The sequence below is a fragment of the Dehalococcoidia bacterium genome, assembly GCA_028711995.1.
GTDB lineage: Bacteria > Chloroflexota > Dehalococcoidia > SZUA-161 > SpSt-899 > JAQTRE01.
Map to the genome: position 1 here is coordinate 1 of JAQTRE010000014.1, position 42234 is coordinate 42234.

Sequence of the window (42234 nt, forward strand, 5' to 3'; positions counted from 1 at the left end):
GGCTGTTCTCATGGAGGATTCTCCCCCTCAATCTGAATCTGAGTTGATTCTACCAGATACGTGGGGGTGAAGGCATTACAAAATCAGTCAAAGTCGAGGCTGAAATCAAAACTAAACAGCCTCAAGATAACAATGGGGGTGAAGAGCAGAACGACTGCATCGTTGACCAGGAAAGCGCTGGATACGGCTGTGGCCACAACTACCAAGACAAGCAAGCGTCGGGGGGTTCGTGCCAGGGACAACGACTTTGTTACCAGCAAATTGAAAAAGCCCGCCAGCTTGAGAGCCGAAACGAAGATCATCATACCGAGGAGAAGCCCAATCGTGTTGAAATCGATGGCATCCACTGCCTCCTCGAAGGTGAGCACCCCGAAGAGGATCATCAGCACTGCGCCGGTGAAGGCGGCAGAAGGGCGATCCACATTGACCTTGGGCAGCCTGGTGAAGGCGATGCCAATGTAGGTGACAACTAAAATAAAGACGGCAATCAAAGCATCATCTCGTGCCCGGATAGCGCCAGGAAGAATTCCAAATCAGTTCTATTTGATCTATTATATCAATTCCTTTGCTCTTCTGATCACAAAGGGGCATTGAGGAACCTTGTTGTTGCCCTGTGCCGATGGTATCATCTTCACAGTCACCAGCAGTTCAACTGACCCAATGCAGCAATAAGGAGCAGCAATCCCATGAATATCAACCAGGCCCAACCGTCCCCCTTTCCCCGAATGACCGTCGGCGTCATGGGATCAGCAGGCGGGAAGCTGGAAAACAAGGCTTGCCAGATCGTTCATCGCTTGGGTGTGACCATTGCCAAAAGGGGTTATGTTCTTATTACTGGAGCCTGTCCGGGTCTGCCGCAACAAGCCGTCAACGGCGCCCGGGAGGCGGGTGGGATTGTAGTGGGAGTGTCCCCTGCCCTCAACCTGGAAGAGCATGTGAGAAAGTATCAATCACCCACTCGTGGCTACAATGCCATCATCTACACCGGCAGCGGACTCATGGGACGCGAGATAGAGAACATCAGAAGCTGCGACGTGGTTATCTTTGCCGGAGGCCGATCCGGAACGCTGGGGGAATTCGCCATCGCCTACGATGAGGCGAAGGTAATTGGGGTTCTGGAAGGCACAGGAGGCATTACCGAGCATTTGAAGGAAATCATCGGCTTTATGCAGAAGGAGACAGGAGCAATCGTGTGCTATGATGCCGATCCGGAGCGTCTGCTGGATCGGCTGGAGCGCATCTACAAAGAACGAATCCTTCCTCACCACTTAAAGGCCATCGAGGACTGTGACCCGGGTGGAACGTCACCGGACTAGCCATCAGAGACAAAACAAAGCGCGCATCTGATCACATCTCGATCAATTCTATTCCGGAGAAGAAGCCTTTGATCCAAGCCATCTCCTCCCCGGGCAACATGCGCCCCGGCATTCCCGCTGTGGGTTTGCCGATCCTCTCGCCCTTGGATAGTCCTAGCGGGTTATAGGGCAAAAGCCAGCAGCGCCTTACTCCTATCTCTTTGAACATCGCCGCAATCTGCTCCAGGTTTTTTGCCTGAGCGGTGATGCCGGGGATCAAAGGAACCCTGGGAATGACGCCGGAAGGCCTCTCCCGTACCAGTCGGGCCAGATTGCTGAAGATGACCTCATTCTCCTTGCCGGTATATTTTCGGTGCAGCTCCGGGTCGGCTAGTTTGATGTCAAATAGAATCAGATCAAGCCAGCCCAGTATTTTTTTATTGAACTCATCAAAATCGAAAAAGCCGCAAGTCTCGATTGCGGTCTGGATTCCGTTTTGCTTTAACTGTTGCAGGAGGAGTGAAGTATAGTCGATAAAGAGAGTCGGTTCGCCCCCTGATAAAGTCACTCCCCCGCCTGAGGTCTCATAATAGGCTTCGTCGCGGAGGACGATCTCCACAAGCTCATCAATCTCGTAGAAACGGCCGATCTGCCTCAGGCCCCGGCCCGGACAAGCTTCAACACACGTGCCACAGCGTTTGCATGCCGCCCGGTCGATGCGTCCCGGCAAGTCCAGGTGCGCTGCGCCGTTGGGACAGGCGGCAGCGCAATCGCCGCATCGGATGCACGCGGAGGGGTAGAATCCAATTTCCGGTCCCGGATCAATGGACTCCGGGTTGTGGCACCAGGAGCATCGCAGAGGACATCCCTTAAAGAAGATGACGGTTCTGATTCCGGGGCCATCGTCTAGAGAGTGTCTCTTGATATCGAAAACAAGCGGCTGTCGATTCATCGATGAGTAAGGAGTCGTCTCTGTCTTGATGGGAAGGTTGAAATATCTGACTCAACCCCCTAACCCCCACTCGTTGGGGGCACTTTTGAATTTGGGGACACCCCCAAGCCCCCGGAAGGAGGAATCCTTCCCCTCTTTTTCAGCAGCCCGCTAAATTACGGTTGCTTTCCGGTCACGGCCAGTTGGAGATGATTGGCCATATATCCGAACTTCAACATGTAGTTCAAGTTGCCCTTGATCATCACCTCGTTGTTCAGGACCAGCTTGAGGATATCTCTGTCCATGGATAACAGATAGGTCATCAGAGACCGGGCATCCTTGAAAATCACCGAGACGTCAGGGTTCGGGATCAGCTTCTCTTTCACCTTGAGGCCATTTTCGCTGAAGGTAGCGGCGACAGTAATCGACTTGTCACGGCTCCTGAACTGGTAGCTGCCATTGAAGCCCATGATATTGCGCCGGAAATCCTTATCGACCTTGTAGGCCAGGCTCATTAGCTTCAGAAGTAATTTCAGAAACTCCTCCGCCGCCTCGCTTTCCATGCATCGCAGGAACTGTTTCTCAACCCGTGTCTTCCACCACCGCCTGAATATGTTGAGGAACCAATCCATCTTCTTCTCCTGCTGTAAAAATTGAAGCTGTGATTAAAGTCTTGATCAACCCCCTGCCCCCAATCTTGGGGGAAGAAGGGAAATCTGGGGGACACCCCCAAACCCCCGGAAGGGAAGTGTCCCTTCATCCTCTCGAAAACTGAGAACGGATAACTGATAACTGAAGTTGGGAACCTCTAGCCCCCGGCAGGACAAATCCTGCATCCCCGCCCCTTAGTCTCTATGGAAAGATAACCTCTCTGCCTTTTTCCAGATTATACTCCGCTCTGGTGATAATTTCACCCTGCATGGTCGGATTCAGGTCCACGAAATACGCCGTATATCCGGATACCCTGACCAGCAAGTCTGGATAGTTGGCCGGATTGTTTCTGGCGTCTTCCAGAGTCTCCCGGCTGATGATATTGAACTGAACCTGCAGGCCGCCTGTCCGCATATAGGCTTCCACGCTTTGGGCAAATTTGGTGATGGTGAGCTCTCGGTTTTCAGATGGCGTGTATTTTAGATTCAAGGCGTGACCGTTGGTGATTTTGGTGTGATCCAGACCGGCTACGAAATTCAGGCAGGGCGTCAGCTCCGGCGCCGACCCCGAAACCGGCGTGATACCGCTGGGCAGAGGCTCTCCCTTCACCCGGCCGCTTGGAAGCGCGCCGGTGAGCAGCGCAAATCCGGCGTGGTAGGTCATCGTCCAGTAGCCAACGGTGTATTTGCCGCCCCGATAGTTCTGTTTGCTCTGAAACTCCCGGTATAGAAAGTCCAGTATATAATCAGCATTCTCTTTGGCCAACCGGCTGTCGGTGCCGAATTTCTCCGTTGAGGTCTTCACCATCTTGTGAAGTTTCTGATGCGAACCTTCCCAGTTCTCGTTGATTGCCTTGACCATCTCCGAAAGCGTTACGGACTTCTTATTGAACACGAACTCCTGAATGGCAGTGAGAGAATCCACCACTTCCGAAAGCCCGATGATGGCTACCCCGGAAGAATTATAGGTAGCCCCTCCTTCGACCACATCTTTGTCATTTTGAAGACATCCTTCCGTCATGGCGGAGAGGAGGGGAGTGGGATGAATCATCTGATGCACTTTGCCAAAATCGTTGTTCAGCGTCACCGCCTGCTCGATGAGCCAGCCCATCTGAATCTCGAAAGCCTGCTTGAATTCCTCAAAAGACGTTATCACATCGAGCGCCGGGGTGACCGGGCCGATCTGCTCATCTTCCGTCAACCGGTGTTTCCCCTGGAAGAGCGCCATCTCCAGAGGCGAGGTGAGATTCATCAAAATGGCGCCGGAGTGGCCGAAAGTGCGCCCGTTGCTGGCGGGCTCCACGCAGCCGACCGAAGCATAGTCCCGCGCATGCTCCAGGGTTACCCCCTGCCCCATCAGAGATTCGATCACCGAGACATCGTTGTGAAAGCATGGCGTTGCCCCGGTATTGACATTGACTTCGCACAGGCGTCGCAAATACTCCGGCGGATTGACCCCCGGATAGTATCGGCAGTTGACGTTCGGATCGCGCAGCCCGAGAATCTCGGTGGCTCTCAGCATCACATAGGTGAGATCATTTACAGCATCGTTACCCTGCATATCCACACCACCCAGGGTAATGGCCTGATTGGATCCTGTCCCCCCGAAAAGCGCTTCGCCCGTCTCTGGAACCACCGGAACGTGATCGGCGATCTTCAACCAGAAACAGCCTATCAGTTCAACAGCCCCGGCAGGGGTCAGGTTTCCGCTATCGATATCGTTCCGATACAGCTCATAGAGAGTCTGGTCCAACCTGCCCAGGCTCAACCCCACGTTGGCATTCTCCTGATGAAGGGCGATCCAGCAGACCCAAACGGCATTCAGGGCCTCCCGGAAAGTTTGCGGTTTCTCTCCCGGGACTCTGGCGCAAATATCGCGCAGGGCTTCCAACTCCCGTTTCCGGCTGGCATCGATCTCCGCTTCGGCCATCCGACCGGCTTCCCGGCTCAAATTCTGAGCATAGGAGAGAACGCCATCGATGGCCATCCGGACCGCCTGATAGAAGTCGGTCTTCTGCCGATTCTCCACCGCACTCCCCAGAGCCTTCTCTTTCGCCTCGGCCTCGTTTCTCACCGCCTTCAACCCCCGCTCAACAACCGCGGAGAAATCGGGGATGGTATGAGAGATACAGACGGCCTTGCTCGCCACAAAGAAGACGATCCGCTCCATCACTTGGTGGCAAACCGGATTGTGGTGAATCTTCCGGGAAACCTCGGCCACCGTCCGGTCCATCCAGTAGGGAAATATCTCGAAATTCAGCTCCTTGATTTCCTCTCTGGTGATTCGGTAAGGGTTCTTTTTTCTCCTGTGAATGGTCTCCAGTTCCGGCCAGATGGAGAGGGCATTGAGAAAATCGGGGTAAAGCACCACGCCAACGGGTCTGGTAGTAGTGGTGCCGGCAAGCAAATTTTCATCTGGGATCAGCGGACGCTTGTTTTCCAGCATGTACTTGAGGCGCTTGCCAGCCCGCAATTCCGGCGAATCCTCCGGATTATCCACAGATTTCATGTAGCGCGTCATCCACCGGGGGAGTTCGGTGCAGATTTCTGGATTGCTGGCGAAGTGTCGCTGGCGCAGCTCCTTCAGCCGCGGGAGATTATCCAGCAGAATTCCCCTCAGGCTCAGATCATTCAGCGTGGAATGGCTCATATTGATTCCTCTTTGACTCCATTCTATCACTCGGCGGGCGGCTCCGCTCCTCCGGCAGGCGTTGCTGAACTTGGGAGCCATTGCAATTCAGCATCCTTTGTAATCTCCACGTAGCTGCCGTCTACCTGGATATCGCCATCGTCCATCATGTAAGCTTGGGATGGCAGGCTTCTGCTGACACCCCGCCGGTGAATCCCGGAGGTGTGCGTATGGCCGATGATCACACAGCAGTTATTCTCCAGGGCATGCTTATCGGCGCCACCCCAGATGATTCTGATGAATTTGTTGATCTTGTCCTGTTCCTTGCCGCTGACGGGCGAGGCCTTCTTCAAGTCGCTGGCCATCCATCCCCTCCATCGGCATATCCGGTACCACAGATCGCGCAGCAGCGGAGTATTGACCAGAAACTCCACCACCGGAGGAGCAATGTGTTTCAAGCCCAGAAAACCCCAGTCGATGGACCAACGATGGCCGTGGGTTATGTAATACTTGCGCCCGCCTTCCTCCACCTCCAACTGGTTCTTGTACACCTTGATGTTGGGATAGGGCTTCATCAGCTCGACCATCACACCGTAGGGATCATGGTTCCCCGCCACATAGTCAAAAGGGTAGTCGCCCAGCAGTTCACCCAGTTGCTTGCATGCCGCAGCTTGTTGCCACTTCTTCTTGCCCAGAGGAAGGATGTTGAACATGTCCCCATCGCCGATGAGACGATGCTTCCCCTGCTTTCCCAAGGTGATCCACTCGACCACGCCGGGGCGCAAACCCTCCGGATCGCAATGCCAATCGCTGGAAATCCATATCGCCATCTTATCCTCCTTCGGGGACGAGTCAAGGATCGTCCCTACATACCGTTGTCGGTCATTCTCGCGTAAGGCGGGAATCCATCCATGACGGGCGACCACAAGAGTCGCCCCTATAAACACTGACAACTACGTGTTATCCAGGTCGAATCCTATTGCCAGCCTTCTCCGATGCCACTCCTCATCCATCAACAAAAAGTAACCGAAGTTGCGATATTGATATTCGGAAGGGTCCTTATCCGGATCATACTTTTTGAGCAGTTCGGTGGCATACATGAGCTCCCCTAAATAAAGGCCATCGGCAATCTGGACCAGCTCGTCCAGGCAGTAGTTATCGGGCGGAAAGGTTCGGAGATTGGGCCACCGATAGTTGAACTGGAACACCTGCTTTCCGCGGTTCTCAGCATTGACGGAGGCGGCCTGCCTTCCGATGAAGAAGAAGCTCTTCAGATCGATGCCGAACGCCTTTTTCTCTTCCGGGGCGGGATCCTCAGTCCAGAGACCGGCCACTTTCATCGCCTTTCCCACAAGCCTCTTTGGAGTGGTGCGGAGAGAATAGGTATTTGCTCCCCAGAATGTCGGCGATTCGCCGGTCTCGTGGTCTTCGGTGATCTCCCGTAACTGCTGGGGATCAATCCCCTCGAACGTCTTGCCTGTCCATGGAGTAAACAGCCGGGCAAGCCCCCAGGCCATATTGAGGGTGTTCAACTTGAAAATACCCAGAAGCCCCTCGCTGTGAAAAGACACAAGCGCTCCCCTGAAGAATCCCTTCAGCTCTTTGGGGCAGACGCCCCGGTTGAATATCTCGCTCAATTTGTCAAAGTAGGGCGAGTCCGTATGCGGGTGCTCTCTGAGCTCATCGGAATAGGCCTTCAGGAGACCAAGGATGGTTCTCTTATCCTTCATTTCTTCTTGTATCTCAGCGAGCAGGCGGTCATTGCAGTTACCGTCAATCGGATCGGCAAAAGTGAACGTGGTGAATTTTTGCGGCAAGGGGTCGACCTTCGGTCTTTGAGCATACGGGATTCCTATGTAAGGGAAGACGATCTGTGCCTCTGTCTTCCACCTTTCGTCCATCAACAGGAAATAGCCGAAGTGTTCGTAGTCGTACTCCGAAACCGGCAGCCTGGGATCGTATCCGCCAAACAGCCGATTGGTGGCAAAGAGCAACTGTCCCAGGTAGAGGCCTTCAGCGATCTCCACGATCTCATCGATAAGGTAACTCAAGGGCGGCAGGTTGTGCAATTTCGGCCAGCGATAGTTGAGCTGAAAGACTTCCCGCTGGCTTTGGCGATAGACCGAAGGAGCCCGCCGGGCGATGAAATGTCCCCCCTCTTTCTCATAGCCATACCGCGTCCGCTCCCCTTCCTTCGCCTCTTCCAGCCGCATCCAGAATGCCAGGAACGTCAGGCTCACTGCATTTAAAGGCGACTGGTCGATCTCGTTGAAATGATTGATCCCGATGAAGGTGGGAACGTCGCCTTTCTCATACTCCCCGCTCATCCCGGCCAGTTCATCGGTGCCAGCCTCCCGGAAACTCTTTCCCACCCAGGGGGGAACCTTTCCCAGTGAAGTGCTCCAGATGAACCCCAGCACATTGCCGAAATCTGCCCATATGCCTTTTTTATCGCCCGTTCTCAGGCCAATGGTAATCCCATAGTGATGCCCTTCAACCCGGTCCGGGGTTTTGCCGCACTGGAAGAGTTTGGCCAGCTTGGCAAAAGGCGGGGCGTTGTTATCGATCTCCCCTTCCAGTTCCTTGAGGTAGGATTGCATCAGCTCAAGGACGGAGGATTTGCCCTCCACGTCACTCTTGATTGCTGCTGCCAGAGGATCGTCCGGAGGCTGTGTCTCCAGGCAGGTAAGCCTCTTGAGTTCATCGGGGACGGTTCTCGGCGCCCCTGTCCCTGCATCCAATCCCGCTCTGAGGAGAGTCTTGCGGTCAATCTCGACCACAAAATGCTCGTCTTTCCCGGATTGCCAGCGCACGGCGTCTTGGGTCGTCAAAAGAAGCTTCCCCGCCCGGGTCTCGATCTTCAAGTAGATGTCCGGTCGACTGTCAAAGAACTGGTTGAAGGCCTTTCCTTCATAGGCAAGCTGAAAATTGCCGTCTCCATCCGTGGTGGCTTTTCCCAGAAGATCATCGAAAAGAAGGTCTTTATCGAAAGCGATTACAGCGAGCCCGGCTATTCCCCGTTTGCTCTCCAGTTCCCTCACCTTTCCCCATATTTTGAAGCTCATATTGTTAACCTCCAGTCTCCTTGCAAGGGCTTGATCAGTCGTGCCCCTACCTCCCTCTTCAATAGGAGTCTGCACGGGGCATCTCCAATGCCTGCTCTCTTTTCAATGGTGGCTTCTGATTATGGCATGAGATGCATAACGCTGGCCATGAGATACAAAGCAGTATGCGCCGTCGCCCCCCCCCGATGCACTTGTTGGACGGCGTGGCGGTTGCTCATCTTTCAGTGCCGTGCCAACACGATCCCTTCAGCCAGCCGATCAGACCCCTCCTCTTTTCTATTGGATTCCGGAAACTCCCATTGTTCAAAACCATGAAGCTCAGGAAAATGCTCCTAACCACCTTGCGATAGGACAGCGGGGATGACCGTTTTTTTCATCTTATCTCAGTTTTCTCTTGGGTGGTAGGCGTGGACGTAGGCGTTATTCATGGGAACTCTCGAAAGTAGGCCGCCTCAATAGATGCAGGCATCGAGAATGGAAAGAACCTCTTCCAGCACGCCATCCGAAGCCTTTCCGATACGCTTGGCCTGACGCGCCTGAAAATCGATCGATTTGACCTGCTCCACCATGATGAATCCGCTGACTTTCGGCTCATCCGCAACGGCGATGTGGAAAGGGAATCCCCGATCCGTATTCGTCAGGGGACAAACGATGGCCAGACCTGTATGCTGGTTGAAAAGGGTATTGCTCACCACCAGGGCCGGTCGGCGGCCTTTCTGTTCATGGCCCGATTGAGGGTCAAAGGTTACGGTGATGAAGTCGCCTTTCTCTGGAATGTAGGGCTTCATTCACCACGCCTCTTTGCCGACCGGTTTGCCCCAATCGACTTCACCGGCTGCGTAGTCTGGAGGAATGCGGGATACCAGTTCCTCAAGGTTATACCTGCTGCGTTTGGGCTTTGCGGGGGAGATAATGATGGCTCCATCCCGCACAGCCACATCAACGTCATCCCCAACGGAAATGTGCGCATCCTCCAACACCTGTCTGGAAAGGCGGAGCCCCTGGCTGTTGCCCCATTTCTGAACCTTGGTGACCATGTTGCACCCCCTGCGGATATCCAAAGTATAGCCATGGCGGAAATACTCTGTCAAGGGAAGGACTTCCTACCAAAAGCAAGGCCACCCTAGAAAAATGACGCTCTGGCGGTCGGGTTTCTGAGATCAGTTGTTGGTCAATGCGTTATGCGCCAGTGACCGGCGCTTCCAGGTCCATAAAAGTGAAATGGATGTAGGGCGGCTCTAAATTGTAGCCCGTTGCCAGGAAAAACCGCTGCCTCGTCACGTGCGGTTCACGGAAGATGTCGAGGCAGGTAATTTCAAGATAGCCCTGAACCTCTCTAACCTGCTTGGTGTAGTCGACAATGATGAATGCAGGGTTTCTGAAGAAATTGGCTGTCTGGTTCGGGAGGATGTGTCCGGGGGATGCTGGAATGGCATTCAGCTCTCGATTGTACTTGTGTTCCGACAGCTTCGCACCGTCAAGTTTTAACTTATCGAGTCCCACACAAATCTCCTCTGGGGCCCATGTTACTACACTTTGAAATGCAGTACCAGAGCCATAATTACGGAGTGTTCCGTAGAAGTGAGGTATTGTACCGTCTGCTCGCGGACCCTTGTGGCCTCTTCCGGCAAGCCAAGGTCCTTCTTTTCTTCGGCTTCGATATCTGTGAACTCGATTATGTAGCGGGAACCGCCAGGCTCGAACGCCAGGAAAGGCGCATTGCTGATCTTGCGATCTTTCAGGACTTCCCTGATGGCCCAGTAATGCCACGACAAGAGACACAACGACGCCGACGAAGGTGAAGACAGCTGCACCGGCCTGAGCAATTGCCGCCCACTGCTCAAGTGTCACGATTCCCGGTCACCGTCCTCTTCTTATTCGCCTAACAAGTTGATACAAGGAACTACCCTGGCACGTTGTTTTTCAACTCCTCCAGCCACACCGTGGCCTCGGAGTCGCTGGGGGCGCGCCAGTCACCGCGGGGGGAGAGAGAGCCGCCCGATCCCACCTTGGGGCCATTGGGTAGCGCCGACCGCTTGAACTGGCTGGTCTTGAAGAAGCGATACACGAAGACCTCCAGCCATTTCTTGATCTCAGGCAGGTCGTACTGGTGGCGTTTCTCCATCGGGATAAACTCCGGCCAGCCTCCAAGGGCCTTATCCCTCCAGGCGTGATGCGCCAGATAGGCCACCTTGCTGGGCCGGAATCCGAAGCGGGTGATGTAGTAGAGATTGAAATCCTGAAGCTCGTAGGGGCCGATCTGCGATTCCGTGCTCTGGGCAGGCCTCTCGGCGTTATCCTCTTGATCTGGGATGAGCTCGGGAGAGATTTCGGTGTTGAGGATGGATTCCAGCACGGCGTTGGTCTTGGGATCGAATCGACCCGTGGTCGTCACCCATCGGATGAGGTGCTGAATCAACGTCTTGGGTACTGAGGCATTGACGTTGTAATGTGACATGTGATCGCCGACGCCATAGGTGGCCCACCCCAGAGCGAGTTCGCTCAGGTCGCCGGTTCCGACCACCAGGGCATGATGCAGATTGGCCAGCCGGAAGAGATGAGAAGTCCTCTCACCCGCTTGGACGTTCTCGAACGTGATGTCATACTGTTTCTCGCCTGTGGCATAGGGATGCCCGATATCGCGGAACATCTGCATGCACGAAGGGGAGATATCGATCTCGCCGGCTGTCACGCCGAGCGCCTTCATCAGGGACTGGGCATTGCCTTTGGTGATCTTGCTGGTGGCGAATCCGGGCAGGGTATAGGCGAGGATGTTGCTGCGGGAAAGCCCCATCGCATCCATGGTCCCGGCTGAAACCAGCAGAGCCTGGGTGGAATCGAGCCCGCCGGAAACCCCAATGACTACCCTCTGAATGCCAGAGGCCGTCAGACGCTTCATCAAGCCTTGAACCTGGATGCTGTAGATTTCGTAGCAGCGCTTGTCCATCACCGAGGGATCGCCGGGGACAAAAGGAAAACGCTCCACGCTGCGATTCAGGGAGACATCCTCTTCGGGGAACTGGAACTCAAAGGAAATCCGGCGCATGGCAGAGAGCCGCTGCCGGTTCTCTCCGACCGAATCGTTGAAGCTGGTCAGCCGCATCCGTTCCTGAACCAGACGCTCTATGTCGATATCAGCAGTGATCAGCTGCTCTTCTCTGGCAAAGCGCGCAGATTCGGCCAGCTTGCGGGAATTCTCATAGATCAGGGCCAGCCCATCCCAAGCCAGGTCGGTGGTCGATTCCCCCGGACCGGCAGCTGAATAAAGGTAGGCGGCCAGGCACTTGGCGGATTGCGAGGCGCAGAGGAGTCGGCGGTAATCGGTCTTGCCCACAGTGATGTTGCTCGCGGAGAGATTGGCCAGCACGGTTGCCCCAGCCAGAGCGCCGTAGGTGCTCGGTGGGATGGGCGTCCAGAGGTCTTCGCATATCTCCGCGTAAAGAGAAAAGCCGGGCATGTTGGCCGCCTCGAAGATCAGGTCGGTGCCGAAAGGAACAGATTGGCCCAGAAAATTCACTTCCTTCCGAATGGCGTCGCGGGCGGAGGTGAACTGGCGCTTCTCATAGAATTCGCGGTAGTTCGGGATATACGTCTTGGGGGCAATGCCGAGGACTTTGCCCCGGTAGATCGCAATGGCGCAGTTGAAAAGCTTCTCCTCCAGTCGCAGTGGCGCGCCGACGAGCAATACGGGTGCGAGCTCTCGGCTTTCACTCACCAACTTCTCCAGCACCGAGAGGGTTGCCTCCAAAAGGGCATCCTGGTGGAAAAGGTCGTCGTTGGAATAGGCGGAGATTCCCATCTCCGGAAAGAGGGCCACGGCGGCGTGCTTTTCCGAAGCGCGCCGAGCCAGAGCGAGGGTATGCTGCAGATTGTAGGCCGGGTCGGCCACACGCACGGAGGGAACGCACACCGCTACCCGGATGAACCCGTGAGAATAGAGCGAATAGAATCGATGGTGCATATGAGCCCCCTCTCCACTGCTTGGATTCGATTATACCACAGCAGGCGATGATGGGCAGGCGGCACCCAGGATTTGGGAACAACCATGATCACCCGCTATCGTCGATTTTGACTCCATAGACCCTGTGGGATATAATGAGGACAATTTACGGAATCTGTGGAAAAAACAGATGACTTTATCTTGAATAGGAACTTCGTTGATGACGCATTTTGCTGCCTTTTTGGGCGAAGAGTCAGACGGTGGCGTTGATAGGAGGTGGCCAACTTGTACTGTGTGAAGTGCGGAGCTCAAGTATCGGATAATTGGCAGGTATGTCCCCATTGTTCTGCCCCTCTGGCTCGAAATGTCAGCGACACCCGTCAGTTAGATACCGGCAATCGTCCCATCGAAGTCACGCCCGATATGGCCGTCAAGGGTCCCAGCCCCTGGTTCTATGGTGTTGGGATATCTCTCATTGTGGTTGGATTTGTTCTGGCTATTGTTCTCTTCGTCGTGGGATTCGTCGGCAACAACCCCGATGAACGATTCATTGTCCCCGGCGTCCATGAGCTTCAGTTTGATGAAACCGGCAAATACACACTCTATTATGAGTATCAGAGTTCTGTTGATGGTATAGGATACTCAACCAGCAAGTACTTGAAGGGGGTAGTGGTCAACCTTCAATCCAAGGATGGATTCGGATCTGTTCCGCTGTCGAACAGCAGCGGGGATTTCAGCTATCAATATGGAAGCCGTGCCGGGAAATCGTTGTTTGAGTTCGAGATCGAGCAACCGGGAAGATATGTCCTTACCACACGGTATCAAGACGGAACCTCAGTGCCGGAAGTGGTCTTCGCCGTGGGGCCGAGCTTCGATATCGTTGCCTTTCTGCTCAGGAGTTTCGGTATCGGATTTGGCGGATTCATCCTGGGAGTTCTGGCTATCGTATGGGTGTTTCTGAAGCGTCGGAAAGCGCGCATCCAAGTAATGAAAACGTATCCAGCGGCGCAAATCGAGTCCTCTGTCTCACCAAGTTCCAGACTCGCGGTAACTCTACTGGCTGCATTTGCGGGAACATTGGGCATCCATCGATTTTACCTTCGGAAGATCGGGACTGGAGTCTTGATGCTGGTTACCTGCGGTGGTCTGGGGGTTTGGGCTCTGATCGATTTCGTTATGGCGATCTGTGGTGAAATGAAAGACAAGGATGGCCTGCCCATTACCAAATGGTAGAGGCCTGTCGATGCCCTTATTGTTCAAGGGCAGGGTGATACCCCGACTACGATACCGCCAAGGCAGTGGGCGAAAAGACTCGATAGACAAGCCGAGATTTGGCCACCTGAACCCAATGTTTGCAGTAGGCAGGAGAATTAATGGCAGCACTTTTTGAAAAGACCTGCATCAAAAACATGGAGCTGAAAAACAGGCTGGTTCGGTCGGCGACTCATGAGGGGATGTCCGACCTAAACGGATTTCCTGAAAAAGCGCTCTTTAAGCTCTATGAAAGGCTGGCAAAAGGGGGCGTCGGCCTGATCATAACCGGATATGCCTTTGTCTCTCGTGACGGAAACAGCCCCTCCAAAGGGATGCAAGGCATCGACCGCGAGGAGCACATATCGGCATATCGCGAACTGACCGATCACGTTCACCAGAACGGCGCCAAGATTGCGATGCAGGTTGCCCATTGCGGGAGGCAGACAACCTATGATGCTATCGGCACGCAACCTATCGGCCCCTCACCCGTAAGAGACAAGTCTCTATTTGTTACGCCAAGGGAGATGACCGAGGAAGACATCGAAAGAATCATCGAGGCGTTTGGCCAAGCATCGAGGAGGGCCAAAGAGAGCGGTTTTGATGCCGTGCAAATCCATGGCGCTCATGGCTACCTCATCAATCAATTCCTCTCTCCGTATACCAACAGGAGAAAAGACCAGTGGGGCGGGTCCATTGAGAATCGAATGCGCTTTGTCAGCGAGATATACCACCAATGCCGCAAACAGGTGGGCGAGGAGTTCCCTATCCTCATAAAAATCAACGGATATGACACGATGAAAGGCGGCCTGAGATTGGATGAAAGCATGGAGATGGCCCGGATGATGGGTAAAATGGGGTTTGACGGGATTGAGGTCAGCTGCGGAATCGACGAAGACAATTTCTCCACACTGAGAGGGGATCTGCCCGTGGAAGCCATGCTTGATGATTGGGATATCTACCGAAAAAAGAATCCGGTCTATCGCACGCTAATGAGGCTCCTGGGAAGGAAAATCGTCAAGCCTCTTCCCTTTGTTGAGGCTTACAATCTGGAGAGCGCCAAGGCCATCAAAGGCAAGGTGGATATTCCCGTATTCCTTGTCGGCGGGCTCATAAATCCCGGGACAATGGAAGCAGTTATCGAGAGGGAGGACGCCGATTATATTTCACTTTCCCGAGCCCTTATAGTGGACGTGGGATTTCCAGAGAAGATTCGTATGGGAAGCCGTGAGCCTTCAAGGTGCATCCATTGTAATCTCTGTATCGGATACGTGACCAAGAGGCCGTTGCGTTGTTACCACGGGAAAAGAATAAACAAAAAAGAACGGCCGAAACCTCTTCAAGATTCGTAGGCGATGGCGGGTGGATTTCGGTTCGATGGGCAGTCCTATAGAAACGCCTGATATGAAGAATGCCTTTGAGTCCCAGTGTTATGTCATATTTGTAATGTCATTCTGAGCGAAGCGAAGAATCTCAATCCCCATCATCGAAGATTCTTCGGTCATCCATACGGATTCCCTCAGAATGACATTGCGCCAGATCATAGTTGACACAACACTAGCCATTCGGGTGCAGGTACTCCCGCAGCGGCAGGACGTTGAACTGCTGCCCTTTGCGCCCCAGCGCATCCACCGCCGCCCTGGCGGCATCGATCGAGGTGAAGCAGGGAATTCGGCGTTCCACGGCAGCGCGCCGGATATAGAAACCATCGCGAAGTGGAACTCTAGCGCCTGATGCAGTATTGATCACCCCATCCACCGTCCCATCCCGGATTACATCCAAGACGTTGGGGTGGCCTTCAAACAGCTTTTTGGTGATCCTCGTCACTGGAATCCCCATATCCGCAATGAATGCTGCCGTGCCCTCAGTGGCATAGATTCGGTAATTGATCTGGGCCAGTTTCCGGATGATGGGTATGGCGCTGGGCTTATCCCGATCGGCGATGCTCAGCAGTATGGACCCCTCGGAGGGAAGAGAGAGTCCGGCAGCTATCAGCGCCTTGGCAAATGCGCCCGCAAAATCATAGTCGATCCCTAGAATCTCACCAGTGGATTTCATCTCCGGCCCCAGGTAGGTATCCACGCCGGGTAACTTGGCCATGGAAAACACCGGCGCTTTGATTCCCACCAGCTTCTGCCTTTTCCACAGGCCGCCTTTGTATCCCTGTTGCGCCAGGCTTTTCCCCAGCATCACATTGGTCGCCACCTTGACCATCGGCACGCCGGTGACCTTGGAAATGAAGGGCACAGTGCGGCTGGCCCGAGGGTTCACTTCAATCACAAAAACCTCGGAACCATTTTCTCCGGGCATGATCACATACTGGATATTCATCAGCCCCCTGATGCCCAGATGAAGGCCGATGGTAGTGGTGTATTCGACGATAGTGTCCACTTCCTTTTTGGTGAGATTGATCCCCGGATAGACCGCCATCGAATCGCCGCTGTGCACCCCTGCTCGCTCGATTTGCTCCATCACCCCGGGAATGAGAACTGCCTCGCCATCGCAGATCGCATCGACCTCTACCTCTTTGCCTTCGAAATACTTATCGACGAGCACCACTTTGCGCTCATCCAGCTCGGCGGCGAATTTCATGAATCGGTGGATTTCGGTGGGACTGTGAACGATCTCCATCGCCCGGCCGCCTAAGACGTAGCTTGGCCTGACCAGAACCGGATAGCCGATCGCCTCAGCGACGTTTAGAGCCTCCTCAACCGTTCTCACCGCTGCGCCGGGCGGCTGAGGGATTCCCAGGCGAGAGAGGAAGTCTCCGAAGCGGCCTCGGTCTGAAGCGATGTCAATGGCGTCCGAACTGGAGCCCAGAAGGGTTATTCCGCTTCGAGTGAGAGGTTCGGCCAGGTTGATGGCCGTTTGCCCGCCGAATTGAACGATGCACGGTGGCGCGTTCCCGGAATCTCCGATCTCGTTCTCCAGAATATCCCGCAGGCTTTCCTCATCGAGCGGCTCAAAGTAAAGGCGGTCGCTGATATCGAAATCGGTGGAGACGGTCTCCGGGTTCGAATTGACCATGATGCTGCCGATGCCTGCTTCCTGAAGCGCCCACGCCGAATGGATGCTGCAATAATCGAACTCGATGCCCTGCCCGATGCGGATTGGCCCGCTGCCGATCACCACCGCCTTCTCTCCGCCAAGCGGTTCGGCTTCATTTTCCTGTTCGTAAGTGCTGTAGAAATAAGGGGTTTCAGCGGCAAACTCGGCGGCGCACGTATCCACCATCTTGTAAACCGGAAGAATGTTCCATTGATGCCGCAATGCCCTCACCTGCTCCGGCAACCTGTCGGCCAGCGTGCCGATGACTCCATCAGGGAAGCCCATCCTTTTGGCTTCTCGAAGCAGCTCTGGCGTCAATTTTTCCGAAAGGAGACGCTTTCCCATCTCCGCCAGGTTTTGAAATTTATTCAGAAACCAGGGGTCGATGCCGGTGCGCCGGCAAATGTTTTCAGTAGTCATTCCCCGCCGGAGAGCGGCCATGATCGCCCACAGGCGCTGGTCGGTGGGCTCAAATCCGAATTGTCCGTCTTTCCATCGGGGGTCTTCCCAGAGGATCGTCCGCTTGTCGAATTCCAGAGAGCGGATGGCCTTCTGGAAGGCGGCCTCGAAGGTGCGGTCGATGGCCATGGTCTCGCCGGTCGACTTCATTTGCGTGCCCAGAATCCGATCCCCCATGGCGAACTTATCGAAAGGCCAGCGAGGGATTTTGACCACGCAGTAGTCCAGCGCCGGTTCGAAGGCTGCGGTCGTCTTGCCGGTGACTTTGTTGGCGATCTCGTCGAGCCGTTTCCCTGCAGCGATCTTGGCCGCCACCCGTGCAATCGGATAGCCGGTGGCTTTGCTGGCTAGCGCCGAGCTTCGACTGACGCGCGGATTGACCTCGATGACATAATAGGGACTCTCATCCGGTTGGCGCGAGGCAACGATCGGATTGGGCTCCAGCGCAAATTGGACATTGCAGCCGCCTTCAATTCCCAGTGCCCGAATGATCCGGATGCTGGCCGAACGCAGCATCTGGTATTCCTTATCCGTCAGAGTCTGGCTTGGGGCCACCACAATGCTGTCGCCGGTGTGGATGCCCATCGGGTCGATGTTCTCCATATTGCAGATGATGATGCAATTGTTGGCACCATCGCGCATCACCTCGTACTCGATCTCTTTCCAACCGGTGAGGCACTTCTCCAGCAAAACCTGATGGATCGGGCTGGCGGCCAAGCCTCCGGCGGTGATCTCTTCGAATTGGGCCTGGTTTCCGGCAATACCTCCGCCGGTGCCTCCGAGAGTGTAGGCAGGGCGAATCACTATGGGAAACCCGATCACCCTGGCGGCTTCTCTGGCCTCATCCATGTTCCTCACCGTGACGCTCTGCGGCACGGGCTCCCCGATCTCCAGGAGCATGTGCTTGAAAAGGTCTCTGTCTTCGGCCTTGCGGATGGTGGCGATGGGGGTCCCCAGCACTAGAACACCGTACTTATCCAGGATTCCGGCATCGGCCAGCTCGATCGCCAGATTGAGTCCGGTCTGGCCGCCGAGTGTCGGCAGAAGGCCATCGGGGCGTTCCCTCTTGATGATCCTCTCGATGACTTCTACCGTTAGCGGTTCAATGTAAACGATATCGGCGATGCCCTCATCGGTCATGATGGTGGCCGGATTGGAGTTCACCAGAACAGTGGTGATCCCTTCTTCGCGCAGAGACCGGCATGCCTGAGTGCCGGAGTAGTCGAACTCCGCCGCCTGCCCGATGATGATCGGCCCCGAACCGATGACCAAGACTTTCTTAACCTGCTGCATTCGATTTCAACTGCCTTTACCAAGGGGTAGCTTGGCCGACGTCGGCCAAGCTACCCGGAATCTCACGGGCGACCACGAGAGTCGCCCCTACTCACCATCTCCAAAAATTTCTCGAACAGGTACATATTGTCCAATGGCCCGGGAGAGGCCTCCGAATGATACTGGATGGAGAAGACCGGCAAATCCTTGTGACGCAGTCCTTCCACAGTTCCATCATTCAGATTGACGTGGCTCACCTCAAGGCCGTTTTTGACGGTATCGGCATCCACGGCATAGCCGTGGTTCTGCGCGGTGATATAGACGTGCCCGGTCTGCAAATCCCGAACCGGATGGTTTGCCCCTCGATGCCCGAATTTGAGCTTGAACGTCTTTGCCCCGAACACCCGTCCGATGAGCTGATGTCCCAGGCAGATTCCCATCACCGGCTTGGTCTCCACAAGCTGCCGCACCGTCGGTTCCAGATAGCCGAGCATCGCCGGGTCACCTGGGCCTGGAGACAGCAACACTCCATCGGGATTCATTTTCAGAATCTCCTCCGCTGAAGCCGTGCAGGGCATGGCCGTGACTGAGCATCCAAGTCGGCGCAGTGTCCGCAGAATGTTGTGCTTTACCCCGCAGTCCAGCACGGCAATTCTGGGCCCATCTTCCTGTGCCGCAGGCTCCCATTGGTAGGGAGCATCTGCAGTAACCTTCTTCACGAAGTCGATGTTCCCGTATCGAGGAATAGCCTCAAGTTGCGCGAGAGCTTCCTCTTTGGTTCGTTCGGAGGTTACCATCCCCATCATCACTCCGCGGGACCGCAGACGTCTTACCAGTGCCCGGGTATCTATTCCGGCGATGCCGGGAATTCCCTGCGACTTCAGGTAGTCGTCCAGAGTGCTGATGCTGAGTCCATGGCTTGGCTGGGGACATTCCTCCCGGACCACAAATCCCGCCACCTGGATTCGCCTGGACTCAACGTCGCGCTCGTTGATGCCGTAGTTGCCGATCATCGGATAGGTTGGCACTACCACCTGCCCGGCAAATGAAGGATCGGTGAGCATCTCCTGATAGCCGGTCATGCTGGTGCTGAACACCACCTCGCCATAGCTTTCCATCGGAGCGCCGAAGGCATACCCTTCGTAGATCGAGCCGTCCTCTAATGCCAGAAATGCTCTCTTCACCACTTTTCGACCTTCACATGCTTGGTTGTTAATCCTCGGGTCAGGAAATACTTGAGTCTGAATCAACCCCCTGCCCCCCACTCTTGGGGGGACGTAGGGGCGATTCATTAATCGCCCTTACTGGGGACACCCCCAACCCCCCGGAAGGGAAGCGTCCCTTTACCCTTTGCAATCCTGCTCCCTTGATGGGAGAGGGTAGCGCCTGTCCTGAATATCTTGTTCGGACACCATGCCCAGGCATAAAAAAACCCCTTGCTGAGTCTCAGCAAGGGGTTTTGGCATCAGCCTTTAGCCTCCTATCGAGGCTCTCACCTGATTTTGTTTTGCTTCCCCTTGCCGGTCTCTCGGAACTGGCTTAAAGGTCTCTGACGATTATTATAGCAGAAACCGTCGAAAGAGTTTTGATCCGTCCTCGAATCTTGGCGATCTAAAGTATGGGCAGATATCGATTCAATTCGTAGTCGGTCACCTGCACGCGGAACTTATCCGCCTCCACCCTCTTGTTGGCGATGAACTGCTTAAAAACGTGATCGCCGAGGGCCTTGCGAACCACATCGCTCTTTTCAGTGAGATTAATGGCTTCGGTCAGAGAGCCGGGCAATGTTCCGATTCCTCGGATGGTCTTCTCTTCCTCGCTCATCTCATACACGCTTTCCTCAACCGGATCAGGCAATGGATATTTCTTTTCAATCCCTTCCAGTCCGGCGGCCAGCATCACGCTAAAAGCCAGATACGGGTTGCATGCCGGATCCGGCGATCTGAATTCGATGCGGGTGGCTTTTTCTCTTCCGGGCTTGTATTCCGGCACTCTGACCAGGTCGGATCGATTGTGTCGCGCCCACGAGAGATATACCGGCGCTTCATATCCCGGAACCAGCCGCTTATAGGAATTGATCCATTGGTTGCAGATGGATGTGATCTCCGGGGCATGCTTGAGCAATCCGGCCATATAGTATCGGGCGATATCGGAGAGATAGTATTCACCGTCTTTGTCAAAGAAGGCATTCTTACTGCCTTTAAACAGGGACTGGTGTACGTGCATGCCGCTGCCATTGACGCCGAACATCGGCTTGGGCATAAAGGTGGCGTACACCCCATGGCGCATCGCTGTCTGTTTGACTATGAGCCGATATGTCATCACATTGTCGGCCATCGCCAAGGCATCGGTGTATCGCATATCTATTTCGTGCTGGCTGGGAGCCACTTCGTGATGGGCGTATTCCACCCCGATCCCCATTTCCTCCAGGGCAAGGACCGTATCTCTACGGAAGTCTGTAGCCGCATCCAGAGGAATCAGATCGAAATATCCTCCCTGATCCAGCACCTCGGTTCCTTTTGAATCCTTGAAATAGAAATATTCCAGCTCCGGGCCGACGTAAAAGGTATACCCCAGATCCGCAGCCCTTTTCAGGTTTCTCTTGAGCACGTATCTCGGATCTCCTTCAAAAGGTTCTCCGGTCGGCCTCACCACATCGCAGAACATCCGGCCCATGGCCCGATGCTCCTTGGGCGTCCACGGGAGCAGGCGGAAGGTATCGGGATCGGGCAGGGCGATCATGTCGCTTTCATCGATGCGCACAAAACCTTCGATGGACGAGCCGTCGAATCCCATTCCCTCCGTGAGGGCGGTCTCCAGCTCTTCAACGGTAATGGCGAAGCTCTTGAGGAATCCCAAGATATCAGTGAACCATAATCGGATGAACTTTACATCGTGATCCTTGGCCATCTTGAGCACATACTCTTTGCCTTCGTCTCTGGTTCTGTTTGCCATTTCAGACCTCCTTCTTGGCTGTTCTCGATGGAATGTTTTTTCGAGCTTCGACTTTCTTCTGAGTAGAATGTTAGCAGCCGATTGTTACAGACATATTACAGCCTCCCTCGATGAAATCCTTTAGACGGCATTGTCACCGTCATCCCCGTTTCTGATGCGTATGGCGTTCTCCACGGGGAGGACAAATATCTTTCCATCCCCTTTTTCTCCGGTCCTGGCTTTGCTGATGATCGTGCGTATGGCCTGGCCTACATCACCCTCGACCACCACCACCTCGAGCTTGATCTTGGGCAAAAGGTCTACCTGGTATGTCCCGGCCCTCCATTGCAACGTGATGCCCAATTGTTTGCCGCGGCCGCTGACTTCCGTCACCGTCAATCCTCTGATGCCCACCTCGGCCAGAGCGGCTCTGACGGCCTCCAGTTTCTCCGGTCGAATGATTGCCTCTATCTTTTTCATAGTATTCCTCCGTAAGCTCTCTCCCCGTGCTGTGAAATATCCAGGCCGACCATCTCTTCGTCCGCGTTAACTCTGAGCCCAATGGTGAGATCGACAAGCTTGGCCAGTCCCCAGGTAGCAGCAAAGGCAAATGCTCCGACCGCCGCAACACCGGCGGCCTGCTTGACTAATTGTGTGCCTCCGCCCCAGATCAATCCATCCGATATTGCCGGGTTGACTGCTGCGCTGGCAAAGACACCTACCATCAAGGTTCCCCAAATTCCTCCCATGCCATGAACGGCCCATACGTCCAGCGACTCATCGACTCCTTTTCCCCGCCTCCAGAGCATACAGTAGTAGCCAATTACTGAAGCGCCTATTCCGATGATCACCCCGACAAGCGGGTCCACGAATCCCGCGGCGGGAGTTACCGCAGCTAGGCCCGCAACAGCTCCGGTGGCAATGCCAAGGGCAGAGGGACGACGATCTCGCCATGCGAGAAGCATCCAGGTTACCGCACCGGCGGCTCCCCCGGCAAAAGTGGCCACGAAGGCACTGGCCGCTAGTCCGTTTGCACCTAATGCGCTCCCCGCGTTGAATCCGAACCAGCCAAACCAGAGAAGGCCTGTCCCCAGCACAACCATAGGAATGTTGTGAGGCTCCATCGGGTCGCCTTCCTTGAATCCCTTCCGGTGGCCCAATAACAATGCCAGGGCCAGTGCCGACATTCCGGCGTTCACGTGAACCACAAGGCCCCCGGCGAAATCAAGCGTGCCCAACTCTGCCAGCCAACCCCCTTGTCCCCAAACCCAGTGGGCAATCGGGCAATACACCAGAGTAAACCACAGGACGGCCAGAACCAGAAAAGCGCTGAACTTGGTCCGCTCTACTATACCCCCGGTCCAGAGGGCCACGGTGATGATGGCGAACATGCCCTGAAATATCATGAAAGCCAGATGCGGCACTGTGGTCGCATAAATAGCCGAGGGCATCTGCCCCACATCTCTCAGCCCCAGAAAATCCAGTTTCCCTATTGCGCCGCCGAGGTCCGGCGCAAAGCTCAAACTATACCCGTAAAACAACCAGAGAATTCCGATCACTCCCAGAAGGGCAAAGCTCATCATCAATGTCGATAGTACATTTTTGCGCCTTACCATCCCCCCATAGAACAAAGCCAATCCCGGTATCATCAGTAACACCAGGGCTGCTGATATGAGAACCCAGGCGGTATCGCCGGCATTTACCATCTGCTTGTGCCCCCTTCCCTTTCTCTCCGGAGGCGATGGTATCAATTTTATATTTCAGGTGCGTTACGGGATTGTTACAATTGTGTTACACCCGTTGGTTTAGCAGATCGACCATCGCAGGGGTTCGGCCTCAATCCCATTTTAATGAAGCCCTCCCCCGTAGGCTCTCTCGCCGTGCTGTGATATATCTAGGCCCACCACTTCTTCTTCATCCTTGACACGCAAGCCCATGGTCACGTCAACCAGTTTCCCCAATATTATGGTAGAGACAAAAGCAAATGCTGCCACGGCACTTACTGCGGCGATTTGCTTGACGAATTGCCCGCCGTTTCCCCACAGCAACCCATCCACTCCACCCACTGCAGCATTAGCGAATATCCCTGTTGCCAGCGCTCCCCACACACCTCCCATGCCGTGAACTGCCCACACATCCAGCGATTCATCAATGCCCCTTTTCGTTCTCCACAGGATGCAGTAATATCCGATGGCAGAAGCGACCGCACCGATAGGAATGGCAGCAATCGGGTTAACAAAACCAGCAGCAGGAGTGATGGCCACCAGTCCTGCCACGGCACCGCTGGCAACACCGAGCGCAGAGGGTCGACGATCATGCCAGGCCAGCAGCATCCAGGCTACCGCACCAGCCGCAGCCGAGAGATTGGTGGCCACAAAGGCACTGGCCGCTTGTCCGTTGGCTGAGAGCGAACTCCCGGCATTGAAGCCAAACCACCCGAACCACAGAATGCCGGCTCCGATGATCACCAGCGGTATGTTGCCGGGCTCCATAGGGACCTTCTCCCGGAATCCTTTCCGCGGGCGAAGGAGTAGCGCCAAAGCCAGCGCCGTCATTCCGGCATTAACGTGAACCACCGTACCGCCTGCAAAGTCGAGAGCGCCGAGATTGGCCAGCCAGCCTCCCTTGCCCCATACCCAATGGGCAACCGGACAATATACCAGGGTGAACCACAATATGGCGAAAACCAGGAAGGAGCTGAACTTGATACGCTCAACAACGCCGCCTGTCCAGAGGGCTACGGTGATCACAGCAAACATGGCTTGAAAAGCCATAAAAGCCAGATGCGGCACCGTGGTGGCATAGGTGCCCGATGGTTCCGGTCCCACGTCCATTAATCCGATGAAATTCAGTTCTCCGATAAATCCACCCAGATCATTCCCGAAACTCAAGCTGTAGCCATAAAGCGCCCACAGGCAGCCGATAACGCCGAGAAGAACAAAGCTCATCATCAGAGTGGAAAGCACGTTCTTGCTTCTGACCATTCCTCCATAGAACAGCGCCAGGCCGGGTGTCATCAGCATGACCATGGCTGTCGACATAAGAACCCATACAGTATCACCTGCGTTTATTCATGGTTAACCTCCCCCACTGGTTCAAAGGATATCTTCTGCGTATTTCAAGCAAATTAAGCTTGTGTTACAGCCATGTTTCAGAGGATTGCGTTTTTGGGTGCGATGGCGTATTCAAACCCTCATGCCCGAGGCTCCATCCTTGGGGAGTTTCACTGACAGCACAATGCCAAGGCCGAATATCCCGACGAACGATGCTCAAATATTGGGTGGAGGCCCGGTGCACGGATGAGGGCTGGCTTGGTTTTGCCTTTGATCCGAGTATGGTACGCTAATTTGGACGGGTGCATGCACAGCCTGCAAAAGCGGCTTTGCTCACAGAGGGGAATCCCTAGCAGGAGTTCTGACACTCGCTCAGATATCGTATCTCAGTGCGGGTAGATGATGAACAAAACGGTCGATGATTTCCACATGCGGCGCTTGCGCCAGCTGAAACTGGTCATCATTCTGGTAGCCTCTATCGTTTTTGGAGCGCTCGAGTTCTACCACACTCTGGGAGGGCGTCCATTAGTCGAGAACCCCATTCTATATTGGTTGGTTGGAATGGGTATTACCCTTGTGGTCATCGAAGGCGCTTTTCGGGCGGTTATGAAGCTACAGGAGCGCCTGCAGAAGGAAGTCTATGAGCGCAGGCGGTCTGAGGAAGCGCTGAGATCGGAAACGGATAAGTTGCGGATTCTGGCAGATGGATTAGCTGGTATGGGAATCGGCATCGACATCGTCGGGCGCGACCACAGGATACTGGATCAGAATAGGATTCTGTCGGAGAGATTCGGCGATTGCATCGGGGGAGTTTGCTATGAAAGATACTTCGGACGCAAGGGTCCATGCGATCCTTGCCTTGTGATCAAAGCGTTGGAATCGGGAACGGTGCAGAGCTCGGAGTTTTTGAGTCCCGATGGAAGAACCTATGAGTCGCTTTCGGCCCCGCTTGCTGATTCACGGCTGAACGGACATGCTGACAGGGCTATTCAGGTTGTCAGGGATATTACCGAGCGCAAAAAGTCGGAGGAACAGTTGGCACGCGCCAAGCAACTGGAAAAACTTGATGAGATGAGGTCGGTTTTGCTGGCCAGCGTATCCCACGAGCTTCGCACCCCGCTGACCTCTATTAAGGGTTTGGCCAGCACCCTGATTCAGCCGGATGTGAAGTGGGACCATGATACCGAGCAGGATTTTCTGCGCACTATTGCCCAAGAGTCTGACAGGCTGGCACAAATTGTGAGCGACCTGATAGACATGACCCAGTTGGAAGCAGGCATTATGAGGGTCAGAAAGGCTCCGGTTAGAATAACCGTCATCGTAGATCATCTCAAGAACCAGTTGGAGTCTTTGGCGTGCAACCATCAGCTTGAGGTCCATATTCCGCCGGATTTGCCGATAGTCGATGGTGACGAGGTTCGCATTGGCCAGGTGATCATCAATCTCGTCTCAAACGCGACAGCTTATTCGGATAAAGGAACCACAATCACTCTGGCGGCCAAAACGATAGACAATGAGATCGTTGTTAGTGTTGCTGACGAGGGTGTAGGTATACCCGATGACCACCTGACTAAGGTTTTCGATCGATTCTATCGGATGGAAGAAGGGGCCAAACGCAGGCGTGGCGGTTCCGGTCTGGGTTTATCTATCAGCAAAGGCATTACGGAGGCCCATGGGGGCAGAATCTGGGTTCAGAGCCAGCCCGGTCAAGGCGCTACTTTCAGCTTCAGTTTGCCGGTAATTGGCGGCGCATAATTCCTCTTCGCGGTCTTTCTCTTGGGAGAATACTTCCCTCGCTTCCATTTCTATGGCTTCCTGCGGCCGTAGAATTTGTCTGCCTCTTCCGCGTAGCGCCGGTCTTTGGAATTGCGGCGAAGTGTGATTTTCTCTCCAACCATGATATGCTATTTGCCGGATGAAATCTGGCCTCAGGCGAGCATAATCTGGCGATTGGCTTGCTGATGACCGAAAAGAACGACGGTTGATATAAGTGGATAAGCCCTTAGCCAAGCAACAGGAAACCAGAGGGTATCGACAACGCTGGATCGCGCTGGCCTTCCTGAGCTTTTCCCTTTTGATCATCAGCATCGACAACACGGTTCTGAACGTGGCGTTGCCTACCATTGCCGAAGATCTGGGAGCTAGCGCCAGCGGGTTGCAATGGATCGTCGATGCCTACGTGCTGGTGTTTGCCGCTTTGCTCCTCACCACCGGCGCCTTTGGGGATCGATTCGGGCGAAAAAGAGCGCTCCAGATCGGGCTGGGCATCTTCGGCATCGGGTCACTGGCAGCGGCTCTATCGACTTCCACCGGGATGCTGATCGGCTGCCGGGCATTTTGCGGCTTCGGCGGCGCTACGATCATGCCCGCAACCCTCTCCATCATCAGCGCCACCTTCCGCGATCCCCAGGAACGGGCCAAGGCCATTGCCATATGGGCCGGGGTTTTCGGGCTCGGGATGGGTGTGGGGCCGGTCATCGCCGGGAGTTTGTTGGAGCACTTTTCATGGAGTTCGGTGTTTTATATCAACCTTCCTGTGGTTGCTATCGGACTGATCGGGGGATATTTCTTTATCGAAGACTCCAGGGATGAAAGGGCCCCCCGGACGGATATCCCGGGCGTCCTTCTTTCCATAACGGGCTTATTTGCGCTGGTTTACGGCATCATCAAAGCTGGTGAGGAAAGCTGGACAGCCGACAGTGTTATCTGGTCCCTGTGTATCGCCGCCATTCTCATAGTGGCATTCGTCTGGTGGGAAAGGCGCACGTCAAACCCGATGATACCGATGGACCTTTTCCGGAACATGTCCTTTACCGGGGCCAACATCGCGCTGACTCTGGTGATGTTCAGCATGTTCGGATCGATGTTTTTCATGAGCCAGTTTTTCCAGTCGGTTCAGGGTTGCAGTCCGCTCTCGGCAGGGCTGCGGGTTTTGCCCATGGCGCCCATTCAGATGATCGTGGCGGTGAACTCGGCGCGTGTTGCCCAAAAGGTCGGGACCAAATTGACCGTTGGCCTGGGGATTATGGGAGCGGCCATCGGCTTGTTCTACCTCTCACGGGTGGCCCATGTGGATACGCCTTACTGGGTTATCCTGATCGGAATGTCTATCATGGCTGCAGGAATGGCTACGGCGATGAGTCCGGCGACCAACTCCATCATGGGTTCCGTGCCGGTCAGAAAATCCGGCGTAGGCTCAGCGATGAACAACACCATGCGTCAGGTTGGCGGCGCTCTGGGTGTGGCTATATTGGGCACGGTGATGAATGCCACTTATCTGCACAAGGTCAAGGCGCTGGAAGGCAATACCTCCATTCCGGATGCTGCTCAAGAGGCCATCCGCAGCAGCATCCAGGCTGCTCATATGGCAGCTGGGCGTATCCAGGAACTGAGTCCGGATCTTGCTCAAACGGTTACCAATGTTTCCAATGACGGGTTTGTCTCCGGAATGAGGGATGCCTTTCTGATCGCTTCTATCATTATGGCGATTGCGGCGTTGGTCACGCTGATTATTCTCCCTACCTGGGTGCAACCTCCGGAGGAAGAACAGCACCATGAAAGAGTGGACGGGAATCAGCCCTCGGATGTTCCGCCCCAGGTGGAATAGGCGGTCAAATACGATCCGCGGGCCTCTTGACCATCGGAGGGTCTCTCTAGTACTCTTGAGTCAATCATGAAAAAACATCGGTGGCTGTGGCTGGCGATCTCTCTGATTGGCCTCATTGCCATCAGTTTTGGCGTCGCTTATCTGTTCGGGCGATACCTGGCTCCGTTTCAGTCGAGGCTGGCGGAATCGCCCGAGTTTGCCTATCTGTTCGTTTTCGTCACCACGTTGCTGGCCAGTCTGACGATTGTGGCCCCTGTCCCGGTGGCTGCCGCGATCATGATATCTGCGGCCGCTATCTGGAATCCCTTGCTCGTCGCGTTGGCGGCCAGCATCGGCGGGACTCTGGGCGAACTCAGCGGGTATTACGCCGGACGTCTGGGCAAGAAAATAGCCATCGATGAGAACACGCCGGGATATCGTCAAGCGGAAGGCTGGATGGATCGATACGGGTTTTGGGCGCTTTCCTTTCTGGCATTTCAACCGATCCTGCCGATCGACATCGGCGGCCTGATCGCCGGAACTTCAAGAATGCCTCTATGGAAATTCCTGCCTGCCCTGTGGTTGGGAAAATTTCCCAAATATATCCTCTTCTGTTATTCAGGAAAGGAAGTCATCGACATCTTGCCGTTCTAGCGCCAGCGGCGTGTAGCAGCCGAGCGACAATCGAGCTGACAAGAATGAAGAAACCGGATCGATTGCACCAAGTCTTGATTATAAGCTTGTTGATCGTGCTGATCTTGGTCGGCGTAACTATTGCCGTCTTTGACTGGCGTGAGGTGGAACGATCAATTGATCAGGCCAACTGGAAACTCATGCCGCTAGCCATCACTTTCACTGTTTTCTCTTACGCATTCTTGAGTTACAGCTTTGTTGTGGTCAATAGAATCTTCGGTATTTTAATGGACCGAAGAGATCTTTTCGAAATCGGATTTGTCTCGATGGCCATGAGCCGCCTGGTACCGGCAATCGGCGGATACTCCGTTCGTCTTTTGCTGATGAACCGCCGTGGGATAGCGGTGGCAGACATCGTAGCCGCATCCGTCTTTCATACCTACTTCAACAACCTGGTTGTGGTCAGCCTGCTGCCTATGGGTCTATTCTATTTGCTGGTGAGCCATCCCCTGACCCAGGGTGAAGCTGTCGGTCTGGCTTTGGCTGCAGTCCTTCTGGTCTTGGCCATCATATTGGCCACGATACTGGTCTTCGGCCGATCAACGCGGGTGGTGGTGTTGAGAGTCTTGAATCGCGTCGGGATGCTGCTGACGCGCCGACGCATTGGGTCGCACCTGCGGGCCTTCGATACCACTCTGAACTATGGCGTTGCTAAAATTCGTAAGCGGCCCCGACTGATCATCTTGCTGGTGGCGCAAATAGCGGGAAACTGGCTGGCAGCCGTGGCGGTTCTTGGATTCTGTTTCTATGCCCTTGGCGTCTCCATTGGTTATGGGGTCCTCCTCACCGGCTTTGCTGTCGGCATTACGGCGGGCACACTTTCGATGATTCCGGGTGGACTGGGAGTTCAGGAAGGGTCGATGGCCGGCATCTATGCCTTGCTGGGCGTATCCTTTGAGCAGGCTCTGATGGCTTCAATTCTTTTCCGGGTTGTTTACTACTTCATCCCCTTTTTCATCAGCCTGGGCTTTTATCCCAGGCTTTTGCGGGGGACAGGCAGGAAAGGCTCGCTCATTCCCCGGTGAGCATTGTTCTTGCCAGATTGAGCGCATCATCCATGGTTTTTTGACGGGTCTCAAACCAGTGGATACGCTCATCCCCCAATCGAAACCAGGCATACTGATGGCGTGCAAAGCGATGCGTCTCGAATTTGATCCGTTGGGCCGCTTCGGGTAAGCTCATTTCTCCGTTCAAGAATTGGCCGATTTCTCGATAGCCCATCCCGGACATCGAAGGCAGTTCCAGGCCATAGCCCCGACCCAGCAGGCTTTTCACCTCTTCAACCAGGCCCTGTTCGATCATGCCGTCCACGCGGGAATCGATCCGCCGATACAGTTCGTCTCTCGGGGTGCTCAGACCGATGATCAGGGTGTCGAACTCAGGAGAATTTTTACTACTCAATTCCGAGAATGGCCTGCCGGTCGAACGGCAGACTTCCAGCGCCCGGATGACCCGGCGCACATTTCTGGGATCGATCTTCTGGGCTGCCTTCGGGTCGAGGAGGTTTAATTCCCGATAGAGGGCATCGCCGCCTTCTGATTTGGCTTTGAGTTGCAGCTCTTGTCTGACCTCGGCATTCGGAGGAACCTTGGGGATGGTCCACCCTTCCAGAACTGCCCAGACGTAGAGTCCGCTGCCACCTACCAGAAGAGCAGGTTTCCCCCGGTTGTGAATATTGTCGATGGCGTTTCCGGATAGCTCCTGATAGAGCGCCAGGCTGAAGGATTCATTGGGATCAATGATATCAACCAGGTGGTGAGGAACGGCGTTCTGTTCTGCTTTTGTGGGTTTGGCGGTGCCGATATCCATGTATCGGTAGACCTGACGGCTATCGGCCCCGATGATCTCTCCGCCCAGATTTTGTGCCAGTCTGATGGCGAATTCGGTCTTCCCGACGGCTGTCGGCCCGACGATGGCAATTAATTTGTTCATCATGAGGTTTTTGTTTTTTGTGAGTGGCGTGTTGAAATAGTCAGACTCAACCCCCTAACCCCCACTCGTTGGGGGAACACAAAATATTTGGGGGACACCCCCAATCCCCCGGCAGAGAAGTATCTCTGCGCTCTCGAAAATCCTTCTCCCTCGATGGGAGAGGGCAGAGCCTGCCCCGGACTTGATCCGGGGTGAGGGTGATAATACCCAAATGGGGCGACCGCAGAGGATCATTCATATGACGCTCCTGCCTTAATCCGGGCGGCTTGTTCCACCATGCTGACGAATTCGTCGGCCTTGAGGCTGGCTCCGCCGACGAGCGCCCCATCGATCTCCGGCTGGCGCATCAGTGCGGCGATATTGGCAGCATTCGCGCTTCCGCCATACTGGATACGCAAATCCTTTGACGCCGAACCGTAAAGCTCTGCGACTACCCCCCGGATGAAGCCGATGGTGGAATTGGCCTGCTGCTCCGTGGCTGCCTTTCCGGTGCCGATAGCCCAGATCGGCTCATAGGCAATGACCAGATTTTCCAGTGAGTTCAGTCCGTCCAATGCCGCTCGAGTTTGTCGATCCAGCACCTCCTGCGTCTTACCAGTCTCGTTTTCCTGGAGCGTTTCGCCGATGCAGATGATCGGCCTGAGACCTGCTTTCAGCGCAGCCTTGATCTTCTTGTTCACCATCTCATCCGTCTCCCCGAAATATCCCCGCCTCTCCGAGTGCCCCAGAATGACGTACCGGCAAATTCCTTTCAGCATCAAGGGAGAGACCTCGCCGGTGTAAGCCCCCTTCTCTTCGAAATACATGTTCTGTGCCCCCAGAGAGATGGAGGATCCTTTCAGGACTTCCGAAACCGACTTCAGCGAGATGAAGGGCGGACAGACCACTTTCTCCGCGCCGTGGATGTTTTCCAGCTGATCTTTCATCGCTCGCACCAAAGCGATTGCCTCATCGCTCGTGGTATTCATCTTCCAGTTTCCGGCAATGATAGGTGTGCGCATTCTGGGCCTCCTCCACAAAAGAATTCTCCCACTATGGATGGGGGAGCCGGAGAGAGGGCAGGCGGCCCGATTTCGGGCCGCCTGCCCGTTTGCATCAAGCGCCGAACTTGTCCAGCTTCAAAGCATTGGCCATGGCCATCAGCATGATATCGCTTCCACGGATCCTGCCCATTCCCCCTCGGGCACAAGCCTTCTCCGAGAATTCCCTGACCTCGTCGGTTCGGCAATACCTGGAATAGAGAAAGACGGGCACCGGATGCCAGCTATGGCCCTTCAACAATGCCGGAGTGGAGTGATCGCCGGTGACTACCAATACATCCGGCTTCAGTTGCATCAGTTTTGGAATCAGCACATCGGTTTCTGCAATCACCCGGACTTTCCGATCGAAATCGCCGTCTTCACCGGCGGAATCGGTTTGCTTGATATGGACAAAGAAGAAATCATGCTTATCCCAGTTGGCGGCGAGCGTATCCAGCTCATCATTGAAGGTGGAACCCGTGTTCAGAATGGTCATCCCCACGAGCCTGGCCAGACCTCGATACATGGGATAAGTGGCAATGGCTGCGGGATCCAGTTTGAATATATCGCCCATACTGGGTAGCTTGGGGCGCTGGGCGATTCCCCGGAAGAGAATCATATTCGCCGGGTGGGAATCCGCCAGCAGGGTTCTGGCTTTGACGACGAACTCATTGACCACCAAGGCGGTTCTTTCCGATCCGGGCGTATAGGCTACTGACTCTTTGGGCATCAGCCCCACCTTCTGGGGATCGGTATCGCTGACGTCTCCGCCCAGGCCATTCCCTCGAAAGACAACCGCAAAGCGGTGTTCTTTTCCCGGTAGGATGAAGATATCGATGCCGCCGATTTTGATTTCCCTGAGCCTCTGGCAAAGCTCCGCGTTCTTTTCGGTGGGAATGCGACCAGCTCGGCGATCAGTGATCACGCCTTTATCATCGACCGTGCAGTAGTTACAGCGGGCAGCTACATCACCATCTTTGAGATTAAAGTCAACTCCCAATGCCTCCAGAACACCTCGCCCGACGAGCGATCTCACCGGATCGTATCCGAACAGCGAAAGATGCCCCGGACCGCTGCCGGGAGTGATGCCCGGGCCCACTGGGTCGTGAAGGCCGCAGACGCCTTGGGCGGCCAATCGATCCAGATTGGGTTTTCGGGCGGTTTCCAGCTCGGTCTTACCTGTTTCGGGATGGGGCAGTCCACCCAAACCGTCGAAAACCAGCAAGACAATCTTGGATGAAGTCTTGATGGAGATTTCGTTCAATATCTCGAAATCAACCAAATTCCCCCCTTTCTCGGAGGGCGATCACAAGGGATCGCCCCAGCTCACTCCTGATTCCTTATTCATCCAGCAGCGCTAGCACGCCTGGCAAGGTTTTGCCTTCAAGAAATTCCAGGGCGGCTCCGCCGCCTGTTGAGATGTGAGTCATTTTAATGTTGAGCCCAAATTGATCCACTGCGGCAACCGTGTCCCCTCCGCCAACGATCGTGGTGGCTTCATCGAGTCTGGCGATGGCTGAGGCCAGAGCACGTGTCCCTTCCGCAAAGGCGGGAAACTCGAAGACGCCCATCGGGCCATTCCAGACGATTGTCTGGCATTTCTGAAGCTCTTTGTCAAATCTCTCTATGCTCTTGGGGCCGACATCCAGTATCATCCATCCGGGAGGGACATCGCTCAGAGAGATGGTCCTGTGCTCCGCCGAAGCGCTGAACTCCTTGGCAGCTATCGCATCTACCGGCAGCAGCATCCGCACATGGTTGGATTCGGCGCTCTTGATCAAACCCCGCGCAAAGTTCAACTGATCGTTCTCCACCTTGGAATTACCGACGTCGTATCCCTGGGCTTTGATGAACGTATTGGCCATACCGCCACCGATGACCAGGTAGTCCACCTTTTTGAGCAGATTCTCCAGAAGGCCGATCTTATCGGCGACCTTGGCTCCGCCGGCGATCACCGCAAACGGTCGAGTGGGGTTGGCCAGGGCTTTATCCAAAAACTTCAGGTCCTTTTCCATCACGAATCCGGAGACGGCCGGAAGATACTTGGTGACCCCGACAATGGAAGCATGCGCCCGGTGTGCTGCACTGAAGGCATCATTGACGTAAATATCCGCCAAACTCGCCAGGGCCCTGGCAAACTGCGGGTCATTCTTCTCCTCTTCGGGATGAAAGCGCAGGTTTTCCAGCAGGACAATATCACCGATTTTCATGTCGGCAACGGCTTTTTCCACCTCCGGCCCGATGCAGTCCTGAGTGCAGGTGACCGGTCTTCCCAGAACTTCGGAGAGGTGTTTGCCGGCGCGAGAAAGCCTGTAGTTTTCGATAACTTTCCCCTCCGGCCTCCCCAGATGAGAGCACAGGATAATTTTGGCATTCCGATCGATGAGATAGCGGATGGTGGGGATGGAAGCCCTGATGCGGCCATCGTCCGTGATGACGCCGGTGGATTTATCCATGGGGACATTGAAGTCCACCCGCATCAAAACGCGTTTGCCGCTGACATCGATATCCATTACCGTTTTCTTATTCATGGGTGCCTCCGTGAATTTTTTCCAGACGGTTTGCGATCTGGGTTGCCTCAACCACGGCGTTTGGCGCGAGGTCATAAGGACTCAGCCCTCTGAAATCAGCCTCGCGGATATTGGGATCGGCGCTCAGAAAGCCGAGCACCTTAAAATCTTTCAGATTGTCCTCGATGAATTGTCTGTCTGCTGACCCAGTCACTTTGTTGCCCACCACAAAGGTTTTCTTGATGCCGAGGTCTGCGGCCAGCTTCTTGATTGACCGGGCGGTCTGGATGCTCCGCTGCCCCGGCTCGGCGACTATGATGAAGGCATCGACTGCCCGCACCGTTCCTCTTGCCAGGTGCTCCACCCCCGCATCCATGTCCAGGATAATCGTTTCATTCCTTCTTAAGATCAGGTGACTGAGCAGCGCTTTCAGCAGCGTGCTTTCAGGGCAAATACAGCCGCTGCCACCGGTATCGACAGTTCCCAGCATCAGCAGTTTGACGCCATATTTCTCCACCGAGAAACGATCCGGGATATCATCGACCTTTGGGTTGAGCTTGAAGAAGGGGGCAGAGGTTCCCCGTTTGGCACCGGTGCGCTCTTCGATGAGGGAGTCCATCTCGGCAATAGGCGTGATCTTTTGAACTTCGTCGGGAGGGATTCCCAGTGCTGCTGCCAGATTGGCATCGGGATTGGCGTCAATGGCGATCACCTTCTGTCCCCTTGAAGCATAAATCCGAGCCAGAAGACTGGCGAGAGTCGTCTTTCCAACCCCTCCCTTACCTGATATCGCGAGCTTCACTGGTGCATGTCTCCTTTAAGAGAAGGCTGAAGAACGCAGCGCATGATTGATTATCGGGAGAGCTTGTTCGGTTCCCTCTCTAATTAAACATATCATTAGCGGGGAATTCAAGCCTTTGCGCATTTCTTCGCAAAGGTCGGGCACTGTTCATCTGTCTTGCGGATGAGTGATGGGCCTTATAGCCGGGAGGTTGATATCCGTGACATGGCACAAAGGGAGCCAATTCTAACCATTTCTGCCGGGGTAATTAAAACTGAGGCGGCTCTATACTTCAGCCATGGCATGATATGATTTAGCTTACCTTGGAATAGAGGGCCTCCTTGATTTCAAGGATGTCTCTACGCAGAGCCGAGCTTTCCTCGATCTCCTCGGCAATCTTGCTGTGCCCGTGAAGAACCGTGCTATGGTCTCGTCCTCCCAGCTCTCTGCCGATATCGGTCCAGGAGGACTTCGTTTCCTCTCTCATGATATACATGGCCACTTGCCGGGCAAAGGCGGTCAATTTATCTCTTCTCTTGGCGCGCAAAACATCCGGGTGGATTCCGAAATATTCGGCCACCGTATTGATGACCATCTCCCCGGTAAGCGTCCGTCTGGCTTCGCTTGAGGCGATATCTTCCAGGGAAGCAGCCGCCAGATCGGCAGTGATCGGAGAATTGGTGAGCTTGGCGAAGGCCATGACTCGGTTCAGCGCCCCCTCAAGCTCTCGGATGTTATGTTGCACCCTTCGGGCAATCAGATGGAGCGCATCAAGCGGTACGCTACTCTTTAATTCCTCTGCCTTGGCCTGAAGAATGGCGATTCTGGTCTCCAGATCGGGAGGTTGAATATCAACAATGAGGCCCCATTCGAACCGGGACCGCAACCGATCCTCAAGAAGGGAGAGCGCCTTGGGAGGACGATCGCTGCTGAGAATGATTTGATGGTTCGAGGTGTGCAGATCATTGAAGGTGTGAAAAAGGCTTTCCTCGGTCTGCTCTTTCCCGGCAATAAACTGGATATCATCTACCAGGAGGACATCTGTGGATCGGTACTTGTTGCGGAAACTCTCGGAGCTCTTTTCTCTGATACCGGCGATGAATTCGTTGGTGAATTGTTCCCCTGTGACGTAGACCACTTGCTTGGCATTCTGCTGCACAAAGCTGCCGATGGCATGGAGCAGATGGGTTTTTCCCAGTCCCGATCCCCCGTAGATGAAGAGCGGATTATAGACGGTTCCCGGGTTTTCCGCTACGCCCATGGCAGCGGCATGGGCCAACCGATTACAGCTTCCCACGATAAAGTTGGCGAACGTATATTTATTGTTTATCCAGGGGCACGTGTTCTTTCCGTTGGACTCAGGAGCATCCTGCACAGCTGCATGTTGCCCATGGTAAACCTGGAACTGGACTTCAACTGGCTGTCCTGTAACGCTGGCAAGGTTCTTCAGTATCAAGTGAGAGAGACGCTTTTCCAGCCATTCGACTGCAAAGGTGTTGGGGACACCGATGATGAAAAGATCATCTTTGCAGGAAAGCCCGATAGTATCTTTCAGCCAGGTCTGATAATTGGCCTTGGTTACCTGCAATTGCAATGCACCCAGCACTGCATCCCATATTTCTCGAGGTGATCTTTGTGAGTTTACCATAAATTGCTCAAAGCTGTTTTGCCCTTGGCTGCGGGATGGCGGGATTTGGGGATAGCCAGAGGATAGCACGCCAAAATCCTCCGGTCAAGGGTTTTCGGGGGGCATTTTTCGGGCTTTCTTTACTGGATATTTACCAAATATTTACCTTATTTTGACCGAATCTTCGATGGGTCTCTAATTCATTTTGTGCTGATGGAACTCATGCTATAATCAGGGAAAGGAGCAAAGGGTGGAGAATATTTTCGTAGAGCTCGAGGCCTATTTGTCGCATGAATGTTTGGAACTCTTGCAGAGAGTGGGGGATTCGGCGCAGAAAAGGGGTGAGTCTGCGTATCTCGTGGGGGGGCTGGTGAGGGATGTTCTTCTGTGCCAGTCGAGTCTGGATCTCGATATCGTGGTTGAGGGCGACGCTATCGGGCTGGCACGCCAGATCGCTCGGGATCGAGATTGGACTATTCGAACCCATCCTCGCTTCGGGACAGCCAAGCTCTCCATGAAGGAGTTCGGCCTTGACATTGCCATGGCGCGTTCTGAGACCTATCAAAAACCTGGGGCTCTTCCCGTTGTGAAACAGGGCGCGATTCTGGATGATCTCCTGCGGCGCGATTTTACCATCAATGCCATGGCGGCTCGGCTCAACCCGGGATGCTTCGGTGAGCTACTGGATCCTTATGGCGGGCAGGGAGATTTGTCGAAAAGGATCGTCCGAGTGTTGCATCAGGTTAGTTTTATCGATGACCCCACCCGTATCCTCCGCGCCCTTCGTTATGAACAGCGGCTCGATTTCCACCTGGAACGGAACACAGAGAAGCTGATTCGACAGGACCTGGACAACCTGGATGCGGTGACGGGTGAGCGATTGTGGCATGAGCTGGAGTTGATTCTCGAAGAGAAACATCCGGAGAAGGCCATTTGCCGTGCCGATGAACTCGGTGTGCTGCAGAAACTTTATCCGGCCCTTCGAGGAGACGGCTGGCTCCGGGAGAAATTCGCCCAGGCCAGAACTGGCGGCGATGGGCCATTAAGCTTATCGGGGATATACCTGGCGCTGTTGGCCTATCGGGTTGATCCGGAGGACATCCCCGTCTTTATCTCCCGTCTCAAAATGCCCGGCTGGGCAGCACGAATTGTGCGAGACGTTCCTCGGATCAGGCAAGGGATGTCTTCGCTGGCGGCTCTGGAGATTCGGCCCAGCGAAATCTATCGCCGGCTGGAACATCAAATTCCGGAGGTTATCAAAGCCGCGGCGGTTGCCGCTGATTCTCTTGTCGTTCGGGAGCGATTGGAGCTTTATCTGAATAGCCTGCGGGCGATCAAACCATCGCTGAGCGGCGATGATCTGCAGGAGATGGGAGTCAAACCCAGGGGAGAGTTGGGGCGCATATTGCGAGTGTTGCGTGATGCCCGATTGGACCACGAGGTAACCCTCAGGGTGGAGGAAGAGGCGCTGGTGAGAAGGCTACTCACAAGGGTGTAGGGTCATCGGCATTTGTCCATGAGAGCGGCAACATATTTGGCGCCCAGTAGAAAATCGGCCAGGCGAATGCTCTCATCGGGCGCATGAGGTCGGGAATCAGGGAATGCCACCCCCGTTGAACCCACTGGCATTCCGAGTGTGCTGATGAAGGGGAACATCGGACCGCTGCCGGTCATGCTGGGCTTGATGATTGGCTCGCAGGCGTAAACCTCTCGTGCAGCCTCGCTCAGCACCTTGACGAAGGGGGAATCCAGCGGCGTGCGGGCAGGACGCTCTCCATGTTCGGTGAAAATCTGCACATCATCGAATCCATGCCGATCAAGGTGACTGCGCAGCTTCTTGATGATATCTTCCGGTCGTTGGTCGGGCACCAGCCGAAAATCCAGTTTAGCTTTGGCAAAGTTGGGGAGCACGGTTTTAGAGCCCTCGCCGGTGTATCCGGATATGAGCCCGTTGATATTGCAGGCCGGTTGCAGTATGTTGTAAATCTGCAATTCTTCTCCGGAAAGTCCCTTCAAAAAGCCTTTGATTCCCAGGTCCTCGCGTAACTGCCTTTCATCTGCGGGCATGGCCTTGATGGCCTCGATGACTTGCGCTGATGGGGGTTGGACATCATCGTAGAAGCCTTCAATGAGAATGTTTTCGTTGGCGTCTTTAATTGAACTGAGAGCCCAGGCCAGCCGCCATGCCGGGTTGGGAACCATGACGCCCAGCGAGGAGTGAAGGTCTCGAATTGCCCCTCGCACTTCCAGATCAATGCAGATGATTCCCTTGAGGCCCATGATGATCTCCGGCCGATCATCCCAGCTTACCCTGCCGCCCTCCCAGAAACAGGCATCGGATTTAAGTAAAGCCTGATTGTTTTCGATGAAGGAGACAAGGCTGGGGCTGCCTACCTCCTCCTCTCCCTCGATGAGGAATTTGATGGATATCGGCAAGCGGCCCCTTGTTTTCAGGAATGCCTTGATGGCCAGCAGCCGGGCGATGATGTCCCCTTTATCGTCCGAGACGCCGCGGGCGACCAGTTTGCCCTCGATCACGACCGGATCAAAGGGAGGCGTAGTCCAGAGCTCCAGAGGCTCCGGGGGCTGCACATCGTAGTGATTATAGAATAGCAGCGTGAATTCGGAATCGCCTTTGAGTTCGCCGAAAACCACAGGAGCCCCACCTTCTCTGGTCGGCAGGATAGTGGGATTCACCCCGTATTCTCGTAGTAACTCGGCGGTGAGATCAGCGGTTTCCCTGATCCCCACTCCCTGAGCGCTGATGCTGGGCTGGCGGCAATATCGCTTCAGGTCTTCAATGGCATCCAGCCAGTTTGATTCGATGTACTCATAGACTTTCTGCATTCGTTTTCTCCAAAAATGAGCCTCTTCCTGTCGGGGAGAGGTTAGGATAATGTGATCAAACCTAAATCAACCCCCTGCCCCCACTCTTGGGGGAGGATTAAGGGATTTGGGGGACACCCCCAAACCCCCGGCAGGGAGGTATCCCTGCACTCTCTAGAAGCCCTCCTTGATGGGAGAGAGTCCGCCAGTCCGCCCCATACTTGATACATTGGTGAGGGTGAATGCCGCTTATTCCGGCAGTTCTTCTAAAGCCTGGCGATAGGCATCAAAGGTTCGGGCATCGAACAGGACAAAGACCACCTCCTCAAAAGGGCTATCCTGTCTGAGAAAATCGCTGACTGTCCACAGGGCCACTCTTGCCGCCTGCTCGATGGGATACCCATAAGCGCCGGTGCTGATCGAAGGAAAGGAAACGCTCTTGAGGCCGTTTGCAACTGCCGCCTTCATGCTTTCCCGATAGGCGCTGGCCAGGGTTTCGGGCTCTTGGCTTTTACCGCCGTGCCAGATCGGTCCCACGGTGTGAATTACATACCGGGCATTAAGAGCGCCGCCAGTGGTAATGATGGCTTGACCGGCGGGAAGCCGACCCCTTTGGGCGACAACCTTTTTGCAGTCCTCCAGAATCGCCGGGCCTCCAGCTCGATGAATGGCGACATCCACTCCCCCTCCGCCCATGAGGCCGGAGTTGGCCGCATTGACAATAGCCTCCGTCACTTGCCGGGTGATATCGCCCTGGACAAGAGATAGCCTCGTTTTATTGATCACCCTTTCCATCTCGAAACCCTTCGTCTTGAATTATAACATTTATAGCAGTCATCAATCTGCCCAGGCCTCTCTGGCGATGAGCGGCACAAATCGACACCCCCCCAGGTTTTCAGTGCTGATCTGGTCCTTCCGTTTGATGATTCTCAGCAATTTCTGTTCGTATCGGGACCCTACAGGGATTACCAGTTTGCCCCCTTCGGCCAGCTGATCGATCAGGCCCGGTGGTGTCTTTGGGGCTCCTGCCGTAACGATGATCCCGTCATAAGGTGCGCCCTCCGGCCATCCGAGCGTTTCCTGAGCAGGATGGAGTTCGATGTTCGTATATCCCAATCTGCCCAGAGTCCGGCTGGCCGATTCGAGGAGTCTCTGACGGCGTTCGACGCTGACAACCCAACCGGCCAGCTCAGCCAATATCGCGGTCTGATATCCGCTGCCGGTTCCAACTTCCAGCACACGTTCTTCGCCTCGCAAATCCAGTGCCTCGGTCATCAAAGCCACGATGAAGGGTTGAGAAATGGTTTGTCCTTCTGCGATCGGCAAGGGCATGTTTTCATAGGCGAGGTGTTGAGTATCGGGCGGCAGAAAGAGTTCTCGGGGAACGCGCTCCATGGCGCTGATCACCTTCTCATCTTTGATTTCCAGCCGTAACTGGCGGACTAATTCGGCGCGATCAGCGTTGAAGTCCTGATTCATGTCGCCTGACCCTTGATTATTCTGGCTCCCGATCCCCGGCCGCGTCTTTTTGAGAGAGCGGACTAAGAGACGTCGTCAGTTTCCGGTTCGGAAATTGACCCTGAATCGGTGAGGGGTTTCCGGTAAAGCTGAATGAGCCACCCGATTGCTACGCCGAGCACGAGGAGTGAAACGATCTGCGCCTGCTGCAGGCCAAGAAATCCCGTATCGTTGGTTCTCAGGAAGCTGATGAAGAAACGTCCCGCTGAATAGGCGGAGATATAAATAAGGAAGAGCGCTCCGGCGGGTTTGACTCGTTTTCGCATGCTCCACATGAGCGCGAATACTATCAAGTCCCATAGGATCTCGTAGGCATGGGTAGGATGTACCGCTGTTTGTTGGGCGATAGAATCGGCGCCGGTATTGGGGTTGGTATAGATGACGCCCCAGGGCAGGGAAGTTGGTTCTCCGGTGCAGCAGCCGTTCAGGATGCACCCGATTCGTCCGACTACCTGGGCCAAGATCAGGCCGAAAGCTCCGACATCAGCCATTTGCCCTACGGAAATCTTCTTGATTCTGGCATAAGCCACCGCAGTGAATGTGCCGCCCAGGATAGCCCCGAAGATTCCCATTCCTGAACCCCCGATGATGTCGCTGGGGTTCGAGGAATAATAGCTCCAATTATCGATGACATGGATCAACCTGGCCCCGACGACCCCGCCGGGGACCGCCCAAATGGCAAGACTCAGCACTTGATCGCGGGTGATTCCTCCAGTTCCCTCCTCTTTCCTGGCCAGCATCCAGGGAACCGTGATGCCGGTAAGGACCGCCAGAGATACCATGATCCCATACCATCTGAGCTCGATTGAGCCGATGGACAGGGCTACAGGATCGACACCGATGTGAATCATATTCTTCCCAAAGAGTCAAAAACCCCTTGCTGATAAGGGGTTTTTTGAGTTCAGTGATCTTTTCCCGACGGGTGGAGGAGACTTCCGGAAGGGTATATTCTGGCGGAGGGAGTGGGATTCGAACCCACGACCGAAGTTTCCCCCGGTAAGCGCTTAGCAGGCGCCCGCACTAGACCACTATGCGATCCCTCCGAACATTCCCTATTATAGAGCACCACAGCGATTTTTGAAAGGTGAAGTCTCTTCCAATACAAGATGAGCCCGAAGGGCAGATCGATTTCTACCGCAAGATGAGCCTTAAAGGTTTTGAGCAGCTCGTTTATGATCGGGGCCATGCAGTTGATCATGGACGACAGACGTTTGC

35 protein-coding genes, 1 tRNA gene and 1 pseudogene are annotated in these 42234 nt (G+C 54.7%); 9 read left to right on the forward strand and 28 right to left on the reverse strand.

Annotation, left to right across the window (positions count from 1 at the left end; genetic code table 11):
• Positions 1-83: 83 nt before the first annotated feature.
• Positions 84-491, reverse strand: a complete 408-nt coding sequence (locus PHV74_03805) for an SLC13 family permease (GenBank protein ID MDD5093491.1) — start codon at positions 489-491, stop codon at positions 84-86.
• 195 nt (positions 492-686) lie between these two features.
• Between PHV74_03805 and PHV74_03810 the strand changes: the two genes are divergently transcribed.
• Positions 687-1316, forward strand: a complete 630-nt coding sequence (locus PHV74_03810) for a hypothetical protein (GenBank protein ID MDD5093492.1) — start codon at positions 687-689, stop codon at positions 1314-1316.
• 31 nt (positions 1317-1347) lie between these two features.
• On the opposite strand, the gene PHV74_03815 is transcribed toward PHV74_03810, so the two are convergent.
• The 10 genes from PHV74_03815 to PHV74_03860 all read right to left on the reverse strand — a co-directional run bounded on the left by PHV74_03815 (position 1348) and on the right by PHV74_03860 (position 12531).
• Positions 1348-2247 (reverse strand): glycyl-radical enzyme activating protein, encoded by a 900-nt coding sequence (locus PHV74_03815; protein MDD5093493.1) that lies wholly within the window; start codon positions 2245-2247, stop codon positions 1348-1350.
• Between the two features lie 155 nt (positions 2248-2402).
• Entirely contained in the window at positions 2403-2858 is a 456-nt protein-coding gene (locus tag PHV74_03820; protein MDD5093494.1) for a hypothetical protein, read from the reverse strand.
• A 220-nt stretch (positions 2859-3078) separates the two neighbouring features.
• Positions 3079-5526: a pyruvate formate lyase family protein gene (locus tag PHV74_03825; GenBank protein MDD5093495.1), complete on the reverse strand. Its 2448-nt coding sequence runs from the start codon at positions 5524-5526 to the stop codon at positions 3079-3081.
• Positions 5527-5552: 26 nt separating this feature from the next.
• Positions 5553-6335, reverse strand: a complete 783-nt coding sequence (locus PHV74_03830) for a hypothetical protein (GenBank protein ID MDD5093496.1) — start codon at positions 6333-6335, stop codon at positions 5553-5555.
• Positions 6336-6458: 123 nt separating this feature from the next.
• Positions 6459-8570, reverse strand: coding sequence for a hypothetical protein (locus PHV74_03835; protein ID MDD5093497.1), 2112 nt, complete (start codon positions 8568-8570; stop codon positions 6459-6461).
• 452 nt (positions 8571-9022) lie between these two features.
• Positions 9023-9358: a type II toxin-antitoxin system PemK/MazF family toxin gene (locus PHV74_03840; GenBank protein ID MDD5093498.1), complete on the reverse strand. Its 336-nt coding sequence runs from the start codon at positions 9356-9358 to the stop codon at positions 9023-9025.
• Positions 9359-9607, reverse strand: coding sequence for an AbrB/MazE/SpoVT family DNA-binding domain-containing protein (locus PHV74_03845; GenBank protein MDD5093499.1), 249 nt, complete (start codon positions 9605-9607; stop codon positions 9359-9361). It lies immediately after the preceding gene.
• Between the two features lie 142 nt (positions 9608-9749).
• Positions 9750-10073, reverse strand: coding sequence for a hypothetical protein (locus tag PHV74_03850; protein MDD5093500.1), 324 nt, complete (start codon positions 10071-10073; stop codon positions 9750-9752).
• A gap of 26 nt (positions 10074-10099) precedes the next feature.
• Entirely contained in the window at positions 10100-10384 is a 285-nt protein-coding gene (locus PHV74_03855) for a hypothetical protein (GenBank protein MDD5093501.1), read from the reverse strand.
• Positions 10385-10473: 89 nt separating this feature from the next.
• A complete protein-coding gene (locus PHV74_03860) occupies positions 10474-12531 on the reverse strand; it encodes an NAD(+) synthase (protein MDD5093502.1) in 2058 nt (685 codons plus the stop codon).
• Positions 12532-12804: 273 nt separating this feature from the next.
• Between PHV74_03860 and PHV74_03865 the strand changes: the two are divergent.
• The 3 genes and pseudogenes from PHV74_03865 to PHV74_03875 all read left to right on the forward strand — a co-directional run bounded on the left by PHV74_03865 (position 12805) and on the right by PHV74_03875 (position 15113).
• Positions 12805-12860, forward strand: a pseudogene (locus PHV74_03865) (zinc-ribbon domain-containing protein).
• A 637-nt stretch (positions 12861-13497) separates the two neighbouring features.
• Positions 13498-13743, forward strand: a complete 246-nt coding sequence (locus tag PHV74_03870; GenBank protein ID MDD5093503.1) for a TM2 domain-containing protein — start codon at positions 13498-13500, stop codon at positions 13741-13743.
• A gap of 140 nt (positions 13744-13883) precedes the next feature.
• Positions 13884-15113: an NADH:flavin oxidoreductase gene (locus PHV74_03875; protein ID MDD5093504.1), complete on the forward strand. Its 1230-nt coding sequence runs from the start codon at positions 13884-13886 to the stop codon at positions 15111-15113.
• Positions 15114-15318: 205 nt separating this feature from the next.
• Here the strand turns inward: PHV74_03875 and carB are convergent, their stop codons facing one another.
• From carB to PHV74_03905, 6 genes are all read right to left on the reverse strand, one after another.
• Entirely contained in the window at positions 15319-18561 is a 3243-nt protein-coding gene (gene carB, locus PHV74_03880) for a carbamoyl-phosphate synthase large subunit (GenBank protein ID MDD5093505.1), read from the reverse strand.
• A gap of 62 nt (positions 18562-18623) precedes the next feature.
• Positions 18624-19727 (reverse strand): glutamine-hydrolyzing carbamoyl-phosphate synthase small subunit, encoded by a 1104-nt coding sequence (gene carA / locus PHV74_03885; GenBank protein MDD5093506.1) that lies wholly within the window; start codon positions 19725-19727, stop codon positions 18624-18626.
• A 424-nt stretch (positions 19728-20151) separates the two neighbouring features.
• Positions 20152-21495: a glutamine synthetase family protein gene (locus PHV74_03890; GenBank protein ID MDD5093507.1), complete on the reverse strand. Its 1344-nt coding sequence runs from the start codon at positions 21493-21495 to the stop codon at positions 20152-20154.
• A 120-nt stretch (positions 21496-21615) separates the two neighbouring features.
• Positions 21616-21954: a P-II family nitrogen regulator gene (locus PHV74_03895; GenBank protein MDD5093508.1), complete on the reverse strand. Its 339-nt coding sequence runs from the start codon at positions 21952-21954 to the stop codon at positions 21616-21618.
• The gene (locus tag PHV74_03900; protein MDD5093509.1) at positions 21951-23180 is read right to left on the reverse strand and encodes an ammonium transporter; all 1230 of its coding nucleotides are present in this window, start codon (positions 23178-23180) and stop codon (positions 21951-21953) included. The genes PHV74_03895 and PHV74_03900 overlap by 4 nt, the downstream gene beginning before the upstream one ends.
• 141 nt (positions 23181-23321) lie before the next feature.
• Positions 23322-24545, reverse strand: coding sequence for an ammonium transporter (locus PHV74_03905; GenBank protein MDD5093510.1), 1224 nt, complete (start codon positions 24543-24545; stop codon positions 23322-23324).
• A gap of 381 nt (positions 24546-24926) precedes the next feature.
• Here PHV74_03905 and PHV74_03910 point away from each other — a divergent pair, with 381 nt between their 5' ends.
• The 4 genes from PHV74_03910 to PHV74_03925 all read left to right on the forward strand — a co-directional run bounded on the left by PHV74_03910 (position 24927) and on the right by PHV74_03925 (position 29831).
• Positions 24927-26282 (forward strand): ATP-binding protein, encoded by a 1356-nt coding sequence (locus PHV74_03910; GenBank protein MDD5093511.1) that lies wholly within the window; start codon positions 24927-24929, stop codon positions 26280-26282.
• A 235-nt stretch (positions 26283-26517) separates the two neighbouring features.
• Positions 26518-28134, forward strand: a complete 1617-nt coding sequence (locus PHV74_03915; GenBank protein ID MDD5093512.1) for an MFS transporter — start codon at positions 26518-26520, stop codon at positions 28132-28134.
• A 66-nt stretch (positions 28135-28200) separates the two neighbouring features.
• A complete protein-coding gene (locus PHV74_03920; protein MDD5093513.1) occupies positions 28201-28767 on the forward strand; it encodes a VTT domain-containing protein in 567 nt (188 codons plus the stop codon).
• A 44-nt stretch (positions 28768-28811) separates the two neighbouring features.
• A complete protein-coding gene (locus PHV74_03925; protein ID MDD5093514.1) occupies positions 28812-29831 on the forward strand; it encodes a flippase-like domain-containing protein in 1020 nt (339 codons plus the stop codon).
• Here the strand turns inward: PHV74_03925 and miaA are convergent.
• From miaA to dnaA, 6 genes are all read right to left on the reverse strand, one after another.
• On the reverse strand, positions 29818-30741 hold the full coding sequence (gene miaA / locus PHV74_03930; GenBank protein ID MDD5093515.1) for a tRNA (adenosine(37)-N6)-dimethylallyltransferase MiaA: 924 nt from the start codon (positions 30739-30741) through the stop codon (positions 29818-29820). The two genes, PHV74_03925 and miaA, sit on opposite strands and share 14 nt — an antisense overlap.
• 227 nt (positions 30742-30968) lie before the next feature.
• Positions 30969-31739, reverse strand: a complete 771-nt coding sequence (tpiA, locus tag PHV74_03935; protein MDD5093516.1) for a triose-phosphate isomerase — start codon at positions 31737-31739, stop codon at positions 30969-30971.
• Between the two features lie 94 nt (positions 31740-31833).
• A complete protein-coding gene (locus PHV74_03940; GenBank protein MDD5093517.1) occupies positions 31834-33039 on the reverse strand; it encodes a 2,3-bisphosphoglycerate-independent phosphoglycerate mutase in 1206 nt (401 codons plus the stop codon).
• Positions 33040-33097: 58 nt separating this feature from the next.
• Positions 33098-34288 (reverse strand): phosphoglycerate kinase, encoded by a 1191-nt coding sequence (locus PHV74_03945; GenBank protein MDD5093518.1) that lies wholly within the window; start codon positions 34286-34288, stop codon positions 33098-33100.
• Positions 34281-35069 (reverse strand): carbon monoxide dehydrogenase accessory protein CooC, encoded by a 789-nt coding sequence (locus PHV74_03950; protein MDD5093519.1) that lies wholly within the window; start codon positions 35067-35069, stop codon positions 34281-34283. The genes PHV74_03945 and PHV74_03950 overlap by 8 nt, the downstream gene beginning before the upstream one ends.
• A 292-nt stretch (positions 35070-35361) precedes the next feature.
• The gene (gene dnaA, locus PHV74_03955; protein MDD5093520.1) at positions 35362-36696 is read right to left on the reverse strand and encodes a chromosomal replication initiator protein DnaA; all 1335 of its coding nucleotides are present in this window, start codon (positions 36694-36696) and stop codon (positions 35362-35364) included.
• Positions 36697-37033: 337 nt separating this feature from the next.
• On the opposite strand from dnaA, the gene PHV74_03960 reads away from it, so the two are divergent.
• Positions 37034-38173 (forward strand): hypothetical protein, encoded by a 1140-nt coding sequence (locus tag PHV74_03960; GenBank protein MDD5093521.1) that lies wholly within the window; start codon positions 37034-37036, stop codon positions 38171-38173.
• A gap of 2 nt (positions 38174-38175) precedes the next feature.
• Here the strand turns inward: PHV74_03960 and PHV74_03965 are convergent, their stop codons facing one another.
• From PHV74_03965 to PHV74_03985, 5 genes are all read right to left on the reverse strand, one after another.
• Entirely contained in the window at positions 38176-39522 is a 1347-nt protein-coding gene (locus tag PHV74_03965) for a M20/M25/M40 family metallo-hydrolase (GenBank protein MDD5093522.1), read from the reverse strand.
• Positions 39523-39750: 228 nt separating this feature from the next.
• Positions 39751-40296, reverse strand: a complete 546-nt coding sequence (locus PHV74_03970; protein ID MDD5093523.1) for an O-acetyl-ADP-ribose deacetylase — start codon at positions 40294-40296, stop codon at positions 39751-39753.
• A 42-nt stretch (positions 40297-40338) separates the two neighbouring features.
• Positions 40339-40980 (reverse strand): protein-L-isoaspartate(D-aspartate) O-methyltransferase, encoded by a 642-nt coding sequence (locus PHV74_03975; GenBank protein MDD5093524.1) that lies wholly within the window; start codon positions 40978-40980, stop codon positions 40339-40341.
• A 62-nt stretch (positions 40981-41042) separates the two neighbouring features.
• The gene (gene lgt, locus PHV74_03980) at positions 41043-41870 is read right to left on the reverse strand and encodes a prolipoprotein diacylglyceryl transferase (GenBank protein ID MDD5093525.1); all 828 of its coding nucleotides are present in this window, start codon (positions 41868-41870) and stop codon (positions 41043-41045) included.
• Positions 41871-41970: 100 nt separating this feature from the next.
• A tRNA-Ser gene (locus PHV74_03985) sits at positions 41971-42062 on the reverse strand.
• Between the last annotated feature and the right edge of the window lie 172 nt (positions 42063-42234).

Coding starts and splice junctions, on each gene's coding strand:
- PHV74_03810 (MDD5093492.1), top strand. CDS start 687: ATGAATATCAACCAGGCCCAACCGTCCCCCTTTCCCCGAATGACCGTC.
- PHV74_03815 (MDD5093493.1), bottom strand. CDS start 2,247: ATGAATCGACAGCCGCTTGTTTTCGATATCAAGAGACACTCTCTAGAC.
- PHV74_03820 (MDD5093494.1), bottom strand. CDS start 2,858: ATGGATTGGTTCCTCAACATATTCAGGCGGTGGTGGAAGACACGGGTT.
- PHV74_03825 (MDD5093495.1), bottom strand. CDS start 5,526: ATGAGCCATTCCACGCTGAATGATCTGAGCCTGAGGGGAATTCTGCTG.
- PHV74_03830 (MDD5093496.1), bottom strand. CDS start 6,335: ATGGCGATATGGATTTCCAGCGATTGGCATTGCGATCCGGAGGGTTTG.
- PHV74_03835 (MDD5093497.1), bottom strand. CDS start 8,570: ATGAGCTTCAAAATATGGGGAAAGGTGAGGGAACTGGAGAGCAAACGG.
- PHV74_03840 (MDD5093498.1), bottom strand. CDS start 9,358: ATGAAGCCCTACATTCCAGAGAAAGGCGACTTCATCACCGTAACCTTT.
- PHV74_03845 (MDD5093499.1), bottom strand. CDS start 9,607: ATGGTCACCAAGGTTCAGAAATGGGGCAACAGCCAGGGGCTCCGCCTT.
- PHV74_03860 (MDD5093502.1), bottom strand. CDS start 12,531: ATGCACCATCGATTCTATTCGCTCTATTCTCACGGGTTCATCCGGGTA.
- PHV74_03870 (MDD5093503.1), top strand. CDS start 13,498: ATGAAAACGTATCCAGCGGCGCAAATCGAGTCCTCTGTCTCACCAAGT.
- PHV74_03875 (MDD5093504.1), top strand. CDS start 13,884: ATGGCAGCACTTTTTGAAAAGACCTGCATCAAAAACATGGAGCTGAAA.
- carB (MDD5093505.1), bottom strand. CDS start 18,561: ATGCAGCAGGTTAAGAAAGTCTTGGTCATCGGTTCGGGGCCGATCATC.
- PHV74_03890 (MDD5093507.1), bottom strand. CDS start 21,495: ATGGCAAACAGAACCAGAGACGAAGGCAAAGAGTATGTGCTCAAGATG.
- PHV74_03895 (MDD5093508.1), bottom strand. CDS start 21,954: ATGAAAAAGATAGAGGCAATCATTCGACCGGAGAAACTGGAGGCCGTC.
- PHV74_03900 (MDD5093509.1), bottom strand. CDS start 23,180: ATGGTAAATGCCGGCGATACCGCCTGGGTTCTCATATCAGCAGCCCTG.
- PHV74_03910 (MDD5093511.1), top strand. CDS start 24,927: ATGATGAACAAAACGGTCGATGATTTCCACATGCGGCGCTTGCGCCAG.
- PHV74_03920 (MDD5093513.1), top strand. CDS start 28,201: ATGAAAAAACATCGGTGGCTGTGGCTGGCGATCTCTCTGATTGGCCTC.
- PHV74_03925 (MDD5093514.1), top strand. CDS start 28,812: ATGAAGAAACCGGATCGATTGCACCAAGTCTTGATTATAAGCTTGTTG.
- miaA (MDD5093515.1), bottom strand. CDS start 30,741: ATGATGAACAAATTAATTGCCATCGTCGGGCCGACAGCCGTCGGGAAG.
- tpiA (MDD5093516.1), bottom strand. CDS start 31,739: ATGCGCACACCTATCATTGCCGGAAACTGGAAGATGAATACCACGAGC.
- PHV74_03945 (MDD5093518.1), bottom strand. CDS start 34,288: ATGAATAAGAAAACGGTAATGGATATCGATGTCAGCGGCAAACGCGTT.
- dnaA (MDD5093520.1), bottom strand. CDS start 36,696: ATGGTAAACTCACAAAGATCACCTCGAGAAATATGGGATGCAGTGCTG.
- PHV74_03965 (MDD5093522.1), bottom strand. CDS start 39,522: ATGCAGAAAGTCTATGAGTACATCGAATCAAACTGGCTGGATGCCATT.
- PHV74_03970 (MDD5093523.1), bottom strand. CDS start 40,296: ATGGAAAGGGTGATCAATAAAACGAGGCTATCTCTTGTCCAGGGCGAT.
- PHV74_03975 (MDD5093524.1), bottom strand. CDS start 40,980: ATGAATCAGGACTTCAACGCTGATCGCGCCGAATTAGTCCGCCAGTTA.
- lgt (MDD5093525.1), bottom strand. CDS start 41,870: ATGATTCACATCGGTGTCGATCCTGTAGCCCTGTCCATCGGCTCAATC.